The organism is Micromonospora sp. NPDC047812 (genome assembly GCF_040704175.1).
GTDB lineage: Bacteria > Actinomycetota > Actinomycetes > Mycobacteriales > Micromonosporaceae > Micromonospora.
The window spans coordinates 115344-160237 of record NZ_JBEYRY010000009.1; the positions used below are offsets into that span (position 1 = coordinate 115344).

The 44894-nt window shown below is 74.0% G+C and carries 22 protein-coding genes (1 of these 22 only partly in view); 1 reads left to right on the forward strand and 21 read right to left on the reverse strand.

The window, feature by feature from the left end:
* The 14 genes from AB0883_RS25865 to AB0883_RS25930 form a co-directional block, all read right to left on the reverse strand.
* A protein-coding gene (locus tag AB0883_RS25865) for an amino acid adenylation domain-containing protein (protein WP_366643900.1) crosses the window boundary here: on the reverse strand, positions 1–4733 show its 5' portion. The gene continues 604 nt to the left of window position 1, outside the view; only the first 4733 of its 5337 coding nucleotides appear in the window; its start codon is at positions 4731–4733; its stop codon lies beyond the left edge, outside the window.
* Positions 4730–5746, reverse strand: a complete 1017-nt coding sequence (locus AB0883_RS25870) for a TauD/TfdA family dioxygenase (protein ID WP_366643901.1) — start codon at positions 5744–5746, stop codon at positions 4730–4732. The genes AB0883_RS25865 and AB0883_RS25870 overlap by 4 nt, the downstream gene beginning before the upstream one ends.
* Positions 5743–6825, reverse strand: coding sequence for a TauD/TfdA family dioxygenase (locus AB0883_RS25875; protein WP_366643903.1), 1083 nt, complete (start codon positions 6823–6825; stop codon positions 5743–5745). The genes AB0883_RS25870 and AB0883_RS25875 overlap by 4 nt, the downstream gene beginning before the upstream one ends.
* Entirely contained in the window at positions 6818–10051 is a 3234-nt protein-coding gene (locus AB0883_RS25880) for an amino acid adenylation domain-containing protein (protein ID WP_366643905.1), read from the reverse strand. The genes AB0883_RS25875 and AB0883_RS25880 overlap by 8 nt, the downstream gene beginning before the upstream one ends.
* 952 nt (positions 10052–11003) lie before the next feature.
* Positions 11004–11732, reverse strand: a complete 729-nt coding sequence (locus AB0883_RS25885; RefSeq protein ID WP_366643907.1) for a GntR family transcriptional regulator — start codon at positions 11730–11732, stop codon at positions 11004–11006.
* Positions 11733–11836: 104 nt separating this feature from the next.
* On the reverse strand, positions 11837–13039 hold the full coding sequence (locus AB0883_RS25890; RefSeq protein WP_366643909.1) for a membrane dipeptidase: 1203 nt from the start codon (positions 13037–13039) through the stop codon (positions 11837–11839).
* A gap of 37 nt (positions 13040–13076) precedes the next feature.
* Positions 13077–14066: a dipeptide ABC transporter ATP-binding protein gene (locus AB0883_RS25895; RefSeq protein ID WP_366643911.1), complete on the reverse strand. Its 990-nt coding sequence runs from the start codon at positions 14064–14066 to the stop codon at positions 13077–13079.
* On the reverse strand, positions 14050–15036 hold the full coding sequence (locus AB0883_RS25900; protein WP_366643913.1) for an ABC transporter ATP-binding protein: 987 nt from the start codon (positions 15034–15036) through the stop codon (positions 14050–14052). Before AB0883_RS25900 ends, AB0883_RS25895 begins: the two co-directional genes overlap by 17 nt.
* Complete coding sequence (locus AB0883_RS25905; RefSeq protein WP_366643915.1) at positions 15036–15869, reverse strand: alpha/beta hydrolase; 834 nt, start codon at positions 15867–15869, stop codon at positions 15036–15038. Before AB0883_RS25905 ends, AB0883_RS25900 begins: the two co-directional genes overlap by 1 nt.
* Positions 15866–17041, reverse strand: a complete 1176-nt coding sequence (locus AB0883_RS25910; protein ID WP_366643917.1) for a Xaa-Pro peptidase family protein — start codon at positions 17039–17041, stop codon at positions 15866–15868. Before AB0883_RS25910 ends, AB0883_RS25905 begins: the two co-directional genes overlap by 4 nt.
* Before the next feature lie 4 nt (positions 17042–17045).
* Complete coding sequence (locus AB0883_RS25915) at positions 17046–17924, reverse strand: ABC transporter permease (protein WP_366643919.1); 879 nt, start codon at positions 17922–17924, stop codon at positions 17046–17048.
* 106 nt (positions 17925–18030) lie between these two features.
* The gene (locus AB0883_RS25920; protein ID WP_366643921.1) at positions 18031–18984 is read right to left on the reverse strand and encodes an ABC transporter permease; all 954 of its coding nucleotides are present in this window, start codon (positions 18982–18984) and stop codon (positions 18031–18033) included.
* Positions 18985–19015: 31 nt separating this feature from the next.
* Positions 19016–20653 (reverse strand): ABC transporter substrate-binding protein, encoded by a 1638-nt coding sequence (locus AB0883_RS25925; RefSeq protein ID WP_366643923.1) that lies wholly within the window; start codon positions 20651–20653, stop codon positions 19016–19018.
* Positions 20650–21852: a membrane dipeptidase gene (locus AB0883_RS25930; RefSeq protein ID WP_366643925.1), complete on the reverse strand. Its 1203-nt coding sequence runs from the start codon at positions 21850–21852 to the stop codon at positions 20650–20652. Before AB0883_RS25930 ends, AB0883_RS25925 begins: the two co-directional genes overlap by 4 nt.
* Positions 21853–22177: 325 nt before the next feature.
* Between AB0883_RS25930 and AB0883_RS25935 the strand changes: the two genes are divergently transcribed.
* A complete protein-coding gene (locus tag AB0883_RS25935) occupies positions 22178–23788 on the forward strand; it encodes an RICIN domain-containing protein (RefSeq protein WP_366643927.1) in 1611 nt (536 codons plus the stop codon).
* A gap of 185 nt (positions 23789–23973) precedes the next feature.
* On the opposite strand, the gene AB0883_RS25940 is transcribed toward AB0883_RS25935, so the two are convergent.
* The 7 genes from AB0883_RS25940 to AB0883_RS25970 form a co-directional block, all read right to left on the reverse strand.
* Entirely contained in the window at positions 23974–24777 is an 804-nt protein-coding gene (locus AB0883_RS25940; RefSeq protein WP_121401354.1) for an SGNH/GDSL hydrolase family protein, read from the reverse strand.
* 237 nt (positions 24778–25014) lie between these two features.
* Positions 25015–26193 carry a class I SAM-dependent methyltransferase gene (locus tag AB0883_RS25945; RefSeq protein WP_366643929.1) on the reverse strand — a complete coding sequence of 393 codons (1179 nt, stop codon included), beginning with the start codon at positions 26191–26193 and terminating at the stop codon, positions 25015–25017.
* A 36-nt stretch (positions 26194–26229) separates the two neighbouring features.
* Positions 26230–27036: an alpha/beta fold hydrolase gene (locus AB0883_RS25950; RefSeq protein ID WP_366643931.1), complete on the reverse strand. Its 807-nt coding sequence runs from the start codon at positions 27034–27036 to the stop codon at positions 26230–26232.
* A gap of 26 nt (positions 27037–27062) precedes the next feature.
* Positions 27063–27998: a TauD/TfdA family dioxygenase gene (locus AB0883_RS25955; RefSeq protein ID WP_121401351.1), complete on the reverse strand. Its 936-nt coding sequence runs from the start codon at positions 27996–27998 to the stop codon at positions 27063–27065.
* 56 nt (positions 27999–28054) lie between these two features.
* On the reverse strand, positions 28055–29371 hold the full coding sequence (locus tag AB0883_RS25960) for an MFS transporter (protein WP_366643933.1): 1317 nt from the start codon (positions 29369–29371) through the stop codon (positions 28055–28057).
* The gene (locus AB0883_RS25965) at positions 29368–30333 is read right to left on the reverse strand and encodes an ornithine carbamoyltransferase (RefSeq protein WP_366643935.1); all 966 of its coding nucleotides are present in this window, start codon (positions 30331–30333) and stop codon (positions 29368–29370) included. Before AB0883_RS25965 ends, AB0883_RS25960 begins: the two co-directional genes overlap by 4 nt.
* A 17-nt stretch (positions 30334–30350) precedes the next feature.
* Positions 30351–44888, reverse strand: a complete 14538-nt coding sequence (locus tag AB0883_RS25970; protein ID WP_366643936.1) for an amino acid adenylation domain-containing protein — start codon at positions 44886–44888, stop codon at positions 30351–30353.
* Positions 44889–44894 lie beyond the last annotated feature (6 nt).

Below are 44894 nucleotides of genomic sequence, written 5' to 3' on the forward strand. Positions count from 1 at the left end.
GCCTGCCAGGCGTCGACGGCCAGCTCGGCCAGCGACCGGGTGCCCAGCACGGCGCTCACCGGCAGGGTGTTGAGGAACAGCCCGAGCGTGGCGTCGCTCCCCTCGGCCTCGGGGCGGGCGCCGACGACCAGCCCGGTGACCACCTCGTCCCGGCCGGCGGCCTCCCCGATCACCCGCAGGTGGACCGCGAGCAGCCAGGACTTGGCCGGTACGCCGGCGGCCCGGGCGGCCTCGGTGACGGCGTCGGTGGTGGACGCCGCAAGCGGCACCCGCCGGGTGGTGGTGATCCGTGGCTCGGCCCCGCCGAGCAGCAGCGGCGGCACGCCGCCCGCCCCCTCCAGCCAGAACCGGCGCGATCCCGCGTCCGCCGCGGCCTCGCGTTCGGCCGCCACGTAGGCGCGGAAGGGCAACGTCGGCCGGTGCGGCACGGACAGCCCGGCGCGGCGCCGGTCGTACGCCGCCAGCAGCTCGCCGAGGAAGAGGTGCAGGCTCCAGCCGTCGAGGATCGCGTGGCACTCCGCCACGATCAGGGTGAAGGTGTCGGCGTCGTCGCGCACGGCGTGCAGCCGCAGCAGCGGCGGCCGGTCCCAGTCGAAGGGCCGCGCCCGCTCGGCGGAGACCAGCTCGTCGACGCGGGCCCGGCGGGTGGCCTCGTCGGCGTCCGCCAGCTCCGTCACCGGCACCTCGACCGGCACCTCGGCGTGCACCAGTTGCAGCGGCTCGGTGTGGGCGCCGAGGGAGAAGCCCGTCCGCAGCACCGGGTGCCGCGCGACCAGGTCGGCCAGCGCGGCGCGCAGCGCCTCCGCCTCCAGCGGCGCGTCGACGCGGTGCGCGGTGACGTTGTGGTACATCGCCGGGTCGCCGGTCAGCTCGCAGTGGTAGACCATGCCCTGTTGCAGCGCGGTCATCGGGTAGGCGTCGGCCAGCCCGGCGGGCAGGCGGTCCCGGTCGGCGGCGGCGACCAGGGCGAACGGCTCCGTGACCCCGGCCGTGCCGGCCGCGTCGGTGGCCTCGGCGTCGACGCCGGGTCCGGTGAGGGTGATCTCGCCGTGCGCGACCAGTTCCCGGATCGACTGGTGGACGAAGATGTCGCCGAGCCGGAACGACAGGCCGCGCCTGTTGGCCGCGACCTGCATCTGGATGCTGCGGATCGAGTCGCCGCCGAGGGCGAAGAAGCTGTCGGTGACCCCGACCGACTGCGTGCCCAGGACTTCCCGCCACGCCTCGACGAGGATCTCCTCGGCCCGGTTGGCCGGCGCCACGGCCGGCTCCCGTCGGGCCCGGTCGAGCTCCGGCGCGGGCAGCGCGGCCCGGTCGAGCTTGCCGTTGCGGGTCAGCGGCAGGTCGTCGAGGAGCACCACGGCCGCGGGGACCAGGTGGGCGGGCAGCCGCTGGGCGAGCCAGTCGGTCAACCGGGCCTCCAGCGGACCGGCGGCCGGGCCGTCCGGGACCGCCACCGCGGGCCGCGGGTCGGCGGCGTACTCGGGACGCACGGCGTGCAGGGTGTGGCGGTCGGTGCCGGTGAGCAGGTCGTCCTGGCGGGTCACCACGTCGAAGCCGCGGTCCTCGAAGAGGGCGATCAGCTCGTCCAGGCGCCCCTCGGTGTCGGTGCCGACGGCGTCGTGCACCTCCATGGCGACCTGCGCGACGAGCGGCCAGTGCCGCTCCTCGAGGCCGGCGAGCACATCGGCCTCGGCCCGCTGGACGTCGATCTTGAGCAGGTCGATGCGCTCCGGCGCGACCTCGTCGATGACCTCCGACAGCGGGCGCACGTCGACGGTGACCTCGGCGCCGTCGAAGCGCTCCGCCAGCAGCTCGTCGACCCGCTCCAGCAGGGTGTCCCGGTCGGACTCGCCCGCGTCCCGCTCGTTGGCGAGGAACCGCTTGATCACGGCGACCTCCGCCGCCGGGTCGGCGTACGCGGCCTGGCCGGACATCATCGAGTAGCCCGGGTAGTAGGTGAAGGAGACCTGCCCCGGCGCGGTGGACAGGCCCACCGGGTGCACGGTGGCCGGCACGCCGAACTCCTCGACGTTGCGTCGCAGGGCCGCCACCACCGACGGCACCGGCTCGAAGGCGTGGATGGTCGCGTCCGGGCAGACCGCGTGGACGAACAGCGAGAACATGCCGATGTTGGCGCCGACGTCGAAGACCGTCGCGCCCCGGCGCAGCACGATGCCGTCGCGCAGGTAGACCCGCTGCGTGAAGATCTCGTCGTAAAGGTAGCGGGTCTCGTGCGGGTTGATCCCGGCGACCCGGTCCAGGTCGACGTCGACGGCCGGCGCGGCCGGGCGGACGTAGCCGACGAGGCGGTCGCCGTGCCCGTCGTCGTCGCGGGCCACGACCGCCGCGTCGGCGACCTCCGGGTGCGCCCGCAGCGTCGCGGCCACCTCGCCCGGCTCCACCCGGAACCCGTGGATCTTCACCTGGTCGTCCAGCCGGCCCAGGTAGTGCAGGCGTCCCTCGGCGTCGAAGCGCACCCGGTCGCCGGTGCGGTAGACCCGCTCCGTCCGGCCGGCGGGCAGGGCGGCCCGGACGAACCGGCGGCCGGTGGTCTCCGGGTCGCCCAGGTAGCCGTCGGCCAGCTGCGGCCCGCTGACGCAGAGTTCGCCGGCCACGCCGGGCGGCACCGGCCGCAGCCGCTCGTCGAGGACCCACACCCCGACGCCCGGCAGCGGACGGCCGATGGTCGGCGTCGTCGCGGGCCGGATCTCGGCGGCGGTGCTGTCCACGGTGCACTCGGTGGGCCCGTACAGGTTGACGGCCCGGACGCCGGGCAGGGCGCCGAGGGTGTCCCAGAGGTCCGGCGGGATCGCCTCGCCACCCACCAGCAGCAGCTCCGGCAGCCGGGTCTCGCCGGCCCCGCCGAGCAGGATGCGCAGCTGCGAGGGGGTCAGGTCGAGCACGTCGACCCGGTTGTCGGCGAGGACGGCCGCCAGCGCGGCGCCGTCGCGCCGGGCGTCCTCCGGCACCAGGTACAGGCTGCGGCCGTGAGCCAGCTGCACGAGCTGCTTGACCGAGGCGTCGAAGGTGAGCGGGGCGTTCACCGCCACCCGCAGCCCGGCCCGGCTGCCCGCGTACACGGTCTCCTCGAGCGCGTACGCCAGGTGGGCGGCGGCGCCGTGCGAGACCTGGACCGGTCGCGGCGTGCCCGTGGAACCGGAGGTGAAGATGACGTAGGCGGGGTCGGCCGGCGCCACCGGGGGCACGGCCGCCGTCGCGGTGCTGGCGGCCAGTTCGGCGACGGTGGCGCCGGCGAGTCCCGCCGGGCCGCCCGCGCCGACGACGAGCCCGGCGTCGACCGCGCGGACCTGCGCGGCGAGCCGCTCCGCCGGCGCCGCCGGATCCAGCGGTACGTACACCGCGCCGGCCCGCAGCACGCCGAGGAACGCGGCGACGGTGTCCCGGGACCGGGTGGCGAGCACGCCCACCCGCGAACGGTGCAGCCCGCGCTCGACCAGGCCGGCGGCGACCCGGGCCGCGACGTCCCGCAGCTCGCCGACGGTGTACGTGCCGTCGGCGGCGACCACCGCCGGGCTGTCCTGGTCGGCGCCGGCCAGCCCGTCGTCGAGCAGCTCGACGACGGTGCGCACCGCGGCGCGGGACGGCTCGCCGGCCGCGTCGGCGAGCCAGCGGGCCTCCCCCTCCCCGGTCAGCAGCAGCGGCGTGCCGTCGGCCAGCGCCCGGGGCAGCGTGCCCAGGATCGCCAGCAGGCCCTCCAGCAACCAGCGGCCGCCGACGACCCGCAGGGTCACCTCGTCGTCGCCGGTCACGGCGGTCAGCTGCGGACCGGCCGGCGCGGGCGGCGCGGAAACCTCGACGGCGGTGGCGCCCAGGGCACCCAGGGCCGCCGGGTCCCCGGCCGGTACGACGGCGAAACCGGCGACCGCGTCGGAGTGTTCGCCGACCGGGTCGACAAGGTGGAACGCCTCCTCGGCGGTGGACTCGGCCGCGCGTACCTCGTCGAGCAGCGCCTTCGGCGCGGCCGGCAGGGGCAGGCCCAGCCGGACCGGCGCGTAGCCGCCCAGCGGACCGACGACGCCGGCCGTCCCGGTGGCCTGGCGCCCGTCGCTCCACCGGGCCAGCACCAGGTCCGCGTCGTCGACTCCGGCGGGCGGCTCGGCCCGGCGGGACAGCGCGAGCGCCCAGGCGGCGAAGAGCAGGTTCGCGACGCCGACGCCGGCCTCCCGCGCGGCGGCGGTCAGCGCCGCGGCGGGCACGGTCGCGGTGCCGACCTCGGCCGGGTCGTCGCCGTGCGGGGTGACCAGCCGCGCGGCCGGCGCGGCCGGTGCGCCGAACGGGTCGGCCTCCTGCCGCTGCGACAGCTGCCACTCGGTGACGTCGAGGAACTGCAGGGCGTCGGGGTCGTCGGGCAGCCGGCCCCCGGCGTAGGCGCGGGCCAGGTCGGCGAGGACGAGCCGCAAACTCGCCGGGTCGGCGATCAGCGGCGTGGCGGCCAGCTCCAGGGCGTCGTCGGTGACGGTCACCGACAGCTCGCCCTGGGCGCCGACGACGACGCAGCGGTCGTCGTCGACGTCCTGCAACGGCACCCGCAGCCCGGGGTGGTGCACCAGGGTCAGCCGCAGCGCCTCGTGCCGGGCGACCACCGCGTCCACGGCGGTCTGCAACCGGGCCCGGTCCAGCGGGCGGTCGAGCAGCACCCGGGCGCGGACCAGGTCCTGCGCCCCGGACCAGGCCAGCCGCTGGATCGGGGACAGACGGTATCCGTTCACACCACGCTCCGGTTGAGGTAGAGGTCGGACATGGCGACCAGGATCTGCCGGTCACCGCTGAAGGGTTCGCGACCGTGGGTCGCCAGGAAGTTGTCCACCACCAGCACGTCGCCGCGCTGCCAGGGAACCGACACCGCGTGTTCCCGATACAGGTCCCGGATGCCGGCCACCACCTCGTCGGGGATCGGCTCGCCGTCGCCGTAGTAGGCGTTGCGGGGCAGCCCCTCGGGCCCGTACTCGCGCAGCAGGGCGGCCGAGACCTCGGCGGGCATGTTGGAGACGTGGAACAGGTGCGCGTGGTTGAACCAGACCGTCTCGCCGATGCGCGGGTGGGTCGCCACCGCCTGCCGGCGGGCCCGGGTCCGCAGCCCGTCGCCGTCGAGCCAGGTGTACTCGGTGGCCGAGTCCGCGCAGTACTTCTCCACCTCGGCGCGGTCGGTCGTCTGGAACGCCTCCTGCCAGGGCAGGTCCAGGTGCGGGCCGTAGTTGCGCACGTAGCTGACGCCGTGCCGGAGGAAGCGCTCCCGCACCTCGGCGGGGATGCGCGGGCTCACCACCCGCTCGCTGGCCAGCGGGGTCGCGCCGCCGCTGCCGGTGGCCGGCTGGGCGCACCAGAAGTAGAGGTGGGTGGGCCAGTTGTGCGAGTACGACATCTCGTGGTGCAGCGGGATCCACTGCTCGGCGTTGAACTCGGTGGAGGTGAAGACCTTCTCCGCGACCTCGTGCCGGGGCGCGGCGCGTTCCAGGTAGCCGAGCAGGTCCGGGCTGACCGCGCGGGCGGCCCGGCTGAAGTCGTCGGCCGTGGCCACCTCGAAGCCCCGGAAGAAGACCGCGCCGTGGGCGTCGAGGTCGCGCAGCAGCTCGTCGCGGCGCCCCGCCAGCCAGCCGGCCAGGTCGAGGTCCGGCACGGCGGCCTCCACCAGCAGCACGAACGTGCCGTCGACCAGCACCCGGCGGGACACCGGCGAGGTGGCGGCCGAGGTGCCGCGCCGGCGCGGCGCCGGCCCGGTCACGCCCGTACCCCGGTCACGCCGGCACCGGCCACGGTGGAGTCGGCGGCTCGGGCGGCGGCCAGCTCGGGCGCGGCGACCGGGTCGGACATCGCGGTCAGGATGCGTCGGGGCGGGGTGAACGGCTCCCGGGCGTGCGCGGCCAGCATGTTCTCCACCAGCAGCACGTCGCCGCGCCGCCAGACGAAGGACCGGGTCTCGGCCGCGTACGCGGCGCGCAGCTCGGCCAGCACGTCGTCGCCGATGGGCGTGCCGTCGCCGTACGCGGTCTGGTAGGGCAGGTCCTCCTCGGCCAGCGACGCGCGCAGGCCGGCGCTCACCTCCGCCGGCAGCGAGGTGACGTGGAAGAACAGGGCGTGGTTGAACCAGGTCCGCTCCCCGGTCACCGGGTGCTCGCGCACGGCGGGGCGGACCTGGCGGGTGCGCAGCTGCTGCTCGCCGACCCACTCGACGTCGATCAGCGCGCGGGCGCAGTACGCCTCGACGTCGGCCCGGCTGTCGGTCTGGAAGGCCGTCTGCCACGGCAGGCTGATCCCCGGCAGGTAGTTGCGCCGGTAGAGCACGCCCCGGCGCTCGAAGCCGGCGACCGTCTCCGGCCGCAGCCGGTCGAGCACCCGGCGGCTGTCGGCCAGCGGGGTGCGTCCACCGGCGGCCGGCTCGGTCTCGCAGTGGAAGACGATCCGCAGCGGCCAGTTCACCGTGTACGACTGCTCGTTGTGCAGCACGATCGGCTGGTCGGCCGGGTGCTCGGTGGAGGTGTACACCCCCTCGGTCACCTCGCTGCGCGGCGACGAGCGCTCGCCGTAGCTGAGCACGTCGTCGGAGAGGGCGGCCATGACGATGCGGAAGTCGGCCGCGCCGTCCACCGCGAAGCCGCGGAACAGCACGGCGCCGGCGCGGCGGGCCAGCTCGTCCACGGTGGACCGGTTGCCGACCACCCAGGCGGCCAGGTCCACGTCGGGCACGTTGGCCTGGACGAGGGCCGGCAGGGGCCCGTCGGGCCAGTCGGGGCGTACGTCGACCAGGGACCGTTCGCGGCTGCGGCGCGGGATCACCGGCGCGACCGGGATCTGCTCACTCATCTCTCGTTCCCCCCAGGGTTTGGGCACATCGGGCGAGGCTGCGCCGGGGATCGGCGGCCGCGCCGCGTAGGAATGCGGTGAAGCGGCGGTGCCAGGTGCTGACCAGGTCGCCGTCGAAGCGGTCGGTGCGGTGGGTCCAGAGCGCCTCCAGCCCGTCCCGGCGCTCGTCGAGCCAGAGGGTCAGGTCGAGCCGGGCCGTGTCGGGGGTCAGCTCCACCCCGACGAACTCGCCGGACGCGCCGACGTGCCGGGCCGCCGGGGCGTTCTGCACCCCGAACGCGACCTGGACCAGCGGATTGCGGCCCGGCTGCCGGGTCGGGCGGAGCCGCTCGACGACGACGTCGAACGGCACGTCCTGGTGGGCCGCGGCGAAGAGAGTCTCCCGACGGGCCTCGTCCAGCAGGTCCGCGAAGGACCGGCCCGGGGTGGGTCGCAGGCGCAGCGGCATGGTGTTGACGAAGCAGCCGACGCTCTGTTCGGCGGCGACGCTGGTCCGGCCGGCGAAGGCGACGCCGATCAGCAGGTCGGTGCGGCCGGTCTCCGCGGCGACCAGCGCGGCGAAGGCGGCCAGCCCGACCATGTGCAGGCTGGCCCGGCGGGACCGGGCGAGGTCCCGGACGACGGCGGCGGTCTCGTCGTCGATCCGGGTCCGCAGGGTGGCCCCCGCCGGGGGACCGCCCGGCCGGGCCCGCGCGGAGTTGGGCGCCGGCGCGGCGGCGGGCAGGTCCAGGACCGTCGGCGCGCCACGCAGCGCGGCGACGACGGCGGCCACGGCCTCCCGGCCGGCCGGCGCGGCCAGCCAGTCCCGCTGGGCCACGGCGAGTTCCGCCGGGCCGGCGGCCGGCCCGGCGGGCCACGGTGTGCCCGCCCCCGCGGCGGCCGACTCCGTCTCGTATGCCCGGCCCAGGTCGCGCACGATGACGCCGATCGACCAGTCGTCGCAGACGATGTGGTGGGCGACCAGCAGCAGTGCCGCCGACCCGTCGTCGGCGACCACCAGGCGGGCGCGCAGCAGCGGGCCGGTGGCAAGGTCCATCGGGACCCGGGCGTCGGCGGAGGCGAACTGGTCGAGCTGCTCGGCCAGCGACGCCCCGGGGCGGTGCGGGGCGACGGCCAGCGGAAGGTCGAGGTCGTCGCGGACCCGCTGCACAGGCCCGTCGGGGGTCGACGGGAAGACCGTACGCAGCGCCGGATGCCGGGTCACGACGCGGCGCAGTGCCCGGCCGAGCGTCGCCGGGTCCGTCCCCGCCGGCAGCCGGATCGCGAACGACACCAGGTAGGAGGTGTCGGCCGGGTCGAGCTGGTGCAGGAACCACAGCCGGGTCTGCGCGGCGGAGAGCGGGGCCGGGTCCACGGGAGCGGCGGCGGGCGTACCGCCCGGCGACGGTCGCCCGGGCCGGTCGGCGCCGTCGGCCGCCGCCGCGCCGACGCTCGGCCCGGCGGCCCGACGCAACTCGTCGAGGTGGCCGGCGAGCGCCCGCACCGTGGCGTGCGTGAAGAGCGCCGCCGGCCCGACCGGCAGGCGCGTCGCTGCGGCGAGCCGGGTGGCGCAGCGGACCGCCAGGAGGGAGTCGCCGCCGAGGGCGAGGAAGTCGGCGTCCGCGTCGTCAACCGGCAGGCCGAGCACGTCGCGCCAGACGGCGGCCACCGTGGCGGCGGAGCCGGCGAGCGGTGCGCCGTCGACGCCGGAGCGCGTTGTGGCGGCCACCGTCGGCGCGGGCAGCGCCGCGCGGTCCACCTTGCCGTTGGGGGTGGTCGGCAGCCGGTCCAGCCAGACGACGGCGGACGGCACGAGCGGGGCGGGGACCACCTCTCGCAGCAGCTCCCGCACGTCGTCGCGGCGCTCGCCGACGAGGTAGCCGACGAGCAGCGGGTCGCCGCTCGGTCCGGTCCGGACCGCGGCGGTCGCCTCGCGGACGCCGGGCAGCGCGGCCAGCCGGGCCGCCACCTCGCCCAGCTCGATCCGGTACCCGCGCAGCTTCACCTGGTCGTCCAGCCGGCCGAGGAACTGCAGCTGCCCGTCCGGGCGCAGCCGGACCCGGTCGCCGGTGCGGTACATCCGCTCCCCCGGACGGAACGGGTCGGGCAGGAAGCGCGCGCGGGTCTCCTCGGGCCGGTTGAGGTAGCCCCGGGCCAGCCCGGCGCCGGCCAGGTACAACTCCCCCGCCTCGCCGGGCGGCACCGGCCGACCGTCCGGGTCGAGCAGGTAGACGCGGGTGTGCGGCAGCGGGCGGCCGATCGGTGGGTCGCCCCCGTCGGCCGGCACCTCCGCCCAGGTCGAGTAGGTGGTGTCCTCCGACGGCCCGTAGAGGTTGCAGAGCCGGCGTACGTGCGCCCGGGCGAGCACCCGGGCGGCGAGCGCCGCGGTCAACGGCTCGCCGGCGAGGCAGACCGTGCGGACGCTCTCCGGCAGCGCGCCGGCCGCGAGCAGCTCGCCCATCGCCGACGGAACGGTGTTGACCAGGGCGACCGGCAGCCGGGCGGCCTCCGGCGCCGCCAGCGCCAGCACGTCGCGGACCAGCACCACCCGCCCGCCCCAGCAGAGCGGGCCGAACACCTCGAAGACGGACAGGTCGAAGCAGACGGACGTGGCGGCGAGGACGCCGCCCAGCTCGGCGTCGGTGAAGGTCTCCCGGGTCCAGTGCATGAGCACGGAGGCGGAGCGGTGCTCGATTGCCACGCCCTTGGGCCGGCCGGTGGAGCCGGAGGTGTAGATGACGTAGGCCAGATCGGACGGTTCGGACGGCAGGTCGGGCCGGGCCGCCGGGAGGGCGGTGAGGTCGAGGTCGTCGAGGCGGAGGGCGGCGTCGGCGAACCGGCCGGCGAGGCCGGCCACCGTCAGCACCAGCCGGGTACCGGAGTCCTCGGTCATGTAGGCGACCCGGGCGGTCGGGTAGGCCGGATCCAGCGGTACGTAGCCGGCGCCGGCCTTGAGCACGGCCAGCAGGGCCACCACGAGTCGGGAGTCGCGGGGCAGGCAGACGCCGACCCGGTCCCCGCGTCCCACCCCGCGGTCGAGGAGGATCCCGGCCAACCGGTTGGCCGCCTCGTCGAGCTGGCGGTAGGTGAGCACCCGCCCCTCGCACCACACCGCCGCGGCGTCGGGGGTCCGGTCGACCTGGGCCTCGACCATCCGGTGCAGGGTGTCGACGGCGGCGGGTCGGGCGGTCGGACGGGACGGGGTGGAGCGACGGACGGGGCCGGCGGAGCGGGCGGGTGCGCTCACGTCGAACCGCGATCTGGCATGGCGCGTCCCACCGAGCACTCCCCCCACTACTAACAGTGATCGGTCGCGGGCCCTATGCCAGGTCGACGACCGGAGACGTGACCCATCGTGACCATGAGCCACCGGGCCATCGCTCTCCGCAGAGAGAGTCCACGACCCTCGATTCCGCTGCCAAGACGTCTCTCACCATTCGGGACGTCGGTGGCGCTTCCATGGAATGCCCGCCTCACCCCCGGCCGGCGCGGCCGGATCGCCCGAGGGGGCGCCAGCACGGCAGACGGCCGCCAGCGCGGTCGACGGGGTCGGCCCGGCCGCCCGGCCACTGTCAGGTATCGGCCACCGTCCGCAGGTCGGGGACGGCCGGCCCGGCCCCGACTCCGCCGACACCCGACGGCCGGGGACACGCCGACACCTGCCCGCGCCGCCTCACAACGCACGCCTCACGCGCAACGATTCGCGGTTGGGAATGCCAAACTGCGATTGTCGCGTTGCGCGGGATTCGGCATCCACTGCGCCACCGACCGGCATTTCCGGCCCGCGTCGCCCCGACCGCCGCCGCCCCCGTAAAGGAGGCCGACAGGTGCGGCGACGCCGGCCACGACCGGCGCCACCGAGGGTGGGCGAATTCCCCGGACCGCTGCCCAGACACCGCGCGCGGCCCGGCGCGACACCGCAATGACCGGCGAGAGGAATGGCGGGGCCGGTGTCGCGCAGCGCGTCGCCCCACCCGGCGGGGCATTGACGGACGCCGTTACCAGCCAATCCCGGTCGATCCGGTCGGCGGGCGCGCCGAGCCATTCCCGACGCACGGGCCGGCCGATGTCTCGACGGCACCGCGAACCGGCGAGTCACCGCGACCGGCTTCGATGGCCGGCACCGCGCACGGTGCCATCGCCGACCCCGGTGAGCGGTCGGCCCCGCGCCGGCTTCCCGGTGCTGCCGTGGGGGCCGGTCAGCCGCCCCGGCTGATCCGCAGGGTCAACACGTCCGTACGGACCGTTATGTGGCCGTGGAAGAACGCCACGCCCTGGGCGCTGTAACCGATCTGGGTGGCGCTGATCAGCGGGTGCCCGGCCGACACCCCGAGCCGGGCCGTCGCCACCTCGTCGGCGAGGACGGCGGCGAACTCGATCTCGGCCCGGCGCACCGGCATGCCGGTCGCGCTGGCCAGGAACTCGAACATGTCCAGGTCGATGCTGACCAGCCCGGACGGATCCAGGTCGTGCCCGGCGACGCGCATCGGCAGGTGGTCGCAGATCCACACCGCCGGGACCTCGTCGACGGCGAAGAGCCGGTCGACCCGCCACACCGGGTCGCCCGGGGCCAGGCCGAGCACCTCCGCGCAGTCGGCCGGGCAGGTGGCCCGACTGACCTTGGCGTCGGTGAGGGCGGGGCGGTGGCCGGAGGCGGTGATCCGGTCCCGTAGGGCCGTGACGTCGCCGAGCGACACCGGCACCCGGCCGGCCGGCTCGTGCACGAACGTGCCGATGCCCCAGGTGCGCTTCACCACGCCCTCGGCGGCGAGCTGGCCGAGGACCTCCCGGACGGTGGCCCGGCTGACCTCCAGCAGATCGGCCAGCTCACGCTCGTTGGGCAGCTTGTCCCCGGGCCGGAACTCGCTGCCGATCAGCTCCATCAGCCGGCTCTGTGCGGTCTGGAGCGCGGTCTCACGCCGAGCCATCCACCTTCACCTCTTCGCTCCGCGCCGCGCCGCTGCGGCCGTACGGAGTGTAGTAGTAGTCGTCGTGCGCCCACGGGCCCGGCGACCCGGGACCCGCGCCCCGGTCACCAGACCTGTTCGAGCACCCGGATGGTGTTGCCCCCGACGACCTTGGCGATCTCGTCGTCGGAGTAGTCGTGCTTGACCAGCCAGCCGACGATGTTGCCGAACGCCTCGCCCGGGTTCTCCACACCGGCCACGTACTCCACCCGGGGGTGCTCGGGTCGCTTGCCGGCGTCGTGCGCGTAGTTGCCGGCGTAGACGTTGTGCACGCCGACGTGGTCGCCGAACATGGTGTCCGGCCCGAACGTGACGTGGTCGATGCCGACGAGGTCGACGCAGTACGTGAAGTGGTCCATCACCGACTCGAGCGAGTGGTGCGGGTGTGCGGCCGACAGGGTGGTGTGCGGGGCGGCCTCGATGCCGATCACCCCACCCCGCTCGGCGCAGGCCCGGATGACCTCGTCCGACTTCATCCGGGCGATGTCCCAGACCCCCCGCGCCCCAGCGTGGGTGATGAAGACCGGCACCCGGCTCGCCTCGATCGTCTCCAGCGAGGTCCGGTCGCCGGAGTGCGACACGTCGATGGCGATGCCGAGCTTGTTCATCCGGTCCACCGCCCGCCGACCGAAGTGGGTCAGCCCGCCGTCGACCCGCTCGGACAGCCCGCCGCCGAGCATGTTGGCCTGGCTGTAGGCGATGCCGAGCTGCCGGACGCCGAAGCCGTAGAGGATGTCGATCCGGTCCAGTTCGTTCTCGATCGGGCTGCTGCACTCCAGGCCGGCGACCAGGGCCAGCCGGCCGTCCCGCTTGGCCGCGTGGATGTCGGCCAGCGAGGTCGCCAGCACCACGAAGTCCTGCTTGTAGAGGTCACTCAGCCGCATCCCGAGGGCGTAGACCAGGTCGTTCCACTTCCAGCCGTTCTCACTGGTGACGCAGGACGCCCCGGCCATGAAGTTGTCGAACACGGCGGTCAGCCCGGAGCGGGCCAGCCCCTCGTAACCCGTGCGCTGCCGGGCGGTGCGGTTGTAGGCCCGGAGTTCACGGACGTCCTGCGGCAGGATGACCGGGTGCTCGTGCAGCGAGATCGCGATCTGTTCGGTCAGCAGCCGGGTGACCCGCTGCCGCTGCGCGTCGGTCAGGCCGAGGTCGTACTCCGGCACCCGGCCGATCTCCGGGGCCAGAGCGAACTCCCGGTAGTCCGAGTGCGGCTCCAGGTACGAGTACGACTTGTGTCCCTGGTACCGCGGGGCAGGGTTCTGCAGCAAGGCTCACTCACTCCTCAGTGGAACGGCGTCGGGCGCGTCAGGCGGCCAACGGGTAGTGGCAGGCGACCGGGTGTTCGGCGCCGGCCAGCGGCGGTTCGGTGGTGGCGCAGGCATCCGTGGCCTGCCAGCAGCGGGTCCGGAAGCGGCAGCCGGACGGCGGGTTGACCGGGCTCGGCGGGTCGCCGGCGAGCAGGATCCGCTGCCGCTGCACGCGCCGGGCCGGCTCCGGCACCGGCACCGCCGACAGCAGCGCCTTGGTGTACGGGTGGCGGGGCTGGTCGTACAGCGGCGCGCCGGGGCCGGTCTCGACCAGCTTGCCGAGGTACATGACCGCGACCCGGTCGGAGATGTGCCGCACCACCGACAGGTCGTGGGCGATGAAGACGTACGCCACCCCCAGCTCCTCCTGGAGCCGCTCCAGCAGGTTGACGACCTGGGCCTGGACCGAGACGTCGAGCGCGGAGACCGGTTCGTCGCAGACGATCACGTCGGGTTGCAGGGCGAGCGCCCGGGCGATGCCGATCCGCTGGCGCTGACCGCCCGAGAACTGGTGCGGGTAGCGGTCCAGATGCAGGCTGCCGTCCAGGCCGACCAGGTCGAGCAGTTCCCGGATCCGGTCCAGCCGGCGGGCCTTCGGCAGCACGTCGGGGTGGATCTCGTACGGCTGGAGCAGGATCTCCCGGACGGTGCGGCGCGGGTTGAGCGAGGTGTACGGATCCTGGAGCACGATCTGGATCCGGCGACGCAGTGCGCGCAGCTCCCGACCCCGGGCCCGGTGCACCACCGCGTCGCCGAAGCGCACCTCGCCGGCGGTGGGCCGTTCCAGCCCGACCAGCATCCGGGCCAGGGTGCTCTTGCCGCAGCCGGACTCGCCGACCACACCGAGGGTCTCCCCCCGGCGCAGGTCGAAGGAGACCCCGTCGACGGCCTTGACCACGCCGCCGCTGCGCAGCGGCACCCGGCCCTTGACCGGGAAGTGCTTGACCAGGTTGTCGACCCGGAGCACGACGTCATCGCTGGGTGGCATGCAGCACCTCCGCGTGGTGGTGGCAGGCGCTGGCACGGCCCGCGGGCAGCGGCTCCAGCGCGGGCAGCGCGGTCCGGCACTCGTCGGTGACCCGGTGACAGCGCAGGTGGAAGGGGCAGCCGGTGGGCAGCCGGGCGGGATTGGGCGGGGCGCCCGGGATGGCGTAGAGCTGCTCGTCGCGGCGGTCGACACGGGGCATCGAGGCGAGCAGGCCCTCGGTGTAGGGGTGGGCCGGACCGTCGAAGATCTGCTCGACGGTGCCCCGCTCGACGATCCGCCCCGCGTACATCACGGCCACGTCGTCGGCCACCTCGGCCACCACGCCCAGGTCGTGGGTGATCAGCAGCAGGGACATCCCGCTGTCCCGCTGGATCTCCGCGATCAGCTCCATCACCTGCGCCTGGACGGTCACGTCCAGGGCGGTGGTGGGCTCGTCGGCGATCAGCACGGCCGGTTCCAGCGCGATGGCCAGGGCGATCATGATGCGTTGCCGCATGCCGCCGGAGAACTGGTGCGGGTAGTCGCGTACCCGGTCCCCCGCCGCCGGGATGCGGACCCGGTCGACCAGCTCGACCGCGCGGCGGCGGGCGTCGGCCCGGGACAGTCCACGACGGACCCGCAGCAGCTCGGTGAGCTGGTCGCCGACGGTGAAGACCGGGTTGAGCGCGGCCATCGCGTCCTGGAAGACCATGCCGATCTCCTCGCCGCTGACCCGGTCGCGCTGCTTCGGCTCCAGCGTGAGCAACTCGCGGCCGCGCAGCGTGACCGAGCCGGTGACCCGGGCGGGCGGGACGTCCAGGATGCCCATCACCGCCTGCGCGGTGACGCTCTTGCCCGACCCGGACTCACCGAGGATGGCCAGCGTGCGCCCGGCCGTCAGGGTCAGCGAGACGCCGTTGACCGCGTGCACCGGCCCAGTGCCCCCGGGGAACGACACGTGCAGGTCGGTGACCTGGAGCAGCGGGTCCATCAGCGGATCCCCGCCTCGTCGAGGAAGTCCCGGACCACCCGCTGGAACAGCTCCGGCTCCTCCAACTGCGGGGAGTGCCCGGAGTTCTCGAAGACCACCAGCCGCGCGTCCGGGATCCCGTCGGCGATCGCCTGCGACGCCGCCACCGGGGTACGCCAGTCGTGCCGCCCGACGACGACCAGCGTCGGGCAGGTGATGCCGGCCAGCTTCGGCTTCAGGTCGTAGCGCGGCATGTTCTGCCCGAACGCGGCGTTGTGGGTCCGGTAGTGGAACCGGGTCTGGGCGAGCCGGGCCGCGTCCTTGGCCGGGTCGTGCTGGTGGTCGTAGAGCGGCAGGATCGCCCGCCAGTAGTCCCGGAGCTGGTCGTCGCTCTCGAACCGACCGGTGCCGATCCGGTCGATGGCCCACTGCGGGATCACCGTCCGGTCGGTGTTGCGGGCCCGCTCGACGGCCAGGTGGTCGTGGGCGGTGTCGGCGGCGGTGTCCCGCAGGATCAGCGCGGAGACCCGGTCCGGGTGGGCGATCGCGTACTCCAGCGCGATGAAGCCCCCGTAGGATCCGCCGGCCATCACGATCTTCTCGTGGCCGAAGTGCTCCCGGATGGCGTCCACGTCGGCCACCCACTGCTCGTGGGTGAAGGGCTCGTCGTCGCTGGACTCCCCCGAACCCCGGGCGTCGAAGACGATGACCCGCATCCGGTCGGCGAACGGCCCGAACGACCGCTTCGGCTCCGACCGGGAGCCGAGGCCGGGCGCACCGTGGTGCACGATCATCGCCGGCCCGTCCTCCGGGCCGAACGCCTCGACCACCAGCTCGGCACCGTTGATCTTCATCGGACCCCCTCAATGACGTTGGACGCGAGATCGCGCGGGTAACGGGTCAGCCGGCGCGGCCCGGCGTCGGTGACCAGGACGGTGTCGGAGATGCGGTAGCCGGCGTGGCCGGGCACGTAGACGCCGGGCTCGCTGGAGAGCACCATGCCGGGCGCGAGGACGGTGTCGTCGCCGTCCTCCACCCACGGCGCCTCGTGGTTCTGCAACCCGATGCCGTGGCCCTGCCGGTGCCGGATGTACTCACCCAGGCCGTGCCCGCGCAGCACGTCCAGGCACTCCCGGTTGACCTCGGCGCAGGTGCGGCCGACGCGCATCGCCTCGGTGCCGACGTGCTGGGCCTCCCGGTCCGCCTCGTAGTAGCGGCGCTGCTCGGCGGTGGGCTCACCGATGACGAAGGTCCGTTCGCTCTCCACGAACCGGCTCGCCACCGCCGCGCCCAGCGAGAGGATCAACGTGTCGCCCGGCCGGACGCGCCGCCGGGTCGGCAACCCGTGCGGCAGCGCCGAGTTGGGCCCGGCATAGACCAGCCCGCCGGCCAGCTTGGTGGTGTAGACGACCCGGTCGTAGTCGGCGTACATCCGATCGGTGCCGTAGCCGATGACGTGCCGGGCGATCTCGTCCTCCCGGGGCAGCTCCGTGCCCCGGGCCAGCGCGTCGGCGATCAGCTCCCGGCCGGCGGCGAGCATCTCGTCGCAGATCCGCGCCGCCGCCTCGTGCAGCGGGACCTCCTCGGGGAACTTGCACAGCCGCAGCCGGGCCACCGCGTCGGTGGTCACCAGGCTGACGCCGCCGATGGCCCGGGTCAGCTTGTCGTGGGCGCCGATCGTCAGGCCCGCGCCGACCCCGATCCGCCGGGCCCGACGGCCCGAGAGCGCGGCGGCGAGGGTCTCCTCGGGGGTGACCACGCCCGGGAACTCGGCGTAGCTGACCGTCTCGACGGTGATCTCCTGCTGGGCCGCGTACTCCTCGTCGAGGCGGGGGATGACCAGCAGCGGGTCGCCCTCGCGCGGCATCCAGAGGTAGACGGGTCGCTCGGTGGCGATGTAGAAGAAGCCGGCCAGGAAGGCCACGTCGGCCGGCGTCGTGGCCAGGAAGCCGTCCAGGTCGCGCTCGGCGAGCGCGTCGCCGAGCCGGGCCCGGACGGTGGCGTAGAAGGTGTCGGGCAACCGCATCGGGTCAGCCTCCGTTCCGGCGGGGGTCACGAACGTCGTTGAACCGCATCCCGGCGACCGTCGCGGCGAGCACCAGGAAGAGGATCGCCAGCGACGGGAAGAGCGTCTGCCACCAGGCGATGGCCACCACGCCGCTGCGCTGGGCGTTGAGCAGGATCCGGCCCCAGGACCAGGCGTCCGGGTCGCCGAGGCCGAGGAAGCTCAGGCCGGCCTCGGAGATGACCGCCCGGGAGGCGGTCAGCAGGACGCTGACCACCATCAGCGGGATGACCGCCGGCAGGATCTCCCGGGTGACGATCCGCCAGCCGCGGGCCCCCAGCACCCGGGCGCCGTCGATGTACGGCATCGCCGACACCACCAGGCCCTGCGAGCGGATCAGCCGGGCCACCTCGGGCCAGGCGAAGACGCCGATGATGACGGTCAGCGTCCAGACGCTCGGGTTCACCACGGCCGCCAACATGATCATCAGCGGCAGGGTGGGCAGGGCCAGCATGACGTCGGTGATCACCGTGGCCACCGCGTCCACCGGCCGGAAGTACGCCGAGGCCAGCCCGATCGCGGCGCCGAGCACGAGCGCGATGAGCGAGGCCGCGACGCCGATCACCAGGCTGGTCCGGGTGCCCCAGACCACCTGGGCGAAGATGTCCTGTCCGAGGTCGTCGGTGCCGAACCAGTGCCCGCCGGACGGAGACTGGAGCACGTCGGCGCTGGTGCCGCCCGGCTCGTCGGCGATCAGCGGCGCGGCGAGCGCGAGCACCACCATCACCACCAGCACCAGCACCGCGATCAGTGCCGACGGCTGCCGCAGGTAACTGCGCCAGGCCGGCACCACGGCGGCCTCCCGGACCGGTACGGTCTGCTCGGTCAACACCGGCGCGCTCATCGGACCACCCTTTCCGTCACGACCGCGGGGCTCCGCCCCGCCGCGTCTGGTATCCCGGCGCGGTCGCGTCCCACCGGGGCCGCGCCGCGCCGCCCGCTCCCCGCGCTCACAGCCGGATCCTGGGGTTGAGGACGGCGTAGAGCAGGTCCGTGAGGGCATTGGCGATCACGACGGTGACGGCGAGCATGATGAACGCCCCCTGGAGCACCGGGTAGTCCCGTTGCCCGACCGCCTCGAAGATCAGTCGACCGACGCCGGGATAGGCGAACACGGTCTCGGTGAGCACGGCGCCGCCGACCAGCGTGCCCAGTTGCAGACCCATCAGGGTCAGCGCCGGCAGGATCGCGTTGCGCAGCCCGTGCTTCCACACCCGGCGCCGGGTGGACAGGCCACGGGCCCGGGCGGCGCGGATGTAGTCCTCACCGAGCACCTCGAGCATGTTGGTGCGCAGGGTCAGCGCGTACGGGCCGAGCTGCACCAGCACCAGGGAGAGCACCGGGAGCACCAGATGGTGCGCCAGGCTCAGGTAGGCGCCGACGCCCCGGGTGTCCGGGTCGATCGCCCCGCCGATCGGGAACCAGCCGAGTCTGGCACCGAGGTAGACCATCAGGAGCATCGCGACGCTGGGCACGAAGAGCGCGTGCCCGCCGATGCCGAGCACCTGGAGCACCCGGTCCGGCCAGCGGCCCCGGTGCACCGCCGCGTAGACCCCGATCGGGATGCCGACCGCGATGGTCAGCAGGAACGCCGTGCCGGCCAGCAGCAGGGTCCATGGCAGCCGCTCGACCAGGATGTCGGTGACCGGTTGGATCTGCCGGAACGAGATGCCCAGGTTGCCCTGGGTCAACTCGCGCAGGTACGACACGTACTGCTCGGACAGCGGCCGGTCCAGGCCGTACGTCTTGAGCAGCGCGGCCTGCATCTCCGGGGTCATGTCCCCCTCGACCATCAGGGTCGTGGGGTCCCCGGGGAGCAGCCGGAGCAGGAAGAACGTCGCGGTGATCGCGATCCAGATTGTCAGGACGGCCTTCAGCGCCCGGCTGAGCACGAAGCGTGCCACGGGGACCCCTCCCTTCTTCGTCAGCCCGCCGTCAGCTGGCCGGCTTGACCTGCGCCAACGAGTACGCGGTGACCATGCCGAGCAGGTCCGACGGCGACGCGACGAAGCCGGTGAACTTGCTGGCGTTGTAGGCGAACTGGAAGTTCTCCACGTACAGCGGGGTGAGGTATGCCTGCTCGTGCACCACCCGGTCGATGTTCTTGATCTTCTGCGCGAAGGCCGCCGGGTCGGTGGTGGCCGCCGCGTCGTTGATCAGCCGGTCCATCTCGTCCGACTTGAGCAGGTTGTAGTTGATGCCACCCGGGTTGCTGGAGAGGTAGGTGCTCCGCAGCTGGTCCATCGGGTTGTCGAAGACACCCCACTGGGAAGCGTCGATGTCGTACTCACCGCTCTTGGTGCGGGACAGGAACGTGTTGCGCTCCACGCACTCGTTCTCCAGCTTGATCCCGGCCTTTGCCGCGCTCTCCCGGAACAGCTGCACCACCCGGGTCAGGTTGGCGTTCGACTGGTCGCACGCCACCCCCAGGGAGAGGTTGTCGAAGAAGCCGTCGCCGTTGCCGTCCCGGTAGCCCGCCGAGGCAAGCTTCGCCTTCGCCCCGGCCGGATCGAACGCGTACGGCTGGAGGTCGGTGTTGTCGTAGTCGGAGAAGATCGGCGAGATCGGCCCGGCCATCTGCTGCCCGTCGCCCTGGAGCACGGCGGAGATGATCGCCTTGGTGTCGACCGACATGGAGAGCGCCTGGCGGACCTCCTGCTTGGCCAGGTCCTTGTTGTTCATGTTGTACGTCAGGTGCGCGAACCCGAGCGCGCCGACCTTGTTGAGCTTGATCTTCTCGTCGTTCTCGAACGTCTTCGCCGCCGACGCGGGCACCGGGGTGCCCATCATGTCGATGTCGCCGTTGCGCAGCGCCAGCATCATCGTGTTGACGTCCGGGTAGATGCGGTACTCGACCTGGCTGACGGCCGCCTTGCCGCCGGGCGCCAGCGGGTACTTGTCGTTGCGCTTCATCACGTAGCGCTGGCCCTTGGTGGCGCTCTCCAGCACGAACGGCCCGGCCCCGACCCAGTTCGAGTCGTTGGCGAACTTGGACAGGTCGCCGGCGCCCTCGAAGATGTGCTTGGGCACGATCGACATCCAGAAGCCGACGCCCTCGGCGAACGGCGCGTACGGCTGGGACAGCTTGAACTTCACCGTGGTCGCGTCCGGCGCCTCGATCGACTCGACCCAGGTCAGCTTGGCGGCGACGTTGCCCAGCTTGTACTTCATGATCATTTCAGCGCTGAACTGGACGTCCTCGGCGACGACCGGCTTGCCGTCGGTCCAGGTGAAGTCGTCACGCAGCTTGAACACGGCGGTCTTCCCGCCGTCCTCGTAGGTGTACTCCTTGGCCAGCTCCGGCGCCTTCTTGGCGTTCTCGTCGATCCGCAGCAGGTGCGGGTACATCGCGTTGAGGATCCAGGAGTCGGTCTTGCTGAGCGACTGGAGCGGGTTGAAGTTGGAAACATCGGTGGTGGTGCCGATGCGCAGCACCGAGGCGCCACCGGACGTGTCGCCGGAGGACGAGTTGCCCTCGTTGAGGCCGCAGCCGGCCAGGCCGATCGCGACCACCGCGCCGATCGCGGCGGCGATGCGCCAGCGGCCGGGGCGGCGGTTGTTGGACGTGCTCACCAGACCTCCTGAAGAACCCGAATGATGTTGCCGCCGATGACCTTGGCGATTTCGTCGTCGGAGTAGTCGTGACTGACCAGCCAGCCGACGATGTTGCTGAAGCACTCCGCTGGGTTCTCCATGCCGGAGACGTAGGGCACCCGGGGATGGTCCACCGCGCCGTGTGCCTGCCCGATCGCAAGGTGTTGGGTGAAACTGTCGTGCAGCCCGACGTGATCACCGAAGTTGGTGTCCGGGCCGAAGGCGACGTGGTCGATGCCGACCAGGTCGACGCAGTAGGTGAAGTGGTCCATCACCGACTCGATCGAGTGGTGCGGGTGCGCGGCGGAGAGGGTCGTGTGCGGCGCCGCCTCGATGCCGATCACCCCACCCCGCTCGGCGCAGGCCCGGATCACCTCGTCCGACTTCATCCGCGGCGTGTTCCAGACCGCCCGCGCCCCGGCGTGGGTGATGAACACCGGCACCCGGCTCGCCTCGACGACCTCCAGCGACGTCCGGTCACCCGAGTGCGACACGTCGATGGCGATGCCGAGCTTGTTCATCCGGTCCACCGCCCGCCGGCCGAAGTGGGTCAATCCACCGTCGACCCGCTCGGAGAGCCCGCTGCCGAGCATGTTCGCCTGGCTGTAGGCGATGCCCATCTGCCGCACGCCGAAGCCGTAGAGGATGTCGATGCGGTCCAGCTCGTTCTCGATCATCGTGGCCGCTTCCAGGCCGGCGACCAGCGCGAGCCGCCCCTCCCGCTTGGCCGTGAGGATCTGTTCCAGGGTGGTCGCCACCACCACGTAGTCCTGCTTGGCGACGTCGGCGAAGCGCAGGCCGATGTCGTAGATGACGTCGTCCCACTTCCAGGCGTGTTCGCTCGTGACGCAGCCCGTGCCGTTCATGAAGTTGTCGAACACGGCGGTCATCCCGGAGCGGGCGAGCCCCTCGAAACCGAAGGAGTTGCGGCCGGTGCGGTTGTAGTCGCGCAGCTGCGAGACGTCCGCCGGGAGGATCTTCGGGTGCTCATGCAGCGAGATCGCCACATGGTCACGCAGTAGCCGGGAGACCCTGCCGCGCTGCTCGTCGGTCAGGCCGAGGTCGTGTTCGGGTACCCGGCCGAGCTGCGGTGCCAGCTCGAAGACCTTGTAGTCGACCCGGGGCTCCAGGTAGTCGAACGACCGGTATCCGTCGTAGCGGGGGGCAACTTCCTGCACGTGCCAGCTCACCTCGCCCAGTTAAGAGGTAGGAGGAAGGAGGTCTGACCTCCTGCCTCGCACAGTAGGCCGAGATGAAACTCGTGGGAATCCCTCGTGACCCGACCGTTACCCGCACTCCCCCGTTCGGCCGACGCCGGCCAGGTGGGGGCCGGTCGCGCCCGCCCCTCGGGAACGCGGCGGACCGGTGGACCGAGCCGCGCGGGCGAACTTCCGCCGAGCCGAGGGAAAGCGCTTACCATTACTAAAGCCATAGATTCGGGTGGATCTGACGCCGGGCCGCGACGACGCCATCCCCCGCCGGACAGCTCTCCGAAGGAGCCCCATGACACCCACCACCACCAGACCCATCCACCGCCGTCGGCTCCCGCTGGTGGCCACGGCCGTCCTGGCGCTGCTCGGCGCCGCCGTGGTCGTCGGTCCGCGCTCCGCCGAGGCGGCCACGGTCGACCCCGGCGCCAGCTACGTCCTCGTCAACCGGCACAGCGGCAAGGCGATGGACCTGTGGGGCTGGTCCACCGCGGACGGCGCGCCGGTCAACCAGTTCACCCGCAACGACCTGGCCGTCCAGCAGTGGCGGTTCGTCGACGTGGGTGGCGGCTACCACCAGATCCGCTCGGTGCACAGCGGCAAGGTGCTGGAGCTGCCGAACGCCGACGACGGGATCCAGCTCGTCCAGAACACCGCCGCCAGCGGCAACACCCGACAGCACTTCCGGCTCGCCGATTCCGACGGCGGTCACGTCCGCCTCGTCAACCGGCACTCGAACAAGGCGCTGGACGTGTGGCAGTGGTCGACCGCCGACGGCGCGATGATCTCGCAGTACCAGGACCTCGGCGGTGCCAACCAACAGTGGCAGTTGATCAACCTCGGTTCTGGTGGGGGCGGCTGCGGCAGCGGCGCGTTCCAGGCCGAGGCGGTGCTCAGCGGCGGCACCTGGACCGCCCGCAACGGCGGCACCACGCTCTACACCGGCAGCGACATGCGCGCCGCCGTCCAGGCCGCGGTGAACAGCCTCAGCGCCGGGCGGACCAGCAAGCAGCGCGTCGTCGTCCGTGGCTCCGGCTCGATGAGCGCCGGCTCACGGATCTCCCTGCCCAGCTACACCGCGATCGACGTGTGCGGCACCATCAACGTCACCGGCTCGGGCAGCGGTGACCAGGCGCCCATCTACTCCCGCGGCACCAGCCACGTCGAGGTCGGGCACCTCACCGTCACCGGCACCCCGCTCTACGGGATCTTCCTGCGCAACGTCACGGACGTCGTCCTCGGCCGGATCGACATGCGGCTCGGCAGCGGACTCGGGATCCGGATCGACAACCGCGGGGACACCAGCCAGTGGAGCCGCAACGTCCGCATCGACAGCGCGTACGTCTCCGGCGCCAGTTCCCACGCGGTCGAGACGTACGGCGTGGACGGGCTGACCATCGGCACCGTCACGGCGCGCGACGTGGGCGAGTCGGGCCTGCTGCTCAACCAGACGATCAACGCCACGGTCACCACCGTGGACGCCGAGAACGCCGGCGCCGGCACCGGGTACGCCGCCTTCCGGATGGCCAACCGCAACGGGCGCGTGGGCTCGGGCTACCCGACCAACGTCCGGGTGGGCACCGTCCGGGCGCGCGGCGGCGGCCGGGGGATCTTCTGCGTCTCCGAGTCCGGCGGGGCCACCATCGACCGGGTGGACATAGCCAACACCGGAAACAACGCGATCCTGATCGAGAACTGCCAGGGGGTGGACATCGCGGCCGGGGGCGGCACGATCAGCGGCGGCGGCGAGGTGCGGCTGGCCGAGCGCAGCGAGTTCCCGGGCAACCGGGACATCACGCTGCGCAACTTCACCCTGGTGAACAGCCGGATCGTGGAGAACCCCTGCGCGGACGACCTGACCATCAGCAACGTCGGGCTGAGCAACTCCACGATCGTCCGGTGCTGACCGGGGCGGCCCCGGCACCCTCGCCCGGGTCGCTCCGGCCGTCCGGCGTCGCGTCGACCGGAACGCCGGATGGTCGGACGGGGCACGGACGCCGAGCGGGCGACCGTGCCCCGTCCTCCCGCCCTGGGCGCTCCCGGCCCCGAGGGGGGCGGGACCGGGACCGCCCGGACGCCAGAGCGCGCCGGTCAGCCCGCGACGGAGCGGAAGACCGGGTAGTAACCGCCGGACTGGCCGGCCGCGGTCGGGTGGTACGAGACGCCGAGGTTGGTGTAGTTGAGGGCGTGCAGCCACTTCTCGCCGTAGCTGCACAGCTGGTGCCCGACGAACTGCGACCGCACGTCGGCGAACTTGAAGCCGGCGGCGACGGCGGCGGTGCGGGTGATGTCGTCCACCAGGTTGATGCCCTCGTTGATCTTCGCCCGCGAGGTGGCGCTCAGGCCGACGCAGACGGTGCCGAGCTGGTAGAAGACCGGGTACCCGACGACCACCACCCGGGCGGAGGGCGCCCGGGTCTTGATGCCGTTGTAGACGTTGCGCAGCAGGCCGGGCAGCTGGGCGCGGGCCTTGTCCTCAGCGGCCTGCACGGCGGCCACGCACTGCGTGGTGCCCTGGAGCACGCAGGTGGACATGATGTTGGCGAAGCCGACGTCGTTGCCGCCGACCGTGACGCTGACCAGGGTGGTGGTGGAGCTGAGCGCCGACAGCTGCGTGTTGATCAGGCTGGTGGTGGTGGCGCCGGAGCAGGCGACCGAGCGGTACGACGCGGGCTTGATGTTGGCGGCGTACAGGGCCGGGTAGGCGTTGGTGCTGCGCTGGCAGGAACCGCTCTCGCTGGTGTAGCTGCCGGCGCCCACGCCCGAGGCGTACGAGTCGCCGAGCGCCACGTAGCGGTCGGCGGGCGCGGCCTGGGCGGGCGCGGCCAGGGTGAGGCTGACGCCGAGAGCCGTGGCCAGGCTCAGGGCGAGGGAAACGAGACGGGTTCTCCGCACGTCGCACTCCGGGGGTAGAGGAATCGAGTGCGAGATTGATATCACCGAATATTCGCGAACGAAAGATCTTGCCGGAACTTTTAGGGGTGCCGGCAAGGACCTACCGGGTCCCCGTACCGGTTCGCGTGCCGGCAGGGGTCGCGCGCGCCCGGACCGGGGCCCCGACCGCACGGCGACCGCGAGGCGCGGCCCGGCGGACGCGGCCCCGGTCGGGGGCGTACGCGCAGGGGCGGAGCGTCAGCGGGACGACCCGGACGCCCCCGTGGCCGTCGCCACGAACATCGTCTGCACCTGCTCGGCGGCGTCGAGCCCGGGCACGGCGTGCGCCTGCACGTCGACGAAGCCGGCCCGCCCCAGGGCCGCCCGCCAGCCCGCCACGTCCAGCAGCGGGGACGCCGGCACCCGCGGCTCGTCCTCCGCGTGCCGCCACCATCCCTCGGTCAGGCCGAAGGTCAGCGTGTTGTAGTCGAGGCGGCTGGTCATCTCGTTGACCACCAGGATGCCGCCCGGCTTGAGCAGCGCGTGGCAGTGCCGCAGCGCGGTGGAGATCCGCAGGGTGGCGTGCAGGACGTTGCTGGCCAGGACGACCTCCATCGAACCGGGTTCGAAGCCCTGGTCCTCGGGTGCGCCCTCCACGTTGTAGCGGGCGAAGTCGACGTGGGGCCGACCGACGCCGAAGCGCTGCCGCCCCAGCCGCAGGAACGCGGGGCCCACGTCGGTGTAGAAGTACCGCAGCCGCTCCGCCCGTTCCGCCAGGGCGTCCAGCACCGGCCCGGTGGTGCCGCCGGTGCCGGCCCCCACCTCCATGACCTGGGCGAAGGACCGGGGATAGCGCCGGAGGAACTGCCGGACGTGCTCCCGCACCCGCGCCGCGCAGAGCCGGTTGTAGAAGTCCAGCTGGACGTTGTCCCGGTAGATCGCGGAGACCAGGTCGGCCGTGCCGCCCGGGAAGAGCACCTCGTTCGCCGGCCGGTCGCCCCGTACCACCCCGACCAGCTGCTTCTGGCAGGCGACCAGCAGCGGCACGTATCCGGCGGCCTCCGGGTGCTCCCGGCGCAGCGCCGCCGCCGACGCGTCGACCGCGTCGTCCTCGGCGAAGCCGGCCGCCTCGGCGACCCGTGCGGTGACGGCGAGCCCGTCGCCGTGCCGACGCAGCAGGTCGGCGCGTTCCAGCAGGTCGAGCAGGGCGTCGCCGAGCCGCTGGTAGCCGGGTGCCACCGCGAGCCGGGCCAGGATCTCCTCCCGGCCGGCGGTGGCCCCGGGGGCGGGCAGGACGCCGGCGGCGGCCAACCGGGCCGCCAGCACCCGTCGCCCGAAGTCCGTCACCGCCTCGAAGGAGGTACGGAAGCGCGCGTGGCGCTCCTGGTCCACGTCCACGAGCGGCTGCGGCGTCGCCTCGATGTCCGGTGCGGTCACGATGTGCCCTCCACGGTGCGGTTCCGGCGGTGCCGGTCAGGTCAGGTGCGCGGCCACGGGTGCCGCGGCACGGGGTACGCCCGGCCGGCCGTCGAGCTGCGCGCTCAGGTCCGCGAGCAGCTCCGCCCGTGCCGGTACGAGATAGAAGTGGTCGCCGGGGAACGCCCGCAGCCGGAAGCCACCGGTGGTCAGCTCCGCCCAGGCGGAGACCGACTCCCGGTCGCAGGCCGGATCCCCCGTGCCGAGGTACGCCGTGATCGGCGCGGACACCGTCCGCGGCGGACGCGGCAGGTAGCCGTGGATCAGCCGCAGGTCGGCCCGGAGCGCCGGCACGACCAGCTCCCGCAGCTTCGGCGAGCGGAAGACCACCGGATCCACCTCGCCGAGCGCGGCGATCCGGGCGAGGAACTCCTCGTCGTCGAGGTGGTCGGGGTGCTGGTCGATCCGGGTGACGTGCGGTGCGCCGTGTCCCGAGACGAACAGGTTGGTCGGCACGACGCCGAGCCGCTCCTCCAGCCGGACGGCCACCTCGTAGGCGACCGAGGCGCCCATGCTGTGGCCGAACAGGGCGAGGGGGCGGTCCAGGTACGGGGCGAGCGATTCGGTGACCCGGTCGGCGAGCAGGTCCATCCGGTCGACGCACGGCTCGGCGAGCCGGTCCTGCCGACCCGGGTAGCGCACGGCGAGCAGGTCGACGGAGTCCGGCAGCGAACCCGCCCAGGCCTGGAAGAAACCGGCCGAGCCGCCGGCGTGGGGCAGGCACACCAACCGCAGCCCCGCGTGCGCGCCGCCCCGGAACACCCGCAGCCAGGGATCACCGCCGGCCGGACGGAGCGGGGACATCTGGGGCATCTCCTCGGTCGCGCCGGTCAGTCCGACATCGCCACCAGCACCCGGCGGTCGCCCGTGTACGGACGCCTGCCGTGCGCGGTCAGCACGTTGTCGATCAGCAGCAGGTCGCCGACCCGCCAGTCGACGTCGACCGCGGCCTCCAGGCCCCGGTCGCGGATCTGGGTGACGTACTCGTCGGGGATCGGGGAGCCGTCGGCGAAGGTCACCGACTGGGGCAGTTCGTCCGGGCCCATCACCTGGGTCATCACCCTGGCGATGTCGTCGTCCAGGCCGGCCGGGTGCCACTGGTCCGCCTGGTTGAACCACACCTCGGCCCCGGTGACGGGGTGCCGGAGGGTGGCCGGCCGGAGCTGGATCACCCGCAGCCCGTCGGCGGTCCACTCCCAGGTGGCGCCGGCGCCGGCGAGGAACTCCTCGACCTCGTCGCGGCTGTCGGTCTCGAACGTCTCCCGCCAGCTCTTGCCCAGCCCCATCCCGTCGTGCAGGTTCTGCTGGTAGCGCAGGCCGCCGGCGAAGTCCGCGCGCAGCTGCGGGTCCAGCGAGTCGAGCCACAGCGCGGCGTCGACGACCGGGGTCGCGCCGCCGGTCTCGGCCGCGATCTGGCAGAAGAAGAGCAGCCGGGCCGGCCACCGGGCGGCGTACGACAGCTCGTTGTGCATCGAGATCGTGTAGCGGGCCGGGTACTCGGTGGAGGTGTAGACGTTGCGGCCCACCTTCGTGCGCGGCGAGTTGCCGTGCACGTACGCCAGTCGCCTCGGCAGCAGCAGGTCCATCACCGGGTCGAGGGTCTCCGGCCGGACGCCGAAGCCACGGAAGACGAGCGCCTTCTCGGCGGTGAGGACCGCCGCCAGGTCCAGCTCGCGGAGGTGGCCGACCAGGCCCTCGGCGCTCGGCGCGCAGCCGGCGCTCTCCGGGGTTATCTCCAACGGTTTCCAGCTCGCGTGCTCGTTCATTCCGGGGCTCCTCACCGTCCCAAGCCGTGCGATCCCTCCCAGGCTCTGCCGCTCCGCTATATTCCGTCCATATCGCCGCGGTCCCGCTCCCGCTCGGCGGCCTCGGCCCGCTCCGCCTCGGCCCGGGCCCGACCGCCGAAGCCGAGCACCGCGAGCACCGCGATCACCCCCATCGCCCCGCCCACGATCAGCATGGCCCTGGTGATGCTCGTCGAGTCGAGCAGGAAGCCCGCGAACAGCGCCCCCAGCGAGTTGGCTCCCGAGCTGAGCAGCATGACGATCGAGCCGGCCCGCCCGCGCAGGTGGTCGGGCGCGCTCTGGAGCACGTACAGCATCCCGGCCACGTTGCTGATGCCGGCGCCATAGTGGATCAACGCGAAGATCGCGCCGAGGACGACGAGTCCCGGCGCCAGCGCGAGCAGCGGCGCCACCGCGATCAGCGGCATCAGCACCGCCCAGGCGATGTTGACCCCCATGATGATCCGGCGGATCCCCCACCGACTCAGGTAGAAGTTGCTGGTCATCGCGCCGGCCATGCCGAAGACGCTGTTCACCACCAGCAGCATCCCGACCGTGGGTGGCGAGCCACCCTGGTTCTTGACGATCACCACGAGGCCCAGGCCCAGCACCTGGAACAGGATGTTGCTCGCCGCGAAGAGGCCGAGGGCGCGGCGCAGGTACGTCTGGCCCCAGACGAAGACGAAGCCCTCCCGCATCCGGGCCAGCAGGCCACCGGGCTCGTCCGCCCGCGACTTCGGCGCCTGCAGGTCCCGCCGGACGAACAGCAGGGTCACCAGCGAGACCAGGTGCATCAGCACGGCGAAGCCGAACGGCGCCCAGCGGGTCAGCGCGTACAGCAGGGTGCCGGCCGGCTGACCGAGGATGCTGGCCGCGTTGGCCCGCGACTCGTTGGCCGCCGTCGCGGCGCCGTACCGGTCGGCCGGGACGACGTTGAACACGGCGGCGCGTTCGGCCAGGGCGTAGCAGATGCCCAGGCTGGCCTCCACGAACGCGACCGCCATCAGGTGCGGCAGCCACACCGAGTCGCGGGCGACCGCGACCGCGACGCTGCCGATCGCGACGATCCGCCCCACGTTGCAGAGGACCATCGTGCGGCGCCGGTCCCAGCGGTCGACCAATGCGCCGGCCGGCAACTGGGTGACCAGGTTGGGCAGCAGCGCGGCGAAGGTGACCAGGCTGGCCGCCGTGGCCGATCCGGTCGACCAGAAGACCAGCAGGGTGTAGCTGATCGAGGTGGCCCGGGAGCCCAACGCGGAGACCCCGGAGCCGACCCAGAGCAGCAGGAAGTCACGGTTGCCGGTCAGGCGGCCCGGCTGCCGGGACGTGGCCGCCGGGTGCCCGACCGCGCTCACGACGCGGACCCGGCGGGGGCGGCCCGGCACCAGTCGAGCACGGCCATCGCGCTGTAGAGCTTGTTCTCCGCCTGCTGGAAGGCGATGCTCGCCGGCCCGTCCAGGACCTCGGCGGTCACCTCCTCCCCCCGGTGCGCCGGCAGGTCGTGCATGAACACCGCGTGCGGGCTGCGCCGCCACAGCTCCCGGTCCACCTGGAACGGGGCGAAGCGCACCCGCCAGTCGGGATCGGGCTTGCTGGTGCCGGTGGTCTGCCAGCGGGTGGTGTAGATGACGTCCAGGTCACCCGGCAGGTCGTCCATGTGGTGCCGTTCGACGAGGTGGGCGCCGCAGCGCTCCGCCTGCGCCCGCGCGACAGCCGCGATCTCCGCCGGCAGCCCGTACCCCGCCGGGGTGCGCAGCTCCAGCTCGACACCGGGGAAGCGGGTCAGCGCCAGGGCCAGTGCGGTCGCGGTGTTGTTCGCCTCGCCCAGGTAGAGCAGCCGCAGGTGTTCGATCCGGCCGAAGCGCCGCAGCAGGGTGGTCAGGTCGGCCAGCGCCTGCGTCGGGTGCTCCTCGGCGCTCATCGCGTTGATCACGGCCATCCGGCGCTGTCGCGACCAGTCGCGCATCTCCCCCGGGTCGGCGGCGGTCCGCGCCACCAGCACGTCGAGCATGCCCGACAGCACCCGGCCGGTGTCCTCGCTGGACTCCCCGGTGTTGAGCTGGAGGTCGTTCGGCCCGTACTGGATGGTCTTCGCGCCGAGGCGCAGCGCGGCCACGGTGAACGCGGTCCGCGTCCGGGTCGACGTCTTCACGAAGTAGGTGCCGACCACCCGGTCGGCCAGCGGGCTGGCGGACTCGCCGGCGGCGAACCTCGCCCCCCGCGCCACGATCGAGTAGAGGTCGTCGTCGGTCAGGTCACGGATCGACACCAGGTGCCGCACCTGCCGGGTCGGTGGGTCGGTGACCGTTGCGGACATGCTCGGTACGGTCGTCATCACATTTCCTCCGTCAGTGCGATGTCGGACGCCAGCCGCGACACGACCTCGTGGCCCTGGTCGCCGTTGGTCAGCAGCACCAACCCGGACCCGTCGGGCACCCGGCCGGCGGTGAGCGCGTGGTAGCCGGGGATGCGGCCCCGGTGGGTGAACTCCACCCGTGCCCCGGCGGGCCCCTCGATGCGGTCCACCATGCAGCCGAGCCCGAAGACGCCGCCCGGCCCGGTGGTCAGTTGCGTCACCGCCAGCTCCCGGCTCAGCAGGGCCGGGCCGCCCCGGTGCGCGACGTGGATCTCCCTGACGAGCTGGGCCAGGTCGGTCGCGGTGCTCCAGAGTCCGGCGGCCGCGAGGTCGGTACGCACCTGCCAGCCGCCCGGGAGCGGCTCGCCCCGTTCGTCGTGCCCGACGGCCACCGGCCGGCCGGACGTCTCCGGGAAGCTCTGGTCGAAGCTGCTGCCGGTCATCCCCGCCGGCCCGAAGACCAGCTCGGCCATCAGGTCGGCGAAGGGCGTCGCGGTGACGTCCTCCATGAGCTGCTGCACCACCACGAAGTGGCTGTTGCGCTCCACCGCGACCGGGTCGGGCGCGTCGAGCGCCCGGACCGGGCCGGTGGGCACGCCCCGGCCGTGCAGCACGTCCGACAGGGTCGGCACGGGCCCGCCACGCGGGTGCCCGGTGCTGCCGGTCGGGGTCAGCCCGGCGACGTGGCAGAGCAGTTGCCGCAGGCTCACCGGCCGGTCGGCGGGCAGCTGCCAGCCCTTCAGGTACGCGTTGACGTCCGTGTCGAGCTGGAGCTGCCCCCGCCCGATGAGGACCAGCGCGCCCACCGCGGTGACCCACTTGCTGACCGAGCCGACCTGGAAGATGGTCGCCGGGGTCACCGGGGCGCCACCGCCGGCCGCGCGGTGCCCGGCGGCGCGGGCCTCCACCAGCTCACCGTCCACGAGCAGGGCCAGCGAGGCGCCGGGCACCCGGTGGGCGGCGAGCAGCGGCTCGACGGCCGGCAGCACCGCGGCGGTCCGCGCCACGCCGGAGCGTACCGCCGGATCCGCCGGGTCGACGGACGCCGCCGCCCCGGTCGGGGCGAGCGCGGCGGCCAGCTCGGCCAGGGTCCGGTCGAGCATCGCCGCCCGCAGCGTCAGCGGGACACCGGCCTGCCGGGCCGCCGTGACCACCGGTACGACCAGCAGCGAGTGCCCGCCCAGGGCGAAGAAGCGGTCGTGCCGGCCGACCCGGTCGACCTCCAGGACGCGGGCCCAGATGTCGGCGATCAGCTGCTCCAGCCCCGGCCGGGGCGGGGTGTGCCCGGCGGCCCCGGCCAGGTCCACCGGGGGCAGCGCCCGACGGTGGACCTTGCCGTTGGCGTTGAGCGGGATGGCCGGCACCGGGACGAAGACGCTCGGCACCAGTTGGCTCGGCAGCCACCGGGCACAGTGCGCGGCCAGGTCCGGCGCGTCGCCGACGTGGTAGGCCACCAGGCGGGGCCCGCCGACGCCCGTCGACTCGACGGTCACCACCGCGTCCCGCACGCCCGGATGCGCGACCAGCACCGCCCTGACCTCGCCGGGCTCCACGCGGTGGCCACGGATCTTCACCTGGTCGTCGACCCGGCCGAGCAGGTCCAGCTGCCCGTCGGGCAGCCAGCGGCCCAGGTCGCCGGTCCGGTACAGCCGGCCGCCGTCCGCGCCGAACGGATCGGGCACGAACCGGTCGGCGGTCAGGGCCGGCCGTCCGGCGTAGCCCCGGGCGAGGCCGGGGCCGCCGAGGTGGACGTGGCCGACCACGCCCACCGGCACCGGTTGCAGGTCGGCGTCGAGGACGTAGGTCCGCATCCCGCCCAGCGGCCGGCCGATCGGCGCGACGTCGGCCGGCAGCGGCCCGGTGACCGGGTACCGGCTGACGGCCACGGTCGCCTCCGTCGGGCCGTACTCGTTGAGCAGCACGCTGTCCGGCGCGAGCGCGTGCCAGCGGTCGCAGACCTGCCGGGTCAGTGCCTCGCCCCCCACCACCAGCAGTGGGGTCAGGGCGGCGGCCCGGTCCGCGTCGAGCTGGCGGGTCAGCAGGTCGAGGTGGCCGGGGGTCAGCTTGACGAAGCTGAACGGGCCGGCGTCGGCCAACCTCGGGCCCAGCTCGTCCAGGCCGGCGTCGGGCGGCAGCAGCCACAGCCGCTGCCCGGTGACCAGCGGCGCCCAGATGCTGGTCACCACCATGTCGTACGCGACCGACGAGAAGAGCGCGGCGCCGCCGGTGCGGTCCCCGACGAGTTCCTCGGCCGCCCAGCCGAGATAGTTGGCGAGGCCGCGGTGGCTGATCTGCACCCCGTTCGGCCGGCCGGTCGAGCCGGAGGTGAAGATGACGTACGCGAGGTGGTCCGGGTCGGGCCGGCCGGCCGGCGGGTCGGCGGGCAGCGCGGCGATCCGCTCGGCGTCGCGGTCGAGCAGCACCAGCTCGACTCCGGTGAGCCGCTCGGCGTGGCCGGTCGAGGTCACCACCACCGTCGCCCCGGCGTCGGCGAGCATCGCGGCGACCCGCTCGGCCGGGTGACCCGGGTCGATCGGCAGGTACGCGCCGCCGGCCCGCCACACCCCGAGCAGGGCGGCGACGAGGTCGGCGCCCCGGTCCAGCAGCACCCCCACGACCCGCTCCGGGCCGATCCCCGACCCGCGCAGGTGGTGACCGATCCGGTTGGCCGCCGCGTCCAGCTCCGCGTACGTCGTACCGTCGACGGCCTCCGCGTCGGGGGTCGCCGCGGCCCGCGCCGCGACCCGGTCCGGGACGAGGTCGACGCAGCCCGGCGCGGCCGAGGAGTTCCAGCCCACCAGCACGTCGTGCCGCTCCCCGGCGGGCAGGTACGCCGCCCGGGGATCGCCGTCGGGGTCGGCCACCATGGCCTCCAGCACCAGCCGGTACATGCCGGCCAGCCGTGCGGCGTCGGCCCGGCCCATGGCGTGGCTGTCGGTGCTCAGTTCGAGCCGGCCGGCGCCCGCGGCGACGGCGAGCGCGAACTCCGAGGTGCTCGCGCCGATCCGCTCCACGGGCGCGGTGCGCCCGCCGTCCACCTCCGTGAAGTCGAGGTAGCTGAAGTAGACGTCGGTGAGGCGGGCGCCGCGGCCGGGCGTACGGATGGCCGGCGCCGGGTAGCGGCGGTGCGGCCACAGGTCGGCCTCGCGGGCGTGCACCCGCTGGACCAGTTCCCGCCAGCTGGCCGCCTGCCGGTCGTGCGGGAACGGCAGGGTGTTCAGCGACATGGCGTAGACCCGCTCGCTGCCCACCACGTCGGGCCGGGTGTTGCAGACCAGCCCGCTGTAGAAGGCCGGCTCGTCGGTGAGCTGGCTGAGCACCTTCAGGTGCGCGGCGTGCAGCACCGCCTTGAGCGACACGCGGGTCGCCGAGGCCAGGGCCCGCAGTCGCGGCTCCAGGTCCGCGTAGGACACCACCTCGGTGTACGGCTCCCGGGTGGCCGGCGCGGGCGGCGCCCACGCGGCGGGCAGCAGGAACCTCGGGTGCCGCTGGACCACGTCCTGCCAGTACCGCTGGTCGGTCTCCGAGGCCAGGGCGCGCAGCTCGCCGGCGACGAAGTCGGCGAACCGCACCCCCGGCGGGGCGGCGACGTCGGGCTCCGCGCCCGCCCGCCGGGCGTGGTACCGGTCCAGGATCTCCATCACCAGGGCGTGCAGGCTCCAGCCCTCGATGATCACGTGGCAGATGGTGAGCACCAGCCGCCAGCTCCGGTCGGTCTCCAGGCACACGGTGAACCGCAGCAGCGGCGCCCGCTCGACGTCGAACAGCTCCTGGTACTCCTCGCCGACGAGCCGGCGCACCAGGGCCGTCCGGTCCGCCTCGGCCAGGCCGCGCAGGTCACGGGTGCGGACCGGGACGTCCACCGTGCGGTGCACCAGCTGCATGGGCACCGAGTAGTTCCCGGTGTCCACCGAGGTACGCAGCACGTCGTGCCGGGCCACCACCTCGTCGACCGCGCCCCGCAGGACCGCCAGGTCGAAGGGTCCGTCGTCGGGGACCAGGAACGAGACGACGTTGTGGTAGTGGTTCTGGCCGTTGTCCGCCAGCATCTCCAGCAGCATCCCCAGCTGCACCCGCGACAGCGGGTACGCGTCGTCGAGCCCGGCCGGCAGCAGCGGCAGGTCGGCGGGGGCGACCAGCTCGAAGGGCTCGACGGGGCGTTCGATCGGCTCCGGCGCGTCCCGGCTCGCCAGCACCTCGCAGAGCGCCCGGACACTCGGGTGCCGGAAGATGTCCGCGACCGTCACGTCCAGCCCGGCCGCGCGCATCGTGCCGGCCAGCACCAGCGCCGTGATGGAGTGCCCGCCGAGGTCGAAGAAGCCGTCGACGACGCTGACCGCCGGCAGGCCCAGCACCTCGGCCCAGGTGGCGGCCACCCGGTCCTCCAGCGGCCCCGCCGGGGCGACGAAGTCCCGGCCCGCCAGCGCCGCGCCGGTGGGCGCGGGCAGCGCCCGCCGGTCCAGCTTGCCGCTGTTGTTGCGCGGCAGCTCGTCGAGCAGCACGAACGCCGACGGGACCATGTACTCCGGCAGGCTGCGTCCCAGCGCGGCGCGCAGCGAGGCGACCTGCGGCGGTTCCCCGTCGCCGGCCACCAGGTACGCGGTCAGCCGGGAATCGGCCGGGTCGTCCGCCCGGAGCACGACGACCGCCTCCGCGACCCCGGGCAGCGCGGCCAGCGCCGCCTCGATCTCGCCCGGCTCGATCCGGTAGCCCCGGAGCTTCACCTGGTCGTCGAGGCGGCCGAGGAACTCCACGCTGCCGTCGGGCAGCCGGGTGGCCAGGTCGCCGGTGCGGTACATCCGGCTGCCGGGCGGGCCGTACGGGTCGGGCAGGAACCGCCGGGCGGTCAGCTCGGGCTGGTTGAGGTAGCCGCGGGCCACCCCGTGCCCGGCCAGGTACACCTCGCCGGGCACCCCGATGGGGGCCGGGTGGCCGTACTGGTCGAGCACGTACATCCGCACCCCGGACAGCGGCCGGCCGATCCGGCTGCCCACCCCGGGCGCCAGGTCGGCCCTGGTGATCCGGTGGTACGTGGAGTAGACGGTGGTCTCGGTGATCCCGTACATGTTGACGAGCGCGACCCGGGCCAGCCCGAGGCGGGCCGCCCACGGCGCGAGGTCGGCGAAGTCGAGCTTCTCCCCCGCGACCACCACCGCGCGCAGCGACAGGTCCCGGATGCCGGGGGCGTCCTCGGCGGCGAGCCGGACCAGCCCGCGCAGCGCCGTCGGGGTCTGCGCCAGCATGGTGACCCGCTGCGTCACCAGCAGGTCCAGCAGGTCCTGCGGCACCCGGGCCACCTCGCGGGGCACCAGCACGAGCCGGCTGCCGTGCAGCAGGGCGCCCCACAGCTCCCAGACGGAGACGTCGAAGGCGTACGAGTGGAACAGCGCCCACACGTCGGTCTCGTCCACCGCGTAGTGCTCCTGCGCCGCGTCGAGCAGGCGCAGCACGTTGGCGTCGCTCACGCAGACGCCCTTGGGCCGGCCGGTCGAGCCGGAGGTGTAGATGACGTAGAGCAGGTCGTCCGGGTCGCGGGCGACGCCCGGATCGGTCTCCGGCTGCCCGGCCAGGTCACCGGCGTCCAGCAGCACCCGCCGCCCGTCGAAGCCGGCGAGCGACTCCGCCTGCGCGGAGGTGGTGACCACGGTCCGCGCCCCGGCGTCGGCCAGCATGTAGCCGATCCGCTCGGCGGGCTGGGCCGGGTCCAGCGGCAGGTACGCCGCCCCGGCCTTGAGCACGCCGAGCAGCGCGGGCACCAGGTCCGCGTCCCGGTCGAGGCAGACCCCGACGACGGTCTCCCGGCCGGCGCCGGCCGCGCGCAGGTGGTGCGCCAGCCGGTTGGCGGCGGCGTCGACCTGGGCGTACGTCAGCTCGACGGCGCCGGCCACCACCGCCACGGCCTGCGGATCGCGGGCCAGCTGGGCCTGGAACAGCTCGACCACGGTGCCGGTGACCGGCTCGTCCGCGCCGGTGTCGGTGACGCCGAGCAGCCGGTCGCGCTCGCCCCCGGGCACGCAGACCGCCTGGCAGTCGCCGTCGGGGTCGGCGACCATCGCCTCCAGCACCGCCCGGTACATGCCGGCGATCCGGTCCAGGTTGGCCTGGCTGACCAGCCCCGCCCGCGCGGAGAGCGCGTAGCGGCCCCGCTGGGCGAAGCAGGAGAGGTCGAACTCGGTGGCGCCCTCGCCGGCGTTGCCCGTGACCACCGGGCCGGAGCCGTCCCCGCCCTGCGTCGCGCGGGTGAAGTCCTGGTAGTTGAACAGGACGTGCAGCAGCCGGTGGCCGGCCTCGCGCTGCATCTCGGCCAGCGGGAACCGCCGGTGCGGCCACAGCGCGACCTCCCGGTCGAACACCGCGGCGACGAGGTCCCGCCAGCTGCGGGCGGTCCGGTCGTACGGGAACGGCACCGTGTTGAGGTACATGCCCTGCACCCGGTCGGCGCCGAGCACCTCGGGCCGGGCGTCGCAGACGAGGCCGGCGTGGAAGCCCGGCTCGCCGGTGAGCTGGCTGAGCACCTTCAGGTGCGCGGCGTGCAGCACCGCCTTCACCGACACGTCGGTGTCGCGGGCCAGGGCGCGCAGCGCCTCGTCCAGGTCGGTGAAGTCGACCGTGGCGTCGACCGTGGCGGCCGGCGCGTCCGGCTCGCCCCAGCCGGTGGGCAGGGTGAACGGGGCGCGCCCGTCCCACACGGACCGCCAGTGCTCCCGGTCGGCGGTCGACTCCAGCGCGGCGAGTTCGGCGGCGATGAAGTCGGCGTAGCGCACGGGCGGCACGTCGGCCGACGCGGGGGTGCGGCCGTCGACCAGCTCGGCGTAGGCGTCGAGCACCTCGGTGACCAGCCGCGCGCTGCTCCAGCCCTCGGTGACGACGTGGCTGATGGTGAAGGTGAACCACCAGCTCTCGTCGCTGTCCGGGTGCGCGGTGACGCGCAGCAGCGGCGCGGTGGAGACGTCGAACGGGCGGGCCCGCTCGGCGGCGACGAACTCCGCGAAGAGCGCGGCGTGCCGCTCGGCCGGGACGCCCCGGCCGTCCTCGACGCGCACGTCGGGTTCGGCGTGGGCGTGCACGAGCTGCATCGGCACCGAGTAGCCGACCAGGTCGAACGACGTGCGCAGGATCTCGTGCCGGGCGACCACGACGCGGACCGCGCGGCGCAGCGCCTCGGCGTCGAACGGCCGCCCGTCGCGGACCTGGTGGGCCAGGACGCTGTGGTAGACCGCGCGGTCGCCGCTGACGGCCGACTCCACCAGCATGCCGAGCTGGGTGCGCGACGCCGGGTAGGCGTCGACCAGGCCGTCGGGCAGCCGGGCCCGGTCGGCGGCGCCGATCAGCGCGTACGGCGCGACCGGGCGGAACTCGTCGGTGTCGGCGTCGCCCAGCGCGGCGGCCAGCCGGCGTACGGTGCGGTGCGCGAAGACGTCCCGCACGCTGGTGCGGTGTCCGGCGGCGCGCAGCGTGCCGACCAGGGTGACGGCGAGCATCGAGTCGCCGCCGAGGTCGAAGAAGCTGTCGGTGACGCCGACGCGGGCCACGCCGAGCACCCGCGCCCAGATCCCGGCGATCTCCTCCTCCACGTCGCCGGCGGGGGCCTGGTACTCCCCGGTGGCGTACGAGCCGGCGTCGGGGGCCGGCAGCTGGCGCCGGTCGACCTTGCCGTTCGGGTCCTTCGGAACGGCGTCGACGGTGACGTAGGCGGCCGGGACCATCGCCTCGGGCAGCGCGGCGAGCAGCCGCTCCCGCAGCCGGGCCGGGGCCGGTGCGTCGCCGGTGGCGGGCAGCACGTACCCGACGAGGGTGCGGCGGCCGTCGTGCTCGCGCACGGCGGCGACCGCGTCGGCCACGCCGGGGCAGGCCCGCAGGGCCGTCTCGATCTCCCCCAGCTCGATGCGTACGCCGTGCAGCTTGACCTGCGAGTCGAGCCGGCCCAGGAAGTCCACGGTGCCGTCCGGTCGCCACGCCGCCGCGTCCCCGGTGCGGTAGAGCCGCGACCCGGGCGGGCCGTACGGGTCGGGCACGAACCTCTCGCCGGTCAGCCCCGGCCGGCCCAGGTAACCCCGGGCCAGCCCCGTCCCGCCGACGCACAGCTCGCCGGGTACGCCGACCGGCACCGGGTCCAGCCGGTCGTCGAGGACGTACAGCCGCAGGTTCGGGTGGGGCGTGCCGAGCGGCACCCGGGACAGCCCGGCCAGGGCGTCGGCGGTGCACCGCCAGCTGCTCACGTCGACGGTGGCCTCGGCCGGCCCGTACGTGTTGTGCAGCTCGCAGCCGGGCAGCGCGGCCAGGAACGCCCGCGCCACGTCGACGGCGATCTCCTCGCCGCCCACCGCCACCGACCGCAGCGACCGGCACCCGGCCAGCCCCTCGGCCAGCAGCGCCGGGAGCATCGACGGCACGAAGTGGACGGTGGTGACGCCCTCGCGGGCCATCAGCTCGCACAGGTACGCGGGGTCGCGGTGCCCGCCCGGGCGGGCCACCACGATCCGGGCGCCCGCCGACAGGGCCGCGTAGACCTCTCCCGGCGAGACGTCGAAGCCGATCTCGGTCTTCTGGAGCACGACGGCGTCGGAGTCCAGCCGGTAGACCCGCGCGCCGACGTGCTCGGTGCGGTTGACCAGGGCCCGGTGCGACAGCAGCGAACCCTTGGGGCGGCCGGTGGAGCCCGAGGTGTAGATGACGACGCTGCCGTTGTCGGGGCCGGTGAGCGGTTCCGGGTCGGTCGGCGGCCGGTCGGCCCCGGCGTCCGGGTCGTCCAGCAGCACCACCGTGGCCTCGACCGGCGGCAGTTGCGCCCGCAGGTCGGCGGTGGTGAGCAGCACCGGGGCCGCCGCGTCGGCGAGCATGAACGCCAACCGCTCCGCCGGGTACGACGGGTCCAACGGCAGGTACACCCCGCCGGCCTTGTGCACCGCCAGCATCGCCACGACCTGCTCGACCGACCGGTGCGCGCACACCCCGACCAGGACCTCCGGTCCCACCCCCAGCTCGCGCAGGTGGTGCGCCAGCCGGTTCGCCCGGCCGTTGAGCTGCCCGTACGAGAACGACACGCCCTCGGCCGTGATCGCCACCGCGTCCGGCCGCCGCGCCGCCTGCGCCTCGAACGCCGCCGGCACGTACCCGCCGACCTCGACGGTGCGCCCCGGGGTGAACCGGGCGAGGTCGGCACGCTCCCCGGCCGGCAGGCGCGGCGCCGCCGCGTCCCCGTCCGGGTCGGTCACCATCGCCGTCAGCACCTCGCGGAACATCGCCCCGATCCGCACCAGGGCGGCCGGGTCGGCGGTCCGGCTGTCGCTGACCAGGCGGACGGTGCCGCCGCCCGCCCCGACCGACAGGCCGAACTCGGTGGCCCCGGGGCCGCCGACCTCGACGAGGTCGGTGCCGGCGGCGGACACCTCGGCCACCCCGGCGCCGTCCTGCCGGGTCTCGACGTAGCCGAAGACGACGTCGATCGGGCGGGACCCGGCGTCGGCCAGCCGCGCCACCGCCGGCAGCGGATAGCGCCGGTGCGGCCACAGCTCCACCTCGCGGTCGAACACCGACCGCACCAGCTCCCGCCACGTCCCGGCGGTCCGGGCGTGCGGGAACGGCAGCACGTTGATGTACATCCCGTGCACCCGCTCCGCGCCCCGCACCTCCGGCCGCGCGTCGCACACCAGGCCCGTGTAGAAGGCGGACCCGCTGGTGAGCTGGCTCATCACCTTCAGGTGCGCGGCGTGCAGCACCGCCTTGACCGAGGTGCCGGTGTCGCTGGCGAGGCGTCGGACCGCCGCGTCCAGGTCGTTGACGTCCACGGTGTACCGGCAGACCGCCGCCGCGCCGGAGCGGTCACCGAACGCGTCCGGGAGGGTGAGCTTCGGCCGCCCGGTCACCACCGCCCGCCAGTGCTCGGCGGTCTCCGGCGAGCGCAGCGCCGCCAGCTCGCCGGCGACGTGGTCGGCGTACCGGACGGCGGGGGGCTCGGCCTGGGTCGGCGCCTCGCCGCGGCTGCGCCGGGCGTACTCGCCGAGCAGCTCGGCGAGCAGGGCGTTGAGGTCCCAGCCGCCGGTGACCAGGTGGCTCACCGCGAGGGTCAGCCACCAGGCCCCGGCGCCGTCGGCGTGCGCGGCGACCCGCAGCAGCGGCGCCGGCGACTCCAGGTCGAAGGGGGTACGCCGCTCGGCGGCCAGGTGCTCGGAGTGGCCGGCGGCCGGGTGCACGGCGACCGGCACGGCGGCGCTCGCGCGCACCAGCTGCATCGGCACCGAGTAGCCGGTCAGGTCGACCGAGGTGCGCAGCGTCTCGTGCCGGGCGACCAGCGCGTCGACCGTCGCCTGGAGCGCGTCGGCGTCGAGCGGCCGCCCGTCGTCGACCCGGATCGACTGCACGATGTGGTACAGCGACCTGTCGGGGTCCTTCTGGATCTCCACGGCCATGCCGACCTGCGCCTGCGTCGCCGGGTACGCGTCGACCAGGCCGCCGGGCAGCCGGGCCCGGTCGGCGGCGCCGATCAGCGCGTACGGCTCGACGGGGCGAAAGGCCCCCTCCTTGGCGGTGTCGACCTCGGCGAGGGCGGTGACCAGGCGACGGATCGTGCGGTGCGCGAAGATGTCCCGCACGGTGACGTCGTGGCCGGCCGCGCGCAGCGACCCGACCAGGGTCACCGCCGTCATCGAGTCGCCGCCCAGGTCGAAGAAGCTCTCGGTGACGCTGACCCGGTCGAGGTCGAGCACCCACGACCAGACGCCAGCCATCGCCGACTCCACCGGGCCGTTGGGCCGCTCGTAGCGGCCCCGGGCGTAGGACTTCGCGTCCGGCGCCGGCAGTTGGCGCCGGTCGACCTTGCCGTGCGGGTCCACCGGGACGGCGTCGACGGTGACGTAGGCGGCCGGGACCATCGCCTCCGGCAGCTCCGCCAGCAGCCGCTCGCGCAGCTCACCGGGGGTGGGCGCGGATCCGCCGTCGGCGACGAGGTAGCCGACGAGGGTGCGCCGGCCGTCCTGCTCGCGGACCGCGGCGACCGCGTCGGTCACCCCGGGGCAGGCCCGCAGGGCCGTCTCGATCTCCCCCAGCTCGATGCGTACGCCGTGCAGCTTGACCTGCGAGTCGATGCGGCCCAGGAAGTCGACGGTCCCGTCGGGCCGCCACGCCGCCGCGTCCCCGGTGCGGTACAGCCGCGACCCGGGCGGGCCGTAGGGGTCCGGCACGAAGCGCTGCGCGGTGGTGCCCGGTGCCCCGAGGTAGCCCCGGGCCAGCCCGAGTCCGCCGACGCACAGCTCGCCGCGCACCCCGACCGGCACCGGTTGCAGGTGCTCGTCGAGCACCCGGACGGTGAGGTTGGTGAACGGGGTGCCGAGCGGCACCCGGGACAGCCCGCGCAGGGCGTCGGCGGTGCAGAGCCAGCTGGTGACGTCGACGGTGGTCTCCGCCGGGCCGTACGTGTTGTGCAGCTCGCAGCCGGGCAGCGCGGCCAGGAACGCCCGCGCCACGTCGACGGCGATCTCCTCGCCGCCCACCGCCACCGACCGCAGCGACCGGCACGCGCCGATCCCCTCGGCCAGCAGCGCCGACAGCATGCTCGGCACCAGCTCGACGGCGGTGACGCCCTCGCGGACGATCAGCTCCCGCAGGTACGCCGGGTCCCGGTGCCCACCGGGGCGGGCCACCACGATCCGGGCGCCCGCCGACAGGGCCGCGTAGACCTCGGCCGGGGAGACGTCGAAGCCGATCTCGGTCTTCTGGAGCAGCACCGCCCCCTCGTCGAGGCGGTTGATCCGCCGGCCGGCGTACGCGGAGCGGTTGACCATCCCCCGGTGCGGCACGAGGACGCCCTTGGGCTGGCCGGTCGAGCCGGAGGTGTAGATGACGTAGCAGCCGCTGTCGGCGTGGGTGCGCGGCTCGGGATCGGTGGCCGGCTGGCCGGCCCAGGCGTCCGGGCCGTCCAGCAGCACGGTGACCGCCTCGGCCGCCGGGAGCTGACCGCGCAGCTCGGCGGTGGTGAGCAGCACCGGGGCCGCCGCGTCGGCGAGCATGAACGCCAACCGCTCCGCCGGGTACGACGGGTCCAACGGCAGGTACACCCCGCCGGCCTTGTGCACCGCCAGCATCGCCACGACCTGCTCGACCGACCGGTGCGCGCACACCCCGACCAGGACCTCCGGCCCCACCCCCAGCTCGCGCAGGTGGTGCGCCAACCGGTTCGCCCGGGCGTTCAGGTCCCCGTAGCTCACGCGGGTGCCGTCGCAGGTGAGCGCCACCGCGTCCGGCCGCCGCGCCGCCTGCGCCTCGAACGCCGCCGGCACGTACCCGCCGACCTCGACGGTGCCGCCGGAGGACCAGCCCTCGATCTCGTCGCGCTCCGCCGCCGGCAGCCGGACGGCGACCGCGTCGCCCTCGGGGTCGGCCACCATCGCCGTCAGCACCTGGCGGAACATCGCCCCCACCCGGGCCAACGCGGCGGGACCGAAGACGTGGCTGTCGGCGACCAGGTCGAGGAAGCCGCCGGCGGCGGTCACCTGGAGGGCGAACTCGGTTCCGCCCTCCCCGGCGATGGCCTCGAAGTCGACGGACTCGTCGGCGACGGCCCCGGCCCGGCGGAACTCGGTGTAGTCGAAGACGACGTCGATCGGGCGGGACCCGGCGTCGGCCATCCGCTGCACCGCCGGCAGCGGGTACCGCCGGTGCGGCCACAGCTCCACCTCACGGTCGAACACCGACCGCACCAGCTCCCGCCACGTCCCGGCGGTCCGGGCGTGCGCGAACGGCAGCACGTTGATGTACATGCCATGCACCCGCTCCGCGCCCCGCACCTCCGGCCGCGCGTCGCACACCAGGCCCGTGTAGAACCGTGCCTGGTCGGTGAGCTGGCTCATCACCTTCAGGTGCGCGGCGTGCAGCACCGACTTGGGCGACACGTCGAGGGTCGACGCGAGCGCGCGCAGCTTCGGCTCCAGGTCCTGGTAGCTGACCCGGGTGCGCAGGCTCTCCCGTGGGCCGTCGGTGCGGCCCCAGCCGTCCGGCGTGGTGAAGCCGGCGTACCCGTCGACGACGCCCCGCCAGTACGCCTCGTCCTCGCCGCCCTTCAGCGCCGCCAGTTCGGCGGCGACGAAGTCCGCGTAGCGCACGGCGGTCGGCTCCGGCGACTCGGGCACCATGCCGGCGCTGCGCCGCTCGTAGCAGCCGATCAGCTCGACCAGGAGGGTGTTCAGGTCCCAGCCGCCGGTGACCAGGTGGCTGACGGCGACGGTGAGCCACCAGCCCCGCTCGTCGGTGCGGTGCGCGGCGACCCGCAGCAGCGGCGCCGGCTGGTCCAGCTCGAAGGGGCGCGCCCGTTCCGCGTCCACGTACGCCCGCAGCCGGGCCTCGACGTCCCCGCCGGTCAGCTCCGTCACCCGCACGTCGACCGGCGCCTCGGCGTGCACGAGCTGCATCGGCACCGAATAGCTCGTGAGGTCGAACGAGGTACGCAGGGTCTCGTGCCGGCCGACCACGTCCCGCACCGCCGCCCGCAGCGCGTCGGCCGAGAACGGTCGTCCACTGTGCACCCGGAAGCAGCGGACGATGTGGTAGAGCGACTTGTCCGGGTCCTTCTGGATCTCCACCGCCATGCCGACCTGCGCCTGCACGGCCGGGTAGGCGTCCACGAGGCCGGCGGGCAGGGCGGCCCGGTCGGCGGCGGTCAGCAGGGAGAAGGGCGCGACGGCCTGGAAGGCCGGCGCCGCCGGGGCGGCGTCCTTGGCGCCGAGGTGCCCGGCCAGGGCGGCGACCGTGCGGTGCACGAAGACGTCCCGGACGGCCACCCCGAAGCCGGCCGCCCGCAGCGCGCCGACCAGGGCGACCGCGCGCAGCGAGTCGCCGCCGAGGTCGAAGAAGCTGTCCTGGGTGCTGACCTGTTCGAGGTTGAGCACCTGGCCCCAGATGCCGGCCAGCCGCTCCTCCAGCTCGGTGGCCGGGGCGACGTGCGCCCGCGCGACCGGCACCGCGGCGTCCCAGAGGGCGGCCCGGTCGACCTTGCCGTTGGCGTTGAGCGGGATCGCCTCCACGGCGACGAACTCGGCCGGGATCATGTACTCGGGCAGCTGTTCCGCGCACCGCTGCCGCACCCGGTCGAGCAGACCCGGGGTCGCCGGCAGGGTCGGCCGGTAGAAGGCCACCAGCCGGGCGTCGCCCTCGGCGGCCGATCCCGATACCAGGGCGACCGCGTCGCCGACGCCGTCGGTGCCCTCGACGACCGACTCGATCTCGCCGAGTTCGATCCGGTAGCCGCGGATCTTCACCTGGTGGTCGATCCGGCCGACGAACTCCACCGCCCCGTCGGGCATCCGGCGCACCAGGTCCCCGGTGCGGTACATCCGCGATCCCGCCGCACCGAACGGGTCCGGTAGGAACCGTTCCGCCGTGAGCGCCGGCTGGCCCGCGTAGCCCCGGGCCACACCCACGCCACCGACGTACAACTCGCCGACCACACCCACCGGGGACAGGTGCAGATCCCGGTTCAGCACGTACATCGTCATGCCCGGCAACGCCCGACCGATCGGCACCACCGGACC

Excerpts from the sequence above, each read along its gene's own strand:
- AB0883_RS25875 (WP_366643903.1), bottom strand. The coding sequence starts at position 6,825 with ATGAGTGAGCAGATCCCGGTCGCGCCGGTGATCCCGCGCCGCAGCCGC.
- AB0883_RS25885 (WP_366643907.1), bottom strand. The coding sequence starts at position 11,732 with ATGGCTCGGCGTGAGACCGCGCTCCAGACCGCACAGAGCCGGCTGATG.
- AB0883_RS25895 (WP_366643911.1), bottom strand. The coding sequence starts at position 14,066 with ATGCCACCCAGCGATGACGTCGTGCTCCGGGTCGACAACCTGGTCAAG.
- AB0883_RS25900 (WP_366643913.1), bottom strand. The coding sequence starts at position 15,036 with ATGGACCCGCTGCTCCAGGTCACCGACCTGCACGTGTCGTTCCCCGGG.
- AB0883_RS25905 (WP_366643915.1), bottom strand. The coding sequence starts at position 15,869 with ATGAAGATCAACGGTGCCGAGCTGGTGGTCGAGGCGTTCGGCCCGGAG.
- AB0883_RS25910 (WP_366643917.1), bottom strand. The coding sequence starts at position 17,041 with ATGCGGTTGCCCGACACCTTCTACGCCACCGTCCGGGCCCGGCTCGGC.
- AB0883_RS25915 (WP_366643919.1), bottom strand. The coding sequence starts at position 17,924 with ATGAGCGCGCCGGTGTTGACCGAGCAGACCGTACCGGTCCGGGAGGCC.
- AB0883_RS25935 (WP_366643927.1), top strand. The coding sequence starts at position 22,178 with ATGACACCCACCACCACCAGACCCATCCACCGCCGTCGGCTCCCGCTG.
- AB0883_RS25950 (WP_366643931.1), bottom strand. The coding sequence starts at position 27,036 with ATGTCCCCGCTCCGTCCGGCCGGCGGTGATCCCTGGCTGCGGGTGTTC.
- AB0883_RS25955 (WP_121401351.1), bottom strand. The coding sequence starts at position 27,998 with ATGAACGAGCACGCGAGCTGGAAACCGTTGGAGATAACCCCGGAGAGC.
- AB0883_RS25965 (WP_366643935.1), bottom strand. The coding sequence starts at position 30,333 with ATGTCCGCAACGGTCACCGACCCACCGACCCGGCAGGTGCGGCACCTG.